Source organism: Microbacterium meiriae, assembly GCF_025143875.1.
GTDB classification, from domain to species: Bacteria; Actinomycetota; Actinomycetes; order Actinomycetales; family Microbacteriaceae; genus Microbacterium; species Microbacterium meiriae.
In genome coordinates, this window is sequence record NZ_JAMBDU010000031.1 from 1 (window position 1) to 42,729 (window position 42,729).

Here is a 42,729-nt window from a genome sequence, read left to right on the forward strand (position 1 = left end):
AGATGTGTTTAAGAGACTGCCGGGAGAGGTCCGCGACGCCCGGGGGGAGCCCACTGCTCGGCGCAGCAGGTCCGCGAGTGCCTTCAGGATGCCGTTGCTGGTCGTGCCCACACGGTCACCCTAACCGTCGTCACGCGTTCGCGAGAGCGTAGCCCTCCTCGCCGTGCACGACCTGGTCGACACCGGCGATCTCGTCCTCGTTCGTGATGCGGAACCCGATCGTCTTCTGGATCACGAAGCCGATGACCCACGCGACCACGAAGGAGTAGATCAGCACGCCCGCGGCGGCGATCACCTGCACGGCGAGCTGACGGGCGTCGCCACCGACGAAGAGGCCGGTGCCGGTGGCGAAGAAGCCGAGGTACACGGTGCCGATGAGGCCGCCGACGAGGTGGATGCCGACCACGTCGAGCGAGTCGTCGAAGCCGAGGCGGAACTTCAGCTCCACCGCGAGGGCGCAGACGATGCCGGCCACCGCGCCGAGCAGGAGGGACCATCCGGGGGTGAGGTTGGCGCATGCCGGGGTGATCGCCACGAGACCCGCCACCGCGCCGGAGGCGGCGCCGACGGACGTGGGCTTGCCGTCCTTGATGCGCTCGATGAGGATCCAGCCGAGGATCGCGGCCGCGGTCGCACCGAGCGTGTTCAGGCCGATGAGGCCGACGCCGCCCATGTCCTCGGCGAGCCACTCCGCACCGGCGTTGAAGCCGAACCAGCCGAACCACAGCAGTGCGGCGCCGAGCAGCGTCAGCGGCACGTTGTGCGGCTTGAGGATGCCCTTCTGGAAGCCGATGCGCTTGCCGAGCACGAGGGCGAGGGCCAGCGCCGCGGCACCCGCGTTGATGTGCACCGCCGTGCCGCCCGCATAGTCGATCACGCCGATGCCGCTGTCCTCGCCGAACAGGGTCGTGCCGAGGTTCATGATCCAACCGCCGCCCCAGACCCAGGCCGCGACCGGGAAGTAGCCGACCGTGGCGAAGACGCCGGCGAAGATCAGCCAGCTGCCGAACTTCGCCCGATCGGCGATCGCCCCGGAGATCAGGGCGACGGTGATGATCGCGAAGGTGGCGCCGTACGCGACGCTGAGCAGGGCGACGTTCGAGCCCTCACCCGAGGCGAGGCTGGACAGCCCGATGTCCGCGAACGGGTTGCCCGCGAAGGCCGTGGGGCTGTCGACGGCGCTCATGGAGAAGCCGAAGAGAATCCACAGCACGGCGACGAGTCCGATCGAGCCGAAGCTCATCATCATCATGCTGACGACGCTCTTCGCCTTGACGAGACCGCCGTAGAAGAAGGCGACGCCGGGCGTCATGAGCAGCACCAGTGCCGTCGCGGTGATCGCCCACGAGATGTTGCCGGGAGCATCCATAGGAAAACCTCACATCCGAAGTAATTGAGAGCTTCAGTGTGACCATGGGCGATTTCGCCCATGCGTGAGGTTTGTTTCTCCGCTGTTACAGCACGGCTCCGGGTGTGAACATCGCGTTACGCAGGCCTGCAGGCTTACGCAGAATGCGTGAGCGCGTTCAGCCGGGAGATGGCGCGCAGGTACTTCTTGCGGTAGCCACCGGCGAGCATCTCGTCGGAGAACACGGCGTCGAGCCCGACACCCGTCGCGAGGATCGGGATCTGCGCGTCGTAGACCCGGTCGACGAAGGCCACGAACCGCAACGCCTCCGACTGGTCGGTGAGCTGACGCACGCCGCGCAGCCCCACGCGGTGCAGCCCGTCGATGAGCCTGATGTAGCGCGAGGGGTGCACCTGGGCGAGATGCCGGATGAGGTCGTCGAACGCATCGTCCGACACAGCGCCGTCCGCCGCGGCCGCCTCGACCGCGGCCTCGTACGCCGCGTCCTCCAGCGCCACGGCGTGACCGTCGATCGCCCGCTGCCGGAAGTCGACGCCGTCGATGCGCAGCGTCTGGAAGCTGTCCGACATCGCGTGGATCTCGCGGAGGAAGTCCTGCGCGGCGAAGCGCCCCTCGCCGAGCGCGTTCGGCGGCGTGTTCGAGGTGGCCGCGAGCCGGGTGCCGGTGGGCACGAGTTCACCCAGAAGGCGCGTCATGACCATCGTGTCGCCCGGATCGTCGAGCTCGAACTCGTCGATGCAGAGCAGATCGGCGCCCTTGAGGAGGTCCACGGTGTTCTTGTAGCCGAGTGCCCCCACCAGAGCGGTGTACTCGATGAACGAGCCGAAGTACTTCCGCCGGGCGGGCATCGCGTGGTAGATCGACGCGAGCAGGTGCGTCTTGCCCACGCCGAAGCCGCCGTCGAGGTAGACCCCGGGCTTCAGTTCCGGCTCCTTCTTCGCCCGACTGAACAGACCGCCCCGCTTGACGGGAGCACCACGTCCGGCGAAACGCAGCAGCGTCTGCTTCGCCTCCTCCTGCGACGGGTAGGCGGGATCCGCCCGGTAGCTGTCGAACGTGGCGTCGTCGAACTGCGGCGGCGGCACCAGGCTCGCGAGCATCTCGGGTCCGCTGACCGTCGGCGTGCGCTCGGTGAGGTGGACGGTTCCGGTGCGGGTGGTCGGGTCGGTCATCACGGTCCTGAATCAGGCAAGGGCCTGTGTCGAAGTCTTACGGATCGGGTCCCGGGGGCGCGCGGAGGATCTATCGTCGAAGGGACGGATCCACACTACGCCGTCCGCACCGCCCGCTCGCCCGCTCACCGCTACGGAGACCCCATGGCCATCGAGTTCGACTCCTCCTCCCCCAAGTTCGCCGAGTACGCCGAGCCCGGCCGCCTGGTGACGACCGAGTGGCTCGCCGCCCACCTGGGAGAGCCCGGCCTCGTGGTCGTCGAGTCGGACGAGGACGTGCTCCTCTACGAGACGGGCCACATTCCCGGAGCGGTGAAGGTGGACTGGCACACGGAGCTCAACGACCCGGTCGTGCGGGACTACGTCGACGGCGAGGGCTTCGCCGAGCTGCTGAGCCGCAAGGGCATCGCCCGCGACGACACGGTCGTGATCTACGGCGACAAGAACAACTGGTGGGCGGCGTACGCGCTGTGGGTCTTCTCCCTCTTCGGTCACGAGGACGTCCGTCTCCTCGACGGCGGCCGTGATCGCTGGATCGCGGAGGGCCGCGAGCTGACCCGCGAGGCGACGAACCGTCCCGCCACGGAGTACCCGGTGGTGGAGCGGGACGACACGGCCATCCGCGCGTACAAGGAAGACGTGCTCGCGCACCTCGGCAACCCGCTCATCGACGTCCGTTCCCCGGAGGAGTACAGCGGCGAGCGGACCACCGCTCCCGCCTACCCGGAGGAGGGGACTCTGCGAGCCGGCCACATCCCCACCGCGCAGAGCGTGCCGTGGGCGAAGGCGGTTGCCGAGGACGGCGGCTTCAAGAGCCGCGCCGAGCTCGACGCCATCTACCGGGACGGCGCCGGGCTGCAGGACGGTGACGACGTCGTGGCCTACTGCCGCATCGGGGAGCGCTCGAGCCACACGTGGTTCGTGCTGAAGCACCTCCTCGGCTTCGAGAACGTCCGCAACTACGACGGCTCGTGGACGGAGTGGGGCAGCGCGGTGCGCGTCCCGATCGTCACGGGCACGGCGCCCGGCACCGTCTGAGGTGGGAGAATGGCGGGGATGAACGCCTCCGCCCTGCCCGAGACCCTCGCCGAGATCCGCGACGGATTCCTGGAAACCCCGGAATCGGATCGCCTGCTGCTGCTCCTGGAGTACGCCGACGAGCTTCCCGCCGTTTCCGATGAGGTCGCGGCGCATCCGGAGATGGGCGAGCGCGTCGCGGAATGCCAGTCGCCGGTCTACATCTACGTCGAGGTCCACGACGACGTCGTGACCATGCACGCCACGGCCCCTGAGGAGGCACCGACGACCCGGGGCTTCGCGAGCATCCTCGTCCAGGGCCTCACCGGGCTGACGGCGGACGAGGTGCTGGCGATCCCCGAGGACTACCCGCAGTCGATCGGGCTCACCAAGGCCGTGTCACCGCTGCGGATCGGCGGCATGACCGGCATGCTGATGCGGGCCAAGAACCAGGTCAGGCAGAAGCGCTGAGCCCCTGTGCCGCGAGCCATTCCGAGATGGCCGTGGTCCAGCCCTTCTCGTCGTAGTTCCAGAGCTTGGTGTGCCGGGCGACGGTGAAGCGCGGCATGGTGACCAGGTCCGGCCGCGCCTCCTGCAGTGCGTGCGAGGCGTCCGCCGGGACGAAGCCGTCGTCGTCGCTGTGCAGGATGAGAATCGGCGCCCGTAGCTCATCAGCCCGAGCGACCATGTCCAGACGGTCGAACAGGATGGGCTCGTCCGCACCGCTGAGCTTCGCCGTGAGCGGCAACTGCAGCGCTCCCATCGCCAGCGCGGGCAGCGGTGCGCGCACCCGGGCGACCTGAGCCTGGAAACGGAGGACCGTGCGCCAGTCGACGACCGGCGACTCCAGGATGATGCCAGCGATGCGATCCCGATGGCCGGAGTTGACCGCAGCCTGCAAGGATACCGCCCCGCCCATGGACCAGCCCATCAGCACGATCCGCTCGGCGCCGTGACGCAGCGCATAGGCGATCCCGGCGTCGACATCGCGCCACTCGGATGCGCCGAGCGCATAGGCGCCCGCCTTGGTCCGCGGCGCCTCGCCGTCGTTGCGGTACGACACGACGAGCGTGGGCAGCCCCGCCGCGTGCATCACCGGCACGGCACGGAGGCACTCGGCGCGGGTCGTGCCGCGACCGTGCACCTGGATGACCCAGGTCGAGGAGTCCCCCGGGAAGAACCACGCGGGGCACGGCCCGGCCGGCGAGCCGATGAGCACGTTCTCCCATCGCAGGTGCAGCTCACTCGGCGACATGTAGTAGCTGCCGCTGAAGGACGCGCCGCGGTCCACCCTGGCACCGGGTTCGATCTTCGTGAGGAGCTTGCGCCGCACCGTCGTGCTGTCCGCGCTGAGAACCGCCCCGAGTTTGACGTAGCCGTACGTGCCCGTGGTGAAGAGGCCGTATCGCCCCGGCAGCTCGGTGTCGAGGGTGCGGCGGAGTTCGATGGTCTGCGCCCCGGTGTCGATCGCGAGGATCTCCGTGTCCTGGACGCGGCTTCGCAACGGGGTCACGACCCGGCGTGCCACCGCGATCACGAGGATCCCGACGGTGGCGCCCAGGGCGAGGAGCGCGGGGACAACGATCGCAACGGCGTGCCTGAGACTCTTCATCGCCTTCCGACTCTAGCCTGTTGCCGTGACCGCACACCCCGAGGCCGGGACGCCCTTCGACGCCGCCGTCGCCGAACTGCGCGCGACCGCGTTCCGCGACGACATCGCGGTCCGCGAGATCCCCACGCCGCAGAACCTCGCGCCCTTCGCGATCGCGCTCTCCGCCGACGTCCGCCCGGGCGAGGACGGCGACTCGATATACGGGACCGGACGGTTCATTCTGCTGCACGATCCGGACGAGCCGGACGCCTGGGGAGGCGCCTGGCGCATCGTGATCTTCGCCCAGGCTCCGCTCGAGACCGAGATCGGCACGGATCCGCTGCTCGCCGACGTCACGTGGTCGTGGCTCGTGGACGCCCTGGACTCCCGGGAGGCGATCTACCACTCGCCGTCCGGCACGTCGACGAAGACGCTGTCGAAGGGATTCGGCGGCCTCGCCGACGAGGGAGACGGCGCACAGATAGAATTGCGGGCGTCCTGGACTCCGGAGGGCCCGTTCCGACCGCACGTCGAAGCATGGGCCGAGCTGGTCGGAATGCTGGCGGGGCTTCCGCCGGGTTCCGAGGGCATCGCCGTGATCGGCGCGCGAAAGGCTGTACGTGACTGAATACTCCGTGATCTCCGAAACCGAGGAGTTCCGTGCAGCCTGTGCTGCGCTCGCCGCCGGCACCGGCCCGGTCGCCGTCGATGTCGAGCGGGCGTCCGGCTTCCGCTACTCGCAGCGGGCCTATCTGGTGCAGGTCTTCCGGCGCGAGGCCGGGGTGTTCCTGTTCGACCCGCCCGCGATCGGCGACTTCGCCCCGCTGCAGGAGGCAATCGGCGACGTCGAGTGGGTGCTCCATGCCGCCAGCCAGGATCTGCCCTCTCTGCGCGAGCTGCACCTGGAGCCGAAGGAGATCTTCGACACCGAGCTCGCCTCCCGCCTGCTCGGTCATGACCGGGTGGGTCTGGCCGCCGTCGTCGAGGACACGCTCGGCATCACCCTGAAGAAGGAGCACTCGGCCGCCGACTGGTCGACCCGTCCGCTGCCCGACTCCTGGCTGGACTATGCCGCGCTCGACGTGCTGCATCTCGTCGACGTCCGCGACGCTCTCGTCGCCGAGCTCGAGGAACAGGGCAAGACCGCCTTCGCCGCTCAGGAGTTCGCCGCCACCCTGGCGCGCGCCCCGAAGGCCCCGCGCGAAGACCCCTGGCGGCGACTGAGCGGACTCCACCAGGTCCGTGGTGCCCGCAACCTCGCCGTCGCCCGCGCCCTGTGGGAGGCCCGCGAGATGTATGCGCAGCAGCAGGACATCTCCCCCGGGCGCCTCGTGCCCGACCGTTCCCTCGTCGCCGCGGTCCTCGCCAACCCCGCCTCCAAGCAGGCCCTCGCGGGAGTCAAGGAATTCCAGGGCCGCGCGAGCCGCACCCAGCTCGACCGCTGGTGGCAGGCGATCGTCGACGGCCGTGCCGCGGAGACGCTGCCGCGCGAACGCGTGCCGAGCGACGCGCTCCCCCCGCCCCGCGCCTGGGGCGACCGCAACCCGGAGGCCGACGCCCGGCTGAAGGCCGCCCGTCCCGCCGTCGAGGCGGTCGCGGAGGAGCTGGGCATGCCCACCGAGAACCTCCTCACGCCCGAGTACCTGCGCCGGGTCGCGTGGGACGGCCCGGGCGCCACCGCGGAAGAGATCGGCGCCGCCCTCTCCGCACTCGGGGCACGCCCCTGGCAGATTGAACAGACTGCACAGAAGATCGCCGACGCCTTTGTAGAGGCGACGCAATCGCCCGACACCACGCCCGCGACCGCTTCGTAGGTTCGATCCAACCGATTCCTCCCGGTTTCCGGCCGTTCATAGACTGAGGCCACCGCACTAACTTGGAGGCAGAGTGGCCGAGATCTCGGACGTCTTCTTCGTCGATGGAGTGCGCACCCCCTTCGGGCGCGCCGGCGAAAAGGGCATGTACTGGAACACCCGCGCGGATGACCTCGCCGTCAAGGCGACCATCGGCCTGATGGAGCGCAACGCGGCCGTGCCGGCGGACCGCATCGACGATGTCGCGATCGCCGCGACGAGCCAGACCGGCGACCAGGGGCTCACCCTCGGACGGTCGGTGGCGATCCTCGCCGGACTGCCCCAGACCGTCCCCGGACTCGCGGTCGAGCGCATGTGCGCCGGCGCGATGACGAGCGTGACCACCATGGGCGCTTCGATCGGCGTGGGCATGTACGACCTCGCCCTCGCGGGCGGCGTCGAGCACATGGGCCACCACCCGATCGGCGCGAACGCCGACCCGAACCCCCGCTTCGTGGCGGAGAAGATGGTCGACCCCGGGGCGCTCAACATGGGCGTCACCGCGGAGCGCATCTTCGACCGCTTCCCGCACCTCACCAAGGAGCGCTCCGACCGCTACGGCATGCGCAGCCAGCAGAAGGTGCAGGCCGCCTACGACGCCGGCAAGATTCAGCCGGACCTCGTGTCGGTCGCGATCAAGGGCGCCGACGGCGCCTGGGGTCTGGCCACCGAGGACGAGGGCCGCCGTCCGCAGACCACGATGGAGGACCTCGCCGGCCTCAAGACGCCGTTCCGTCCGCACGGTCGCGTGACCGCAGGGACGTCCTCGCCGCTCACCGACGGCGCGACGATGTCGTTGCTCGCCGGCGGCGGCGCCGTCAAGGAGCTCGGACTCGCGCCCAAGATGCGCATGGTCTCGTTCGCCTTCGCCGGCGTGCAGCCCGAGATCATGGGCATCGGCCCGATCCCGTCGACCGAGAAGGCGCTCAAGAAGGCCGGTCTCGACATCTCCGACATCGGTCTGTTCGAGCTCAACGAGGCGTTCGCCATCCAGGTCATCTCCCTGCTCGACCACTTCGGCATCGACGACGACGACCCCCGCGTGAACCCGTGGGGCGGCGCGATCGCCGTGGGCCACCCGCTGGCCGCATCCGGCGTCCGCCTCATGATCCAGCTCGCGGCGCAGTTCGCCGAGCGCCCCGACGTGCGCTACGGCCTGACGGCGATGTGCGTCGGTCTCGGCCAGGGCGGATCGGTCATCTGGGAGAACCCGCACTACGACGGAAAGAAGAAGAAGTGAGCTACGACGACGTCGACTTCTCGCCCATCCAGGCGCTCACCGAGGGAGAGGTCATCACGCACTCCCCCGTGCGTGACATCCGCCTCGCGTCGGGCAAGGTCCTCGCCCTGATCACGCTGGACAACGGTCGGGACCACACCCGCCCGAACACCCTCGGTCCGGCCACCCTCACCGAACTCGGCGCGACACTCGACGGCCTGAAGAGCCGCGCGGCGGCCGGCGAGATCCAGGCGGTCGGCATCACCGGCAAGCAGTACATCATGGCCGCCGGTGCCGACCTCTCGGACATCAGCAAGGTCGGCTCCCGGGACAACGCGCGTCTGATCGCCCAGCTCGGCCACAAGGTGCTCGGGAAGCTGAGCGAGCTCGGCGTGCCGTCGTTCGCGTTCGTGAACGGACTCGCACTGGGCGGTGGCCTGGAGATCGCGCTGAACTCCACGTACCGCACGGTCGACGCATCGGCGGCGGCCGTGGCGCTCCCCGAGGTCTTCCTCGGCATCATCCCCGGCTGGGGCGGGGCGTACCTGCTGCCGAACCTTATCGGCATCGAGAACGCCCTCGAGGTGGTCATCTCCAACCCGCTCAAGCAGAACCGCATGCTGAAGCCGCAGCAGGCCTTCGACCTCGGCATCTTCGACGCCATCTTCCCCGCCGCGAACTACCTCGAGAACTCGCTCGCCTGGGCGGACGCGGTCCTCGGCGGCAAGAAGGTCGTGCGCAAGAACGAGCCTGGCAAGATCGAGCGGCTCACCAAGTGGCCGATCGCCATCAAGATGGCGCGCGGCATGCTGGAGTCCAAGATCGGCACCGTGCCGAAGTCGCCCTACGCGGCTCTCGAGCTGCTCGACAAGGCGAAGAGCGGCACCAAGGCGGAGGGTTTCGCCCGCGAGGACGAGGCGCTGGCGGAACTCGTGACCGGGGACCAGTTCGCCGCGTCGATGTACGCCTTCGACCTCGTGCAGAAGCGTGCGAAGCGTCCGGTCGGCGCACCGGACAAGCAGCTCGCGAAGAAGGTCACCAAGGTCGGCATCATCGGCGCGGGTCTCATGGCCAGCCAGTTCGCGCTGCTGTTCGTGCGCAAGCTCCAGGTGCCGGTGCTGATCACCGACCTGGACCAGGCACGCGTGGACAAGGGCGTCGCCTACATCCACGAGGAGATCGGCAAGCTGGAGGCCAAGGGCCGCGTGGACGCGGACACCGCGAACAAGCTGCGCGGGCTCGTCACGGGCACCACCGACAAGGCTCTCTACGCGGACTGCGACTTCGTGATCGAGGCGGTCTTCGAGGAGGTCGGCGTCAAGCAGCAGGTCTTCGGTGAGATCGAGAAGATCATCGCGGAGGACGCGGTGCTCGCCACGAACACCTCGTCGCTGTCGGTCGAGGAGATCGGCGCGAAGCTCGCCCACCCCGAACGGCTCGTCGGCTTCCACTTCTTCAACCCGGTCGCGGTCATGCCGCTGATCGAGATCGTGAAGACGCCGACGACCGCGGACACCGCACTGTCCACCGCATTCGTCGTCGCCAAGAACCTGGGCAAGAACGCGGTGCTCACCGCCGACGCCCCGGGCTTCGTGGTGAACCGCCTGCTCGCGAAGGTCATGGGCGAGGCGGCGCGCGCCGTCTACGAGGGCACTCCGATCGCCGACGTCGAGAAGGCGTTCGCGCCGCTCGGCCTGCCGATGGGGCCCTTCCAGCTCATCGACCTCGTCGGCTGGAAGGTGGCCGCGCACGTGCAGGACACGATGGTGCGCGCATTCCCCGACCGGTTCTACGCCAACGAGAACTTCCACGCCCTCGCCGAGCTCGACCAGGTCGTCGAGAAGGACAAGGGCGGCCGTGTGGTCGGCTGGACGAAGCAGGCCGAGAAGGTCCTGGCGCCCGCCGTCGGCAAGAGCCCGGCATCGGCGGCCACGATCCTGCAGCGCGTGCAGGACGGGCTCGCGACCGAGATCAAGCTGATGCTCGACGAGGGCGTGGTCCCGGAGGTCGAGGACATCGACCTGTGCCTCATCCTCGGGGCAGGCTGGCCGTTCATCGACGGTGGGGCCTCGCCGTATCTCGATCGCGAGGGGGCGTCCGAGCGCGCGTTCGGCGGTTCCTTCCACACCCCGCAGATCCGCGGCATCGAAAGCCGCTGATCACGTCTCCGCAGGGGGTCGCGCCGTAGGCGTGGCCCCCTGTGTCGTCCCCGGTGCCGGACGGGCATCCGGCTCGCCGCGGCGCGGCCAGTGCGACAGGGCATGCTCCGCGAGCGCGGTGATGGTCAGGGACGGGTTCACCCCCGGATTGGCGGGCACAGCGGCCCCGTCGACGACGTGCAACCCCGGGTGTCCCCAGACGCGCTGGTACTCGTCTACGACACCCTCCTCCGGTGACCCGGAGATCACGGCTCCGCCGAGGAAGTGTGCCGTGAGCGGGATCCCGAAGACCTCCGGCCACGAACCGCGCGCCTCGGCGGGAACCCCACCCTCGCGCTCCAGACGCGCGGCGATGGCACGGGCCGCGCGATGCGCCTCGGGGAGGTGGCTGGGGTTCGGCGCGCCGTGACCCTGCGCGCTCGTCAGTCTCGTCCGTCCGAAGCGGCGCCGCAGCGACAGCGTGAGCGAGTTGTCGGCGGTCTGCATGACGAGTGCGATGATCCCGCGCTCGCTCCACCGCCGGAGGGACGCGAGGCGCAGGGCCCGGGCGGGGCGGCGCAGCACCTGGCCCACGAGCGCGACCAGGCGGCCCGGAAGCGCGCGGTCGCCCGGGACCAGCACGGTGGCGAGTGCTCCCATGAGGTTCGACCCCGGACCGTAGCGGACGTTCTCGACATGGGTGCGGTCATCCACGTGGAACGAGGTGGTGATCGCCACGCCCCGCGCGAGCTCCACCCGCTCGGGCACCCGGACGGCGACGGCGCCGTCCAGGGCCTCTGAGTTGGTGCGGGTGAGCCGGCCCACGGCGTCGGAAACGTGCGGCAGCGCGCCGGCGGCCTTCATCCGATGGAGGAGCTGCTGGGTGCCCCAGGTGCCCGCCGCCAGGACGACCTCCCGTGCCGTGACGGTCTGAGGACGCCGTCGGAGCCAGGAGCCGCTGCGGCGCGTCGTGACGGAGAATCCGCCGTTCGGGAGCTCCCGCACCTCGGTCACGGTACGCAGCGGCTCGATGACCGCTCCGCGGCGCTCGGCGAGGGCGAGGTAGTTCTTCATCAGGGTGTTCTTGGCACCGACGCGGCAGCCGACCATGCAGTTGCCGCAGAGCGTACAGCCCGTGCGCTCGGGGCCCTCACCGCCGAAGAACGGGTCAGCGACTCGCTCACCGGGTACGCCGAACCACACGCCGACGGGTGCCCGGCGGAAGGTGGCGCCCACCCCGAGGTCCTCGGCGGCACCGGCCATGATCCGCTCGACGGGTCCGTCGTGAGGATAGTGCTCCACCACGCCGAGCATGCGCTTGGCCGTGGCGTAGTGCGGGGCCAGAGCCGCGCTCCAGTCCCGGATCGACGACCACTGCGGGTCGGCGAAGAACGCCGCGCCCGGCTCGTACAGCGTGTTCGCGTAGTTGAGCGACCCGCCGCCGACGCCGGCGCCGGCGAGGATCATCACGTGCGGAAGCCGATGGATGCGCTGCACTCCGAAGCACCGGAGCGCCGGGGCCCAGAGATAGCGACGCACGTCCCAGCTCGTCTTCGCGAAGTCCTCGTCGGCGAATCGTCGCCCGGCCTCGAACACGCGGACGCGGTAGCCCTTCTCGGTGAGCCGGAGTGCGGCGACGGAGCCGCCGAACCCCGACCCGACGATCACGACGTCCTCATCGAACATGTGCGTCCCTCCTCTCCGCGTCGGTCATGACGGTCAGCGCCGCCGCGCGGACCGAGATCGTGCAGGTCTCCTCCCCCACGCGCTCGCCGTCCGCGTAGGCCACGAGACCGGGCGCGGCGACGGTGACCGTGCGCGCCCGGAGGTGATGCACCTCCGGGCACGCGAGATGCCTCCCGCGTAAGAGCACGGGGAACAGGCGCACCAGGCGGACGCGGCCCAGGGGCCCCACGGCGACGACGTCGAGGGTGCCGTCATCCGGAACGGCGCCCACGCAGACCGGCATCCCTCCGCCGTAGCTGGCCGTGTTCCCGACCGCCACCAGAGTGCCGCGGGCGGGGATCGCCGGGCCGTCATCGGCGCAGATCGTGAAGTCGAGCGGACGCAGCCGGACGAGCTCGATGAGCAGCGCGAGGTAGTACCGCAGTGCGCCGGACGGCCAGCGGAGGCGATTGGTGCGATCGCTCACGCGGGCGTCGAACCCCAGCGCCGCCACGGTGAGGAACAGCGACGTGCCCGTCGATGTCCGCACCTCGCCGATGTCGATGGGCCGGGGCAGGCCGGTCAGGGCGAGCTCGACAGCCGCCGCCACGTCCGTGCGCGGCAGCCCGAGCGCTCGCGCCAGGTCGTTCCCGGTGCCGGCGGGGACCACCGTGACCGGGACGCCTGCGGCGCACACCACGTCGAGGATGCCCGAGAGGGTGCCGTCGCCGCCCACCAGGACGAGCCCGTCCGGTGCCGCGTCCAGCGCGAGCATCGCGAGCCGCCTCGTCTCCGCGGGCGACCCTCCGGCGTAGACGCGGACATCCGCGCCCCGCTGTCGCAGGTGATCGAGCGCCTCCTCGGTGGCCCGCTGCCCGCGGCCCTTGCCGGAGAGCGGATTCGACAGCACCGCGATGTGCCCCATCTCAGACGGTCGCCCTCGTCGGGACATCGACGAGCACGGCACCTGGATTCATGATGCCGCGAGGGTCCAGCTCCCGCTTGACGGCGGTGAGGATCCGCACGCCGGTCTCACCGATCTCCTGCGCGAGCCAGGGGGCGTGATCGCGACCCACGGCGTGATGATGGCTGATCGTCCCGCCGTTCGCGAGGATCGCGTCGTTCACCTTGCCCTTCACCTCGGCCCACGCGCCCAACGGTTCGCGTCGCAGTCCGGCGAGCACCGTGAAGTAGAGGGAGGCGCCCGTCGGATACACGTGCGAGACGTGGCACATGACGTACGAACGCGCGTCGACCGCGTCGAAACCGTCCCGCAGCGCCGCCTCGACGGCCTCCTTCAGAGTGCGCAGGTTCGACCAGGTGGTCGCCGTCTCCAGCGTCTCGCAGAACACCCCGGCGTCGAGCAGCGCATCGCGCAGGTAGGGTCCGTCGAATCGTCCCGCCGCCCACTCCTCCGCATCGCCGGTGCCCGCAGAGCGACCGCCCGCCGCGGCGAGGATCGCCGCGGTCCGGTCCCGGCGCGCCGCGGCCTCGTCGCCCTCGAACACCGTCACGACGCTCGCCCCCTTCGCGAGGGCCTTCCCGATCCGGCCGACCTGGGCGAGGCTCACGGCGGTCTCGGCCTCGTCGGAGAGACGGATGACCGTGGGACCTGCCCCCTGCTGCACGACGCGGCGGAGCGCATCGGCACCGCCGGCGAAGTCGGGGAAGGTCCACGACTCGAAGATCCGCACCGTCGGCACCGGGTGCACGCGGACCCGGACCTCGGTGATGACGCCGAAGATCCCCTCGGAGCCGAGGAAGAGGCGGAGAAGATCGGGGCCGGCCGCCGACCCCGGCGCGCGTCCGAGGTCGAGGTCTCCCGTCGGTGTCGCGACCCGGATCCCCGTCACCATCGCCTCGAACCGCCCGTTGCCCGCGGAGTTCTGTCCGGACGACCGTGCAGCCGCGAACCCTCCGATCGTGGCGTAACGGAAGCTCTGCGGGAAGTGGCCCAACTCCAAGCCGTGTGCGGAGAGCTGCGCTTCGGCATCGGGTCCGGTCGTCCCCGCCGCAAGGGTCGCCTCGCCGCTGAGCGTGTCGAGGTGGAGCAGGCCGGAGAGCCGGCGCAGATCCAGGCTGAGCACGGCGCGATGCGGGCCGGGCTCCGGGTCCAGCGCCCCCACGACGCTCGTTCCCCCGCCGAAGGGGATCACGGCGAGCCCCCGCTCCCCCGCCAGAGCGAGACACGCACGGACGGCGTCATGGTCCGCAGGAGACACGACGGCATCGGGCGCATCCTGCTCGAGAGCCCGTCGACGCAGGAGATCGGGCGTGGAACGTCCTCCCGCATGCCGGAGCCGTCCCGCGGTCGAGACGTCGACCGCATCGGCGCCCACGGAATCTTCGAGTGCAGCGACATCGTCCGCCGTCAGCCGGGAGGGCCGGATGCGCACGTCCTCCAGCGCGGGCGGCTGCGGAGGGCGCCGCACGCGGCCCAGCAGCAACGGCAGCAGCCCGCGGACGGCGAGCGGGAGATCCTTCGCCCGACTCGGGTCGCCCCACCCGTTCCAGCGCATCTCGGGTCTGTCGGCTCCGCTGCCGTTCCGCTGCTCCATGCGTTACAGTGTGACACATCATGGAAGAACGTCAATTTCCCACTCTTCCCTCCGACTCCCTCGCCCCGGCGTGGGACGCCACGCAGCGGCGCGTGCTCGACGCGGCCGATGACCTGCTCGTCCGCGGCGGCGTGCACGGGGTGACGATCGCCGCCCTCGCACGGCGTTCCGGCCTCAGCCGGCCCACCATCTACCGGACGTGGCGGGATGCCGACGACGTCGTCCGTTCCGCGCTCCTGCGGCGGGTCGCCGACCTCCTCGACGGGTTCCCCGAGCGAGCCAACTCGCGAGACGCTCTCGTCGAGGACGTGCTGCGGTTCACCTCGCTGTTCCGCGGCGACCCGGTGTACGCCCATCTCCTCGACGAGGAGCCCGAAGCGTTCACCCGCTACACCCTGCACCGCGTGGGCTCCAGCCAGCGGCTCATCCTGCGGTGGCTGTCCGACGCTATCGCAGCCGGCCAGGCCGACGGATCGGTGCGCGGGGGCGCCCCGGGCGAGATCGCCGTCATGCTGCTCCTGATCGCCCAGTCCGCTGTGCTGTCGCACGCGACGGTGGCCGACCTCATCGACGAGCGGGCCTGGGAGCGCGAGCTCCGCGCCGCGCTGGACGGCCACCTGCGGCCATGACCCCTGCCTCGACCGCCCTCCACGCGGGCCGCCGTCGACGCGAACTCGACGCCGCGGCCGATGACATCTGCGACCTCCTCGTCGTCGGCGGAGGGATCACCGGAACGGGCGTGGCCCTGGACGCCGCATCGCGCGGGCTCCGCGTGACCCTGATCGAGGCGGAGGACCTCGCGTTCGGGACGAGCCGGTTCAGCTCGAAACTCGTCCACGGCGGGCTGCGGTATCTCGCGACGGGGGACGTGGCGACGGCACGCGAGAGCGCGCGCGAACGGCATCTGCTGATGACGGTGATCGCGCCCCATCTGATCCGTCCGCTCGGACAGCTGCTCCCGTTCGCCCCCGGCGTCAGCGGCCGCCAGCGCGGGGCCGGAGCGGCGGGGATGGCCATGGGTGACCTCCTCCGCCTGCAAGCGCGCACGAGCGGGAAGGTGCTGCCGGGACCGCACCCCGTCGGGACGGCGAGGGCGCTGCGCCTGTTCCCCGCGCTCAACCCCTGGGGACTCCGCGGCGGCATGGTCACGTATGACGGCCAGCTGTCCGATGACGCCGCCCTCGTCGTGGCCGTCGCCCGGACGGCGGCCGGTCTCGGGGCGCGGATCCTGACCAGAGTCCGCGCCGAGCGGCTGCATGCCGACGGGGCCACGACGACGGACATGCTCACCGGGGAACGCATCGAGATCCGTGCACGGGCGGTCGTCAACGCCACCGGAGTCTGGGCGGCGACTCTGGACGACGGCCTCACGCTGCGCCCGAGCCGCGGCACCCACATCGTCCTCGACGCCGCCGACCTCGGGCATCCGACCGCTGCGCTCACCATCCCGCTCGAAGGCTCCATTAGCCGCTACGTGTTCGCCCTGCCCCAGCGCGGTGGGCGTGTCATCGTCGGACTCACCGACGTGGACGCGCCCGGACCCATCCCCTCCGTCGCCGAGCCCACCGACACCGAGATCGACTTCCTCCTGGAGACACTGAACCGCCTGCTCGCGGTGCCGCTGGCGCGGGACCGCGTCCGCGGCGCGTTCGCGGGGCTGCGTCCACTGGTCGACACCGGAGCGGCCGAGACGGCGGACGTCTCCCGCCGGCATCTCGTCCGCACCTCCGAGTCCGGGGTCGTCTCCGTGCTCGGCGGCAAGCTCACGACCTACCGACGCATGGCGGAGGACGCGGTGGATCTGGCGGTGCGACAGCGCGGCCTCCGGGTCGGACCCAGCGGCACCGCGACCCTGCGACTGATCGACGATCCCGCCCCGGACAACGGCTCGCAGGACGCCGTTGCGGACGGCATCGCCCTCTCCCGACCGGTCGTCGAGCACGCTGTCCGGTCGCAGGGCGCTCTCACCGCGGCCGATGTCCTCGACCGGCGTACGCGGATCGGGCTGGTCCCCGACGAACGGGCCAGAGCCCTCCCAGCGGTGGAAAGGATCGTCGCCGAGACCCTCGTCGACATCCCCTGACCGACGGAAGCCCGCTCCAGGGAATGTCCGTCAGTGGCGCTCGTGGAGTGGGAGCTCGATCGCTCCGGTCTCCCCGGCGTGGCGGGCCTTCGGGATGCGCGTACCGAGCACCTGCGCCACGACGTCCTGAGCGATCTTCGAGGCCGTGAGACCGGCATCGGCGAGGATCTGGTCGCGCGACGCGTGGTCGATGAACTCGTCGGGAAGACCCAGCTCGTCGACGGCCGTGTCGATGCCCGCCTCGCGGAGCACCTGCCGCACGCGCGTGCCGATGCCGCCCACGCGGATGCCGTCCTCCAGCGTGATCACCAGTCGATGCTGCGCCGCGAGCTCGACGACCGACGGTTGCACGGGGATCGCCCAGCGCGGGTCGATCACGGTGGCGCCGATGCCCTGGGCGCGCAGCCGCTCAGCCACGTCGACGGCAAGGGCGGCGAAGGGACCGATCGCGACGATGAGGACGTCCTCGCCCTCGCCCCGTGCGAGCACGTCCACGCCGTCCTCGAGGCGCTCGAGCGCCGGGAGGTCGGCGGAGACATCGCCCTTCGGGAAGCGGATGACGGTCGGGGCGTCCTCCACGGCGACCGCTTCGTCCAGTGCCTCGGTCAGCCGCGCGCCGTCGCGGGGGGCGGCGATGCGGATGTGCGGGACGATCTGCAGCATCGCCAGATCCCACATGCCGTGGTGACTCGGTCCGTCCGGGCCGGTGACGCCGGCGCGATCGAGCACGAACGTGACGCCCGCCCGGTGCAACGCGACGTCCATGAGCACCTGATCGAACGCGCGTCCCATGAACGTGGCGTAGACGGCGACGACCGGGTGCAGCCCGCCGTACGCGAGTCCGGCAGCCGAGGCCACCGCGTGCTGCTCAGCGATGCCGACGTCGTAGACCCGGTCGGGGAAGCGCTCCGCGAAGGGGGCGAGGCCGGTGGGCCGGAGCATGGCGGCGGTGATGGCGATCACGTCCGAGCGTCGCTCCCCGACCTTCACGAGAGCGTCGGAGAAGACATCGGTCCACCCTCGGCCGCCTGAGGACAGGGTCTCCCCCGTCGTCGGGTCGATCTTGCCGACCGCGTGGAACTGGTCGGCCTCGTCGTCGCGGGCCGGCTGGTAGCCGCGACCCTTCTCGGTGATCGCGTGCACGATGACCGGCGCACCGTAGGACTTCGCGAGCTCCAGCGTCTCCAGCAGCGCCGGCAGATCGTGACCGTCGACCGGGCCGAGGTACTTGATGTCGAGGTTGGAGTACAGCGCCTCGTTGTTCGTGAACCGCGAGAGGAAGCCGTGCGTGCCGCCGCGCACACCGCGGAACACTGCGCGTCCCACCGGCCCGAACGCACGGAAGAGGCGATCGGACTTGTGGTGGAGGTCCTTGTAGGCCGCGGCGGTGCGGACCCGGTTGAGGAAGCGCGACATGCCGCCGATGGTCGGCGCGTACGAGCGGCCGTTGTCGTTCACGACGATGACGAGGTTGCGGTCGTTGTCGTCGGAGATGTTGTTCAGCGCCTCCCATGTCATCCCGCCGGTCAGCGCGCCGTCGCCGACGACCGCGACGACGTGTCGGTCCGCGCGGCCGGTGGCGGTGAGTGCCCGCGACACGCCGTCGGCCCAGCTCAGGGAGCTGGAGGCGTGAGACGACTCGACGACGTCGTGCGGGCTCTCCGCGCGCTGCGGGTAGCCGGCAAGCCCCTCCCGGACGCGCAGCTTCGAGAAGTCCTGGCGACCGGTGAGGATCTTGTGGACGTACGACTGGTGGCCGGTGTCGAAGATGAAGGGGTCGTCCGGAGAGGAGAACACGCGGTGCAGGGCGATCGTCAGCTCCACCACGCCGAGGTTCGGCCCGAGGTGACCGCCCGTCTGCGAGACGTTCTCGACGAGGAACGCGCGGATCTCCGAGGCGAGTTCTTCCAGTTGCTCCGGAGAGAGCCGATCAAGATCGCGCGGTCCAGAGATGCTCGGAAGAATGGGCATCTGCGCCTCCTCACAGGCCTCGACGGACGTCCGAACGGGTGCGGACGTCTTCCCGATCCTACCGCTCGGAGCCGGGAATCCCCCGAGGGCGGGGGACCCTTGACACGCCGAAGGGGCCCGTGTCGGTGGACACGGGCCCCTTCATCGATGTGCCTCAGACGAGCGAGCGCAGCACGTACTGCAGGATGCCGCCGTTGCGGTAGTAGTCCGCCTCACCGGGGGTGTCGATGCGGACGACCGCGTCGAACTCGACCGGCTGCTTGCCCTCGGGCGAGTGCTCGCTCGGGGTGGCGGTGACCTTGACCGTCTTCGGGGTGACGCCGTTGTTGAGCTCCTCGAGCCCCGTGATCGAGACGATCTCGGTGCCGTCGAGGCCCAGCGACTCCCAGCTCTCCCCGGCGGGGAACTGCAGCGGGACGACGCCCATGCCGATGAGGTTGGAGCGGTGGATGCGCTCGAAGCTCTCCGTGATCACGGCCTTGACGCCCAGGAGGCTCGTGCCCTTGGCCGCCCAGTCACGCGACGAGCCGGAGCCGTACTCCTTGCCGCCGAACACGACGAGCGGGGTGCCCTGCTCGGCGTAGTTCATGCACGCGTCGTAGATGTACGACTGCGGGCCGTCGGGCTGGGTGAAGTCGCGGGTGTAACCGCCCTCGACGACCTGTCCGTCGTTCACGGCCGAGACCATGAGGTTCTTCAGGCGGATGTTCGCGAAGGTCCCACGGATCATGACCTCGTGGTTGCCGCGACGCGAGCCGAAGGAGTTGAAGTCCTTGCGGTCGACGCCGTGCTCCGTGAGGTACTGGGCCGCGGGGGTGCCCGGCTTGATGTTTCCGGCGGGCGAGATGTGGTCGGTGGTGACCGAGTCGCCGAGCGTCGCCATGACGCGCGCACCCTCGATGTCCTTCACCGGGGTGAGCTCCATCGTCATGCCGTCGAAGTACGGGGCCTTGCGCACGTAGGTCGAGTCCTCGTCCCACTGGAACGTGTCGTCGTCCGGCGTGGGCAGGTTGCGCCAGCGCTCGTCACCGTCGAACACGGTGGCGTACTGCTTGATGAACTGGTCGCGCGAGATCGACGAGTCGACGATCTCCTGCACCTCGTCCGGCGAGGGCCAGATGTCCTTGAGGAACACGTCGTTGCCGTCCGCGTCCGTGCCGAGCGCGTCGGTCTCGAAGTCGAAGTGCATCGAGCCGGCGAGGGCGTACGCGATGACCAGCGGCGGGCTCGCCAGGTAGTTCATCTTCACGTCCGGGCTGATGCGGCCCTCGAAGTTGCGGTTGCCCGAGAGGACGGCCGTCACGGCGAGGTCGTGCGAGTTGATCGCCTCGGAGACCTCTTCGATCAGCGGACCGGAGTTTCCGATGCAGATGGTGCAGCCGTAGCCGACCGTGTAGAAGCCGAGGCCCTCGAGGTCCTTGTCCAGGCCGGACTTCTCGTAGTAGTCCGTGACGACCTTCGACCCCGGGCCGAGCGTGGTCTTCACCCACGGCTTCTGCTTGAGGCCCTTCTCCCGCGCCTTGCGGGCGAGGAGACCGGCGGCGATCATGACCGACGGGTTGGACGTGTTGGTGCACGACGTGATGGCGGCCAGCGTGACGGCGCCGTTGTCGAGGGTGTACTGCTCGCCCTCGGGAGTCGTGACCGGCACGGGGTTCGACACGTTGGCCGGCGCACCGCTGCTGATGTGCACCGGACGCGTGGTCGGCTCCTCCTCCCCCGGGACCTGTCCGGGGTCGGACGCCGGGAAGGAGTGCTTGGACTCGAGGTCGACGATGTCGTCGCTGGTCGAGGCCGTGGCGTAGTTCAGGATGTCCTGCTCGAACTGCGTCTTCGCCTCGGAGAGGAGGATGCGGTCCTGCGGGCGCTTCGGACCGGCGATGGACGGGACGACCGTGCTGAGGTCGAGCTCCATGTACTCGCTGAAGACGGGCTCGTGAGAGGCGTCGTGCCAGAGCTTCTGCTCCTTGGCGTAGGCCTCGACGAGCGCGACGGCCTCGTCGCTGCGGCCGGTGAGACGCAGGTAGTCGAGGGTGACGTCGTCGATCGGGAAGATCGCGGCGGTCGAGCCGAATTCGGGCGACATGTTGCCGATCGTCGCGCGGTTCGCGAGCGGCACGGAGGCGACGCCCTCGCCGTAGAACTCGACGAACTTGCCGACGACGCCGTGCTTGCGCAGCATGTCGGTGATGGTGAGCACGACGTCGGTCGCCGTCACACCGGCGGGGATCTCACCGGAGAGCTTGAAGCCGACGACGCGCGGGATGAGCATCGACACGGGCTGGCCGAGCATCGCGGCCTCGGCCTCGATGCCGCCGACGCCCCAGCCGAGCACGCCCAGGCCGTTGACCATCGTGGTGTGCGAGTCGGTGCCGACACAGGTGTCGGGGTAGGCCTGGAGGACGCCGCCGTTGGTGCGGTCGTAGATGACCTTCGCGAGGTGCTCGATGTTCACCTGGTGGACGATGCCGGTGCCGGGGGGTACGACCTTGAAGTCCTGGAACGCGGTCTGGCCCCAGCGGAGGAACTGGTACCGCTCGCCGTTGCGCTCGTACTCGATCTCGACGTTGCGCTCGAGCGCGTTCTCGGTGCCGAACAGGTCGGCGATGACGGAGTGGTCGATGACCATCTCGGCCGGCGAGAGCGGGTTGATCTTGTTCGGGTCTCCCCCGAGCGCCGTCACGGCCTCGCGCATGGTGGCGAGGTCGACGATGCAGGGCACACCGGTGAAGTCCTGCATGACCACGCGCGCCGGCGTGAACTGGATCTCGGTGTTGGGCTCCGCGTTGGCGTCCCACGACCCGAGCGCCTCGATCTGCGCCTTCGTGACGTTCGCGCCGTCCTCGGTGCGAAGCAGGTTCTCCAGGAGGACCTTGAGGCTGAAGGGGAGCTTGTCGAAACCGGGCACCGTGTCGATGCGGAAGATCTCGTAGTCGGTGCTGCCGACCGTCAGGGTGCTCTTGGCACCGAAGCTGTTCACCGTGGACACGAATCCGTCTCCTTCTATTCGGATGGGAGCGACAGGCGCCTCCATCTTGCTCGCCGGTGCGGCCGCGCGGCTAGCAAGGGGGACCTAACCAGTCTGCTCCGCGCAGGTCACCGGCGAAAGCCCGTGATTTATCTTGATGTCGAGATAAATCTATCACGCCGCCGCGGAGTCGTCGTGCGACGACTCGCGGGGATAGAGCGCACGGACGACCAGCCAGGTCACGGCGATCAGCGGCGCGAACAACGGCAGCCCCATAACGAGCTTGAGGGTTCCGAGCGCCGTCGTCTGCTCGGCCAGGTACAACGGAAGCTGCACCGCAAGACGGGCGAAGAACAAGGCGGCCCAAGCAATTGCGAGCCAGAAGAACGCGCGGCGCTTCCGCCTGTCTGCGCGCCATGCCGTCCCCTCCCCCATGAGGAATCCGACGGCAAGACCGATCAAAGACCAGCCGATGAGCGCAGACACGAGGATCGCAGTGCCGTAGGCAGCGTTCGTTATCAAGCCGGGCACGAAGTTGTCCTGTGCGCGCCCGGTCCAAAGCGCGAGCCCGGCGGCGGCCACGGCGGCGATCAGTCCGCCGAGGGCGGCCGACGGCGGCGACTTCTGCACCAGCCGGACGAGGGTGAACACGGCGGCCAGACCGACCGACACTCCGAGGGGCAGCAGCAGGGGTTCCGGCCGGAGGGTGAACAGGATCACGAACGCGAGGCTCGGCAGCACCGACTCCAGGATCCCGCGCCAGCCGCCCATGGCCGACCAGACGACCTTGTGCGTCTGCGCGTTCTCGGACGGATCGAGCCCAGCCTTGCGCGCCGCACCGCCGAGGGCTGCTCCGAGGATCTCCGACGCGCTCTGCGTGCGCGGCTCCTCGGGGTCCGGCGTGGTCACGCGGAGCCCGGCGTCGCCGGCATCTTCAGCGGGATGAGGTCGCGCGGCGGCATGGGCGCTCCCCCGCGCACGACGACGATCGAGCGGAACAGGTCCTCGACCTTCGCCGCGGCCTCGGGGTCGGACGCCGCCGCGCCGCCGATCACGCCGCGCAGGAACCAACGGGGACCGTCGATGCCGATGAAGCGCGCGAGACGCAGGCCGGAGCCCTCGCTGGCCGTCGCGGGGACCTCGGCGAGGAGCTCCTTGCCGAGCGGTCCTTCCCGCTCCTCGACGCGGCCGCCCTGCGCCTTGACCTGGTCGCGCAGCTGGACCCGCGTCTCATCCCAGAGACCGCCGCTGCGCGGAGCCGCGAACGGCTGCACCTGGAGAGAGGACTCGGCGTAGTCGAGCCCGACCGCCACGATGCGCTTGCTCTGCTCCTCCACCTCGAGCCGCAGGTTCAGGCCCTCGCGCGGCAGGATCTTGATCCCGCCGAGGTCGATGTAGGGGCGGACGGGGTTCGCCTCGGAGTCGTCGAACGGGCCCTCGGTGGCGCGGTTCTCCGGCGCCGACTTGGAGGGGGTGTCGTTGCTGTCGGTCATTTCGCCTGTCCTGCTTCGTTCTCGGGGGTCTGTGCCTGATAGCCGGTCGATCCGAACCCGCCGGCGCCGCGAACGCTGTCCGGCAGCTCGTCCACCGGAAGGAACCGGGCCCGAGTGACGGGCATCACGATGAGCTGCGCGATGCGATCGCCGACGGCGACATCGTACGCGCTGTGGATGTCCGTGTTGATCAGGCTCACCTTGATCTCTCCCCGGTAGCCGGCGTCGACGGTGCCGGGCGAGTTCACGATCGAGATGCCGTGCTTCGCCGCGAGACCGCTGCGGGGCACCACGAAGGCCGCATAGCCGTCGGGCAGCGCGATGCGCACGCCCGTGGGTACGAGAGCCCGATCCCCCGGCTCCAACCGCACGGCCTCGGCGGCGACGAGATCGGCTCCGGCGTCGCCCGGATGCGCATAGCCGGGGACCACTGCGGCGATAATGGGGACATCAACGGAATCGGTCACCCCATGAGGCTAATGCAGAACCCCGCAACGGACGCACGTCCCCGCTACCACGAACGACTGGCCCCCAGCCTGTGGCTGCTGGTCACGATCGCCCTGGCGGGACCGATGGTGTCCCTGATCTTCGTGCCGGTCGGCTCGACCTTCGCGCTGCTCCTCGGAGCGGCGGTCTCGGCGCTCCTCGTGGTGGCGGCCCTCGCCCTCGCTCCGGTGGTGTCGGTGCAGGACGGCGTCCTCCGAGCCGGACGCGCCCACATCGACGTGCGCTATCTCGGCGAGCCGACGGCACTGACCGGCGAGGAGGCGCGCAGCGCCAGAGGACCCGAGCTCCCGGCTCGCGGGTGGCACCTCATCCGCGGCGGCATCGACGGAGTCGTCGTGGTGCCGAACACCGATGAGGCCGACCCCGTCGTGGCCTGGACGATCTCGACCCGCACCCCCGACCGCCTCGCCGCGGCCATCCGCGCCGCACGGGACTGACCGCCCCGCAGACGACAGCGCGCCCCTGACCGGGATGGTCGGGGGCGCGTGGGGCGTCGCTCGGAGGGCTGCTCAGGCAGCGCACTCCTTGCAGATGGGGCCGTCGGGTCCCTCGTGGTCGAGCTGCGAGCGGTGCTTCACGAGGAAGCAGCTCATGCAGGTGAACTCGTCCTGCTGCGCGGGCAGCACGACGACATCCAGCTCGAGGTCGGAGAGGTCCGCGCCAGGGAGGTCGAAGCTCGACGGGTTGTCGGAGTCCTCGTCTCCGGTCGTGCCGGACAGCTTGTCCGGCACACGCTCCTTGAGGGCTTCGATCGACTCGGAGTCGTCTTCACTCTTTCGGGGAGCGTCGTAATCGGTTGCCATGCGGTGAATCTCCACTTTCATGGTGCGAGTGGGCGGGTGCGCCGTCGGGTAATCGGCGGCCATAGTTTGCATGACCGGCGGGCGTTTCGCAAATGCCCTCCCATGCGACAGGGCAAACTCACGGCACGCCCGCCGTATTCCCTGTCCCGGCCCGTCCGGCGTGACACCATGAACGCACACCCATCAGAGGGGCATTCGCATGGAAAACGTCACCATCGTCGGCACAGAAGCAGGAGTGCTCGTCCTCGCGACCGAGGCGGGCGAGCGGTTCGCGCTGCCCATCGACGCGGTGCTGCAGCGGGAGATCCGCCGCGCGACCCGCCAGGCCGAGCCGGCCGCACAGAAACTCGCCGCGAGCCCGCGGGATATCCAGGCGCAGATCCGCGCCGGTCTCACCGCCGCGGAGGTCGCCGAGCTCCTCGGGATCAGCGTCGACGACGTCGCCCGGTTCGAGGGCCCCGTCCTCGCCGAGCGCGAGCACATCATCGGCCAGGCCCTCGCCGTGCCCGTCCTCATCGGCAGCGAGGTCGAGCCGGACGCGCAGCCCACCTTCGGAGCTGCGGTCCGCGCCAAGCTCGCCGAGGTGTCCGCATCGTCCGAGCGCTGGGCCAGCTGGAAGGAGGAGTCCGGCTGGATCATCAAGCTCGAGTTCTCCGCCAACGACGTCGAGCACGACGCGCGCTGGAGCTTCGACCCGCGACGCAGCGCCCTCTCGCCCCTGAACGCCGATGCCACGCAGCTCTCCCGCCAGGGTTCACTCCCGGAGGGACTCATCCCCCGCCTGCGCGCGGTGGAGGCCGACCGTGCCGCCTCGCCCTATAAGGACGACAGCCGTTTCGATTCGGGTGCCTTCGGTCCCCGCCTCGTGCCGACGCCCGCCGCGGAGGCGGAGGAGCCGGCGCAGCCCGAGCGTTCGGCACCGGCGGTCCAGGACGCGGCGATCAACCGCGCTCCCGACTCCGCCTCGACGAGCCCGGAGACCGCGGACCTCCTCGAGGCCCTGCGTCGTCGCCGCGGACAGCGGGAGCCGTCGCCGATCGAGCACGAGGTCGAGGAGATCCAGGAGGATTCCGACCCGATCGCCCTGTTCGCCGCGCTCGAGGAGCCGGACGACGAGCCCGAGGCTCCGGAACCCGCACCGCGTCAGCCCGGGTCGGGCGACAGCGAGGGCAGCGGACGCCGACGGCGCCGCAACGCGATGCCGTCGTGGGACGAGATCGTCTTCGGAGCGCGCACCGACGAGTGATCGTTCCGGGGCCCCGTCAGGAGGCGAAGGCCCCGAACCGCAGGAACGGTACCCGGGTCTCGTCAGGCGTGAGCGCTCCGTGCTGTCCCACCATCCCTCGGTTGCGCTGGTCCTCGGCGGTGCCGTCGTAGAGCGCGCGCACTCCGGTGGCGATGACCAACACGTCGCCGATGCGATCGAGGACCTCATCGCGCACGACCGGACCGAAGAGGCCCGCCCGGACCGCCTCCTCTCGGGTGACGACATCGGCCGCGCCCTCGAGATCGCTGCGCAGACGCGTCGTCACCAGCGCCGCATCGGCGTCCGGCTCGCGGTAGAGGTGCAGCATTCGGGGTTCCCCACCGACATGACGGATGCCCCCGAGATGCTGCTCCTCGAGCACCACCTGCCGGTGGAACGGGACGTCGACCATGCCGTGGTCAGAGGCCACGACCACGCCGACCCGCGGGGGGACGCGAAGCGACAGCGCTCCGTCGATCCGCTCCAGCGCCGCCACCCACTCGGCAGAGGCGACACCGTGCTTGTGCCCCGCCTTGTCGACCTCGGGGAGGTAGCAGTAGACGAGCGACCCCGGATGCTCCTCGGCCAGCGTGTACGCGACCTCGACGCGTTCCTCCGGCGTCGCAGCGGGCACGAACGTCGCCCCCCTCAGCGTGGCGCGGGTGAAGCCGCTGTGCGCGTAGGTCGCGAGTCCGACCGCGAAGGTCTCCCGCCCGGCGACTGCCGCGCGCTCGAAGACGGTGGGCGCCGCCTGCCAGGTGAGCGGGTCGAGGCCGTCCGTCTCCCACCCGCTGAGCTGGTTCACGAGGACATCCCGTTTCGGGTCCCTGACCCGGTACCCGACGAGGCCGTGTTCTCCCGGCCACACGCCGGTGGTGAGGCTCGTCAGCGCGGCGGCCGTCGTCGTCGGGAAGACCGTCTGCGCGATGTCCTTCTTCGTCATCGACGCGGTCAGCGACCGCGCGTGACCGGCATGCCCGCGGAGGCTAATCGCACCGAGGCCGTCGATCACGACCAGCACCACCGCGTCGGCGCGGGGCAGCGTGGCGGATTCGCCGCGGAGAGCGGCGCACAGGTCGTCCGCCACCCCGACGACGCTCCGGGCGCCCGGCGGCGCGGACGGTAGCATGAAGGACATCCGAGCCAGTCTGACACAGGCTCCCGTACGCCCTCAGGAAGTCCATGCCGAAAACCCCGCCGCCCGAGCCTGTCGAGGAACGCATCCAGGACATCGATCTCTCCCACGAGATGCAGGGCTCCTTCCTCGAGTACGCGTATTCCGTCATCTACTCGCGTGCGCTCCCCGATGCCAGGGACGGCCTGAAGCCGGTGCAGCGCCGCATCCTCTTCCAGATGGCGGAGATGGGATTGCGGCCGGACCGCGGCCACGTCAAGAGCGCCCGCGTCGTGGGCGAGGTCATGGGGAAGCTGCATCCGCACGGCGACTCCGCGATCTACGATGCCCTCGTCCGCCTCGCCCAGGAGTGGGCGCTGCGGGTGCCGCTCGTCGACGGTCACGGCAACTTCGGATCCCTGGACGACGGCCCGGCTGCCGCGCGATACACGGAGGCGCGCCTCGCCGCCCCCGCGCTGTCGCTCACCGAGAACCTCGACGAGGACGTCGTCGACTTCATCCCGAACTACGACGGCCAGTTCCAGCAGCCCGCCGTCCTGCCTGCGGCCTTCCCGAACCTGCTCGTCAACGGCGCCAGCGGTATCGCCGTGGGCATGGCGACCAACATGGCGCCGCACAACCTCATCGAGGTCGTCGCCGCGGCGACCCACCTCCTCGAGCACCCGGACGCCACCACCGAGGACCTCATGGAGTACGTCCCCGGGCCGGACTTCCCATCGGGCGGGATCCTCATGGGGCTCGACGGCGTGAAGGACGCCTACGCGACCGGTCGCGGCGCCCTCAAGGTCCGTGGACGCACGTCGATCGAGCCGCTGGGTCCCCGACGTACGGGCATCATCGTCTCCGAGCTCCCATACATGGTCGGCCCGGAGCGTCTGATCGAGAAGATCCGCGACGCGGTGCAGGCGAAGAAGCTCCAGGGCATCAGCGACGTCACCGACCTCACCGATCGCAACCATGGCCTCCGCGTCGCCATCGGCATCAAGACCGGATTCGACCCCAACGCCGTCCTGGAGCAGCTCTACCGGCTCACGCCGCTGGAGGATTCCTTCAGCATCAACAACGTCGCGCTCGTCGACGGCCAGCCCCGAACGCTCGGCCTCAAGGAGATGCTCAGCGTCTACGTCGGCCACCGCATCGAGGTCATCACGCGCCGCAGCCGGTACCGTCTCGCCCGTCGGGAGGAGCGCCTGCACCTGGTGGAGGGGCTTCTCATCGCGATCCTCGACATCGACGAGGTCATCCAGGTCATCCGGTCGTCCGACGACACCGAGCAGGCACGCACCCGGCTCCGGTCCGTGTTCGACCTCAGCGAGCCGCAGGCCGAGTACATCCTCGAGCTGCGGCTGCGCCGCCTGACGAAGTTCTCGCGCATCGAGCTCGAGGCGGAGCGGGACGCCCTCCTCGCGGAGATCGCGTCGCTACGGGAGCTGCTCGCCAGCCCGGCGCTGCTGCGTGCCGCCGTCGCCCAGGAGCTGGACGCCGTGGCCGAGGCCTACGGGACGCCGCGTCGCACCCTGCTGATGAACGCGGCCCCGCCGAAGCCCCGCGCGACGAAGGGCGCGGTGGATCTGCAGATCGCCGACGCTCCGACCACCGTGGTCCTCTCGACGACGGGGCGCGCCGTGCGCGTGGACCTCGGCGAAGGACAGGAGCTCACCGCCCCTGCCCGGCGGAGCAAGCACGACGCCATCCTCGCGACCGTCGAGACGACGGTCCGCGGTGAGGTCGGTGCGCTCACGAGCACGGGACGCGTCGTCCGCTTCTCCCCCGTCGATCTGCCCTCGGTGCCCGGCACCTCCGTACAGCTCGCCGCGGGGACTCCGCTGCGCGACTACCTGGGGGTCACGACCAAGGGCGAGCGCATCGTCGGGTTCATCCGATTCGACAGCGACACCCCGGTCGCCCTCGGCACCGCGCAGGGCATCGTCAAGCGGATCGTGCCGTCGACCCTGCCGGTGCGTCCGGACCTGGAGGTCATCGGCCTCAAGAGCGGAGACTCGGTCGTCGGTGCGGCCGACGCGGCGGACGACGCCGACCTCGTGTTCCTGACGACCGACGCCCAGCTTCTGCGGTTCGCGGCCTCGGCGGTCCGCCCGCAAGGAGCACCCGCCGGCGGGATGGCGGGCATCAAGCTCGGCTCCGGCGCCGCGGTCCTCTTCTTCGGTGCCGTCAGCCCGGACACCGACGCCGTCGTCGCCACGGTCTCCGGCGCGGAGAGCATCCTGCCCGGCACCGATCCGGGCCGCGCGAAGGTCTCGGCGTTCACCGAGTACCCGTCCAAGGGCCGCGCGACCGGTGGCGTCCGCGCCCACGCCTTCCTGAAGGGCGAGGACCGCCTCACGGTCGCCTGGGTCGGCCCCCGCCCGGCTCTGGCCGTAGACCCCACCGGCGCGGTGCGCAAGCTCCCCGAGCCCGGAGCGCGCCGCGATGCCTCCGGCCAGCCGATCGACGGCGTCATCGGCAGCATCGGCCGGACCCTCGTCTGACCCGTCCGCCAAGAAAGGGGACCCGGCCTCGCCGGGTCCCCTTCTTCGTCCCCGCCGCCCTCAGGCGTCGATGGCTTCGCGCGAGAGCTGGTCCGCGGAGTCGATGATGAACTCCCGCCGCGGGGCGACCTCGTTGCCCATGAGCAGCTCGAAGACGCGGCCCGCGGCCTCGGCATCCTCCATCCGTACCCGGCGGAGCAGGCGACCGGAACGGTCCATCGTCGTGTTCGCGAGCTGCTCCGCGTCCATCTCCCCGAGACCCTTGTACCGCTGGATCGGCTCGTGCCAGCGCTTGCCGGCCTTGCGGAGCTTGGCGAGCAGGGCGTGCAGCTCCTGCTCGCTGTAGGTGTAGATGGTCTCGTTCGGCTTCGAGCCAGGGTTGATGACGATGATCCGGTGCAGTGGCGGCACGGCGGCGAACACGCGTCCATGCTCGATGAGCGGCCGCATGTAGCGGAAGAACAGCGTGAGCAGGAGCGTGCGGATGTGCGCTCCGTCGACATCGGCGTCGCTCATGAGGATGATCTTCCCGTAGCGCGCCGCGTCGATGTCGAAGGTCCGCCCGGAGCCCGCGCCGATCACCTGGATGATGGACGCACACTCGGCGTTGGACAGCATGTCGCCGACCGACGCCTTCTGCACGTTGAGGATCTTCCCGCGGATGGGCAGCAGCGCCTGGAACTCGCTGTTGCGGGCGTTCTTGGCCGTGCCCAGCGCCGAGTCGCCCTCGACGATGAAGAGCTCGCTGCGCTCCACGTCGTTCGTCCGGCAGTCGACGAGCTTGGTCGGCAGGGTGGACGATTCGAGCGCGTTCTTGCGGCGCTGCGTCTCCTTGTGGGCGCGTGCGGACACACGCGCCTTCATCTCGGAGACGATCTTGTCGAGCAGCTGCGTGGCCTGGCTCTTGTCGTCGCGCTTGGTGGAGGTGAAACGCTGCTGGAGGTCCTTGCGCATCACCTGCGCGACGATCTGGCGGACCGCGGGCGTGCCGAGCACCTCCTTCGTCTGACCCTCGAATTGCGGCTCCGGCACGTTGACCGTGAGGACGGCGGTGAGGCCGGCGAGGACGTCGTCCTTCTCGAGCTTGTCGTTGCCGACCTTGAGCCGACGCGCGTTCTGCTCGACCTGGCTGCGGAGCACCTTCAGCAGCTCCTGCTCGAAGCCCTGCTGATGCGTGCCGCCCTTCGGCGTGGAGATGATGTTCACGAAGGAGCGGATGCGGGTGTCATAGCCGGTGCCCCAGCGCAGGGCGATGTCGACGGCGCAGACGCGCTCGACCTCGGTCGCCACCATGTGGCCGTCGGGCTGCAGGACCGGGACGGTCTCGGTGAACGTGCCCTCTCCCTGGATGCGCCAGGTGTCGGTCACCGGCGGGTCGACCGCCAGGTACTCCACGAACTCGGAGATGCCGCCCTCGTAGAGGTACGAGGTCTCCACGGGGCCGGTCGGAGTGCCGTCCTCCCCCACCATTGCGCTCGCGGCGCGCTCGTCGCGGACCACGATCTCGAGGCCGGGGACCAGGAAGGCGGTCTGCCGCGCGCGGGTCTCGAGCTCGGCGAGCTGGAAGGCGGCGTCCTTGGTGAAGATCTGACGGTCGGCCCAGTAGCGCACACGCGTACCGGTGACCCCGCGCGGCGCCTTGCCGACGACGCGCAGCTCACTGTTCTCCTCGAACGGGGTGAAGGGCGCATCGGGCCGCTTCTCCCCCGAGTCCTGGAAGATGCCGGGCTCGCCGCGGTGGAAGGACATCGCGTAGGTCTTGCCGCCGCGGTCGACCTCGACGTCGAGGCGCTCGGAGAGCGCGTTCACCACCGAGGCGCCGACGCCGTGGAGACCGCCCGACGCCGCGTAGGAGCTGCCGCCGAACTTCCCTCCGGCGTGCAGCTTGGTGTAGACGACCTCGACGCCGGTCAGACCGGTCCGGGGCTCCACGTCGACGGGGATGCCGCGACCGCGGTCGTGCACCTCGACGCTGCCGTCATCGTGGAGGATGACGTCGATGCGGGAGCCGTTGCCGGCGACCGCCTCGTCGACGGAGTTGTCGATGATCTCCCAGAGGCAGTGCATGAGCCCGGGCGAACCGTTCGAGCCGATGTACATGCCGGGGCGCTTGCGGACCGCTTCGAGTCCTTCGAGCACCTGGAGATGATGGGCGGAGTACTCGGCATTCACAATCTCCGAGTCTATTCGCGGGACGGTCCCGCCCCTCGCAGACACTCCCCGCGGCACCGCCTTCGCGCGTGTGCGCGTACGCGCTGAGCGAAACACGCCGTCGACCGGGCATGCCCCCAGGTGCAGCGTGGTTGTATTGAGCACGACCAACAAGGACGCCGACACCCGAGGAGGCCCCGAGATGAATGCAACGACCGAACGTGAGACCTCCGCTGTCGAGTACCGCCTGACTGCGATGGACCGCTGTGACTCGTGTGGAGCACAGGCCTACATCGCCGCCGAGGTCAACGGCTCCGAGCTGCTCTTCTGCGCCCACCACGGCCGCAAGTACGAAGAGAAGCTGCGCAGCGTGGCCACGAGCTGGCACGACGAGACCGCTCGTCTCATCGAGACGGTCTGATCAGCGCCTGAACCGGCCGAGCCGGTTCACTCCACGACCCTCCGCCGAATCCGCGGACCGAGGCGGGTGAGGATCTCCTCGCCCACCGTCTCGATCCGCTCGGCGAGGGTCGTCGCTGTCTCCTCCCCCTGCGTGCCCGGCCCGAAGATCGTCACCTCGTCGCCGACAGCCATCCCCGGCCAGCCCTCGACGGTCGTCGTCGCCAGGTCGACCTCGGGCGCCACGCGGGGGCCGGCCGGGGTACCGACCGTCATGCCGGCCAGCGTCGAGGGCAGGCCGTCGAGACTGCCGACGGCCACGACCGCGGCGTCGCCGTCGACCCGGATTACCGGGGCGACGAGACGTGCCGCCGGGTGCACACCGTCGAGATCCGGGCCGCCCGCCGAACGGATGCCGTAGCAGAACGCCCCGATCCGTGACACCGTGCCGCGCAGTTCCGGACGCCACCAGGATGCCGCCGACGCTGTGAGGTGCAGGGCCGCCGGCACAGCTCCGGACAGCCCGGTGTGCTGCACGGCATCGAGGAACACGGACTGGGCCTCGTCGTCCTCGGCGTCGCTCGCTTCCGCGATGTGACTCCACACGCCCACGAGCGCGAGGGTGCCCGCGCTCTCGGCCGCCCTCGCCTCGGCAACGGCCGCCGCCCAGTCCTCCGGACGCACGCCATTGCGATGGAGGCCGGTGTCGATCTTGAGATGCACCCGGGCACGCACACCGAGCACGTCGGCCCGCGTGACGATGCGGCGCAGGTACTCGATCGTGCCGACGCCGAGCTCGATGTCCTGCAGGAGCGCCTCGTCGATCTCCTCGTCGGTCGAGGTCGCCCAGGCGAACACGGACGCGGTCCCGCCTGCGAGGCGCCGGACGTCGAGGCCCCCGCGCACGTCGTAGCTGCCGAACGTCGTCACCCCCGCCTCGAGCGCGGTCTCCACCGCCCAGCGGAGTCCGTGGCCGTACGCGTCGTCCTTGAGCACCAGCATCAACGTGGAGTCGCCCAGTCGGTCGCGCACGGCCGCGATGTTCGCGCGGAAGACGGCGCTGTCCAGGCGAAGTTCGGGTCGCATCGGCCCACCCATCATGCCTCCCATCCGCGCACGGCGTGAGCACCGGGGACGGCCACGAGCTCCGCGGGCGTCATCCCGGTGACCTCGGCCCAGCGGGCGATCGCGTCGGATGCGGGGCCGGTCCCGCCGAAGAACGTCACCGTGTCTCCCACCTCGGCCGCGGCGCCCTGGAGGTCGATCACACAGACGTCCATGGCGACTCGTCCGACGATGGGACGCAGCGCGCCGGCGATCTCCACGTCGGCATGATTGCCGAGAGAGCGGACGACACCCTGCGCGTAGCCGCCCGTCACGAGCGCGACCTCCGTGTCCGCTGCGGCCCGGAAGGTGTAGCCGTAGGAGACAGCCTCCCCCGCGCGCAGGCGCTTGGTGGACATGACCCGGCCGACCAGGCGCATGACCGGAGGTGTCGCCGGGATTCCCTCCGCGGACGGCAGCCCGTAGAGGAGGACGGGGTCGACGTCGGGCGTACCGACGGTCGTGGCGCTGATGCCTTCGAGGCGCAGGGCCTCGACTTCGCCTGGCGAGTCCACGAGGACCTCCTCGACGCCCGCGGCTGTCACCGCGTGGGCCACGGCGAGCAGTCCATGCCCCCATGCGTCGCGGCGGAGATCGGCACGGCGGCCCCCGGCCCGGATCGCCGCGGACGCGCCGGCAGCAAGGGCCGAACGCGAGATCATCGCCTGCGGAAGCGCACTCGAACTCGTGTCACACACGTCCTCCAGCCTAGCTTCCGCGCTCTCAGGAGCCTGGGGGCTCCCCGCGTAGACTGGGACGTCGATCCCTAGACCCGGAGCTCCATGTCTCGTCTTTCTCTCGCGCCCCGCATCCGCTATCTCCTCGGCCGTGCCCGCCGCATCGACGTCGGTTCGGTGTTCGAACGGGCGAAGGAGGCCTCGGCACAGCACCACCGTCCCGTTCCCACGATCGTCGCCGACATGCTCTGGTCGGCGGCCCGCCACAACGTGGGCTTCCAGGACTACATCGACTACGACTTCGCGATGCTCAACCGTGCCGAGCGCGAGACGTACATGACGCATCCGGTGTCCAACCAGCTCTCGCAGAAGTACGACCACCCCGACTTCCGCTGGATCTTCCAGGACAAGATCGAGTTCAACCGGAAGTTCTCCGCACATCTGCATCGCGAGTGGATGGTGGTCGAGGAGGGCAACGCCGACGAGGTCCGTGCCCTCACGGAGCGCCTCGGAACGATCGTCACGAAAGAGCCGGTCGGCCAGGCCGGTACCGGTGTGCACCGATATCACGCCGCCGACATCACGGACTGGACCGAGTTCCACCGCGGTCTCCTCGACCGCGGCGAGCTGCTGATCGAAGAGGTCATCCGCCAGCATGACGACCTGGCGGCCGTGTGCCCCGGGACCGTGAACACCACCCGCATCACCGCCTTCTTCGACGGGGAGAAGGCGCACATCCTCGCAATGGCGCAGAAGTTCGGCCGCGGCGCGGTGAGCGATCAGATGACCTTCGGCGGCTTCTACACGATGCTCGACGAGAACGGGCACGCCGTGGGGGCCGGCTATGACTCGCACGGGCACGTGCACGAGACCCACCCGGACTCGGGCTTCCGCATCGCCGACTTCCAGCTGCCCTACATGGACGAGGTGCGCGCCTTCATCGATCAGGTCGCCCGGGTCGTGCCGCAGGTGCAGTACGTCGGATGGGACGTCGTCGTGACCCCGGACGGCCCCGTGCTCGTCGAGGGGAACTGGGGCGCGGGCGTCTACGAAAACAAGCCCAGCGTCACCGGCATCCGTACCGGGCACAAGCCGCGCTACCGCGAGGTCATCGGCTTCTGACCTTTCGACAGCTCACCCTTCGACAGGCTCAGGGACCCCGCATGGGTCGCTGAGCGCGTCGAAGCGCCGGGCCACCCCTTTACATGCGAACCGGCCCCTTGCGTTCACACGCAAGGGGCCGGTTCGGTCGTGAAGGGGTGGGTCGAGCTGTTCAGACCGCGCGGACGATGCCGAGCGGCGTGGACTCGAGGCCCTGACCCAGCGGGTTGTCACCGAGGATCTTCACCAGCCGCAGCTCCCCCGCCTTGTCAAGCGTGGAGCCGAGGATGTTGCCGCCGAGATCGTTGATGTCGACCACCGCCACCTCGGCCTGGCCTCCGATCAGCGTCTTCAGGTGCGCCGCGACGCGGTCCGGGTCCTTCGGGCCGAGCACCACAGCCTCGTTGTACGGCGGGATGGTGTGCTTCGTCGGTCCGTCGATCGCGCGGGCCTTGTCCCCCGCGATGCGGTAGAAGTCGCCCTTGCGCCCGAAGGCCTTGGTGACCGCCGAGACGGCGGCAGCGAAGAGGATGCGCGGCGTACCGCACTCCCGCAACGCCATCTCCATCGTCTCGGGCATGCCGAGACCGATGCCGTACGGCGTGCGGGTGACGTACTTCGACAGGAACAGCGCGAGCTTCCGCGGCTGGATCTCGTCCAAGCGGTACGACCGGCCCTGGGTGATCGCGACGATCTTCTCGGTCACGAAGAGCAGGTCGCCCGGCTGGACGGCATCCTTCGCGTACTCCGTGATGATGGCGTCGAGGTCGTCATCCGGCATCACGACGCGGGTGCGCAGCGGGATTCGCGCGTAGCTCTTTCCGTCGACGCTCGTCTCGAGCGCCTTGCCCTCGTTCGCCTGCATCACTCGAGGTAGTCCCGCAGCGACTGCGAGCGGCTCGGGTGGCGCAGCTTGGCCATCGTCTTGGACTCGATCTGACGGATGCGCTCACGCGTCACGCCGAACGTGTCACCGATCTGGTCGAGCGTCTTCGGCTGACCGTCGCCCAGACCGAAGCGCATCCGGATCACGCCGGCTTCGCGCTCGGAGAGGGAGTCGAGGAGCTGCTCGAGCTGACGCTGCAGCATCGTGAAGCCCACGGCGTCGGCGGGGACCACGGCCTCGGTGTCCTCGATGAGGTCACCGAACTCGCTGTCTCCGTCTTCGCCGAGCGGGGTGTGCAGGGAGATCGGCTCGCGACCGTACTTCTGCACCTCGACGACCTTCTCCGGAGTCATGTCGAGCTCGCGGCTCAGCTCTTCCGGGGTGGGTTCGCGACCGAGGTCCTGCAGCATCTGCCGCTGCACGCGGGCGAGCTTGTTGATGACCTCGACCATGTGCACCGGGATGCGGATGGTGCGGGCCTGGTCGGCCATGGCGCGGGTGATGGCCTGACGGATCCACCAGGTCGCGTAGGTCGAGAACTTGAAGCCCTTGGTGTAGTCGAACTTCTCCACCGCGCGGATGAGACCGAGGTTGCCCTCCTGGATCAGGTCCAGGAACTGCATGCCGCGACCGGTGTAGCGCTTGGCGAGGGAGACGACGAGACGGAGGTTCGCGCCGAGGAGGTGGCTCTTCGCGCGCTGGCCGTCACGGGCGACCCACTGCAGGTCGAGTCCGAGCTGGCTCGTCTTCTCGGCGGGGGACATCGCGGAGAGCTTCTCCTCCGCGAACAGACCCGCCTCGATGCGCATCGCGAGCTCGACCTCTTCGGCCGCGTTCAGCAGCGCGACCTTTCCGATCTGCTTCAGGTAGTCCTTGACCGGGTCGGCCGTGGCACCGGTGATCTGGGTCGAGTAGACCGGGACCTCTTCGTCGTCCTTGGAGGAGATGACGATCGCGCCGGTCGGCAGCGGCTCGGTGAAGGCCGGCTTCGCGTCGTCCTCCTCCTCGTCGCCCGCGGCGTCCTCGGAGCCCTCGGCTGCGGCGGCGTCGTCTTCCTCGACGACGTCGTCCGACTTCTTCTTCTTCGCGGGGGCGCGCTTGGCCGCGGCGCGCTTGGGCGCAGGAGCCGCTTCGGTCGTTTCGACGTCCTCGACCTCGGGATCCGCGGTGATCTGATCGGCCTTCTTCGTCCGCGTGTTCTTCGTCGTGGCAGGAGTCACGTTTCGCCTTTCACGGGGCCGCTGGGAGACCCCGGGACATTTCGGACACTAGTAAGACCCTTGTCAAGTCCAGTGCTCGAAAACACTGATTGACAACGGGTCGGACTCCTAGTATCGCACACGTATGGCGATGAGGACGCATTCCCGCCCGATCCGCTGCGAGAGATTCAGCCGCGTCCCGGCTTGTCCTCGTCACCCGACGGCCGAGATGCGAGGTAGCGCTCGAGCTCGGCCGCGAGTTCGTCGGCGCTGGGCAGGTCGCGTTCGCTGAATCCGCCCTCGTCGTACGAGTCGTCCTCGGGGTCACGACCGGCCATGTAGGCGTCGTACCGGCGCTCGAGGTTGTGCACCATCTGCTGCAGTTCGTCGTTCGCTGCGACCTGCTCGTCGACTCGGGCGAGGTAGTCCTCACGGCGCTCCTGCACTGCGTCGAGCATGAGCACGAGGCCGGTCGAGGCCATGAGCTTCTCCGCCGCTGCACTGACCGCCTCCGGATTCTCCGTCTCCGCGAGGTAGTGCGGCACGAGGAGCACGAAGCCGACGACGCGCTCCCCGCGCTCCGCGAACCGGTACTCGAGCAGGTGACCCGCGGTCGCCGGGACCTGCGTGCGCGGACGCCACACGGAGTGCGACACGACGAGGTCGCGCCGGTTCCCGCTCACCGTCGTCCCGATGGGGCGCGTGTGCGGCACGGGCATCGCGATCGAGTGGACCCAGTGCAGTCCCGAGGCCTCGAACTCCGCAGCGAGATCCAGGACGGTCTCCGCGAAGGCGTTCCACGCGAAGTCGGGCTCGTAGCCCGTGAGCAGCAGGAACGGGCGTCCCAGCGCGTCCGTGGCGAGGGAGAGCTCCAGACGGGGCGGGCGGAACTCGGCAAGGTGGTCCTGGTCGAAGGAGATGACCGGGCGGCGTGCGCGGTAATCCAGGAGCACATCGTTGTCGAAGACCGCGAGCGGCTGCGGCGACGTCGTCTCCCGCAGATGATCGATGAGCCCCGACACCGCACTGCCCGCGTCGGTGAAACCGGTGAGCAGCATCACGAGAGGCAGGCCGTGGGGCACCGTGGGGGCGTTCGCGACGCGTTCGTGGATCTCTCCGGAGAAGGGCATGTCTCCATGCTACGAGCCGCACCCGGAGCCGGGCTCTGACGTGTCTCGCTGAGAGCGAACACACCCCGGCCGGCGGACCGACGACCCCGGGGCGGAGATCCTAGGATGGAGAGCATGACGCTTCCCGTGCTCTCGCACACCACCGATCAGTTCCCCGGAAGCGCTGCCGATGCCGCAGTGCTCGTCGTCCCCGATCTCTCCGAGTCGGCCGAGTCGCTGGCGGCTCACCCCGGTCTCGCCGACGCTCTGGCGGGCATCGGCTTCACCGGCGCCGCCGGTGCGTTCGCTCGGGTCTACGCCCCCGAGGTGACGCCCCTCCCGTTCGCCGTCGTCGGCGTCGGCGTCGGCTCCACCGTCGACGACGCCTCCGTACGGAGCGCAGCCGGCGCGGCTCTCCGCTCCCTGACCGGCTTCGACACCGTCGCGCTCGGCCTCGCCGCCGGTCTCGAGGAGCACGCCGCCGCGGCCGCAGAGGGTGCCGTCCTCGGCGGCTACCGCTTCGACGACTACCGCGCCGAGAACGGCAGGAAGAAGCGGGCGACGGCGGTCGTCGTCCACGCCCCGCTCGACGACGAGACGATCGCCCGCGCTCACGCCACGGGCGAGGCCGTCGCTCTCATCAAGGACCTCGTGAACGTGCCCGCCGAGTGGCAGAGCCCCGCGCAGCTGGCGCAGAGCGCCGCCGACAGCGTCGCGGACCTCGACGTCACCGTGGAGATCCTCGACGAGGGTGCTCTCGCGGAACAGGGTTTCGGTGGCATCCTCGGCGTCGGCCAGGGATCCGACCGGCCGCCGCGCCTCGTCCGCCTCGACTACGCGCCGGCGGACGCGCAGCGGCACATCGCCCTCGTCGGCAAGGGCATCACCTTCGACACCGGCGGACTCTCCCTGAAGCCGGCGGCTTCGATGGTCGGCATGAAGTTCGACATGGCCGGTGCCGCGACCTCCCTCGCCGCCCTCCGCGCCATCGCGGCCCTCCGCCTCCCCGTGCGCGTGACCGCCTGGCTCTGCATCACCGACAACATGCCGTCCGGTCGTGCTCTCCGCCCCGGGGACGTCATCCGCATCCTCGACGGCACCACCGTCGAGGTGCTGAACACCGACGCGGAGGGGCGCCTCGTCCTCGCCGACGGTCTGGTCGCCGCGAGCCGGGAGAACCCCGACGTCATCATCGACGTCGCGACTCTGACCGGCGCGATCGTCGCAGCCCTCGGCCACCGTCACACCGGCGTCTTCGGCGACGACGAGACGGTCGCGGAGTTCCTCGCCGCGGCCGCCCGCACGGGAGAGCCCGCGTGGCACATGCCGCTGCCCGCCTACATGGAGGAGACGCTCGACTCCCCCATCGCCGACATGATCAACGCCAACATGGGAGATCGGATGGGCGGCGCGTCCTTCGCCGGTCTCTTCCTCCGGCGCTTCGTCGGCCGCACCTCGGACGCGGACGACGCGCCGCGCATCCCCTGGGTGCACCTCGACATCGCGGGATCCGGTGAACACGCCGGCGCCCCCTACGGCTTCACAGAGAAGGGCCCCACGGGGGCGATGGTCCGATCGATCATCGCCTTCGCCGAAGCAGCATCCCACCCGGAGGCATGACACCCATGACAACCCACACCTTCGACATCGTCGTCCTGGGCGGCGGCAGCGGCGGGTACGCCGCGGCACTGCGAGCCAGCGAGCTCGGCAAGTCCGTCGCACTGATCGAGAAGGACAAGGTGGGAGGCACGTGCCTCCACCGCGGGTGCATCCCGACGAAGGCGCTGCTGCACGCCGCCGAGGTGGCGGACCACGTGCGTGACGCCGCCTCGGTCGGCGTCACGGCTTCGTTCGGCGGGATCGACCCGGCGGGCGTGCGCACGTATCGCGAGGGCATCGTCGCGAAGAAGTACAAGGGCCTCGAGGGGCTCGTCAAGGCGCGCGGGATCACGACGGTCGCCGGGCTCGGCCGCCTGAACGCGGACCGGAGCGTCACGGTCGGCGACGATGTCTATGTCGGCGCCGACGTCATCCTCGCCACCGGCTCGTACAGCCGCTCCCTGCCTGGTCTGGAGATCGGCGGACGGATCCTGACCAGCGAGCAGGCGCTCGCCCTGGACGTGATCCCGGAGCGGGTGCTCGTCCTGGGCGGCGGCGTGATCGGCGTCGAGTTCGCGAGCGTGTGGCGCTCCTTCGGAGCCGAGGTGACGATCGTGGAGGCGCTGCCCCACCTCGTCCCGAACGAGGACATCGCGATGAGCAAGGGCCTCGAGCGTGCGTTCCGCCGCCGCGGCATCCAGTACTCCCTGGGCGTGCGCTTCCAGACCGCCACCCAGGACGACTCGTCCGTCACGGTCACGCTGGAGGACGGCAAGGAGTTCACCGCCGACTACCTCCTCGTCGCCGTCGGCCGCGGCCCCGCCACCGCCGACCTGGGATTCGAGGAAGCCGGCGTGCGCCTGGACCGCGGGTTCGTGACGGTGGACGGCGACCTCCGCACCGGCGTCCCCGGCGTGTGGGCGGTCGGCGACATCGTCCCCGGCCTCCAGCTCGCCCACCGCGGGTTCCAGCAGGGCATCGCGGTCGCCGAGCGCATCGCGGGCCTCTCCCCCGTGAACGTCCCTGACGTGCAGATCCCGAAGGTCACCTACTCGAGCCCGGAGGTCGCCTCGGTCGGTCTCACGGAGGAGGCGGCGGTCACCGCGCACGGTGCCGACGCCGTCCACTCCTACGAGTACAACCTCGCGGGGAACGGGAAGAGCGAGATCATCGGCACGGGCGGCCTCGTCAAGGTCGTCCGCCTCAAGGACGGTCCCGTCCTCGGTGTGCATCTCCTCGGCGATCGCGTCGGCGAGCTCATCACCGAGGGCCAGCTCGCGGTCGCGTGGGAGGCCCATCCCGAGGACATCGCGCCGCTCATCCATGCCCACCCGACCCAGAGCGAGGCCCTCGGCGAAGCCTTCCTCGCGCTGGCCGGAAAGCCCCTGCACGCCCTCTGAGCACCAACCGGTGCCCGAGTCACTAAGCTAGACAAGCGTCATACAACTTCTGAAGGAGACTCAGTCATGAGCACATCCGTGGTCCTCCCCGCTCTCGGTGAGAGCGTCACAGAGGGTACGGTCACCCGCTGGCTCAAGCAGGTGGGAGACACCGTCCAGGCGGACGAGGGCCTGCTCGAGATCTCGACCGACAAGGTCGACACCGAGATCCCCTCCCCCGTCACCGGCGTGATCGAGGAGATCCTCGTGGCCGAGGACGAGACCGTCGAGGTCGGTGCTCTGCTGGCCCGCATCGGCGACGGCAGCGGTGCGGCACCGGCCGACGATGCCCCTGCTGCGGCTGAAGCCGCCCCGGCTGAGGCCGCCGCCCCCGCCGCTCCGGAGCCCGCCACGGCTCCCGCGGCCGAGCAGCCGGCACCAGCCGACTCCGCTCCCGCCGAGTCCGCGCCTGCGGCTCCCTCCGGCGACGCCACCGACATCGTGCTCCCCGAGCTCGGTGAGAGCGTCACCGAAGGCACGGTCACCCGCTGGCTCAAGCAGGTCGGCGACTCGGTCGAGGTCGACGAGGCGCTCCTCGAGATCTCCACCGACAAGGTCGACACCGAGATCCCGTCGCCGGTCGCCGGGGTGCTGCAGGAGATCGTCGCCGGCGAGGACGAGACCGTCGAGGTCGGCGCCGTGCTGGCACGCGTCGGATCCGGTGCTGCTCCCGCAGCCCAGCCCGAGGCTCCCGCTGCTCCGCAGGCCGAAGCTCCTGCCGCTCCGCAGGCCGAGGCGCCCGCCGCTCCGGCTCCGCAGGCCGAGGCTCCGGCTGCACAGCCCGAGGCGCCCGCTGCTCCCGCTCCGCAGGCAGAGGCCCCCGCAGCGCCCGCACAGGCCGCTGCTCCGGCACAGCCCGCGCAGGCGGAGGCCCCCAAGCTGTCGCTGCCGACCGAGAGCGACAACCTCTACGTGACCCCGCTCGTGCGCCGTCTGGCTGCGCAGCAGGGTGTGGACCTGGCCACGGTCAAGGGCACCGGCGTCGGAGGCCGAATCCGCAAGGAGGACGTCCTCAAGGCCGCAGAGACCGCCACCGCCGCACCGGCAGCCGCTGCAACGCCGGCTCCGGCCCCCCTGGAGGTGTCGCCGCTGCGCGGGACCACCCAGCCGATGTCGCGCCTGCGCAAGGTCCTCGCCAAGCGTGCGGTCGAGTCGATGCAGCAGACGGCCCAGCTCACCACGGTGGTCGAGGTGGACGTCACCGCTCTCGCCGAGTACCGCGACAGCGTCAAGGCGTCGTTCCTCGAGAAGACCGGCGACAAGCTGTCCTTCCTGCCGTTCTTCGCCCTCGCCGCGGCGGAGGCCCTGCAGGCCTTCCCGATCATCAACGCGACGGTCGACGGCGAGCAGATCGTCTACCCGGCGTCCGAGAACGTCTCGATCGCGGTCGACACCGAGCGCGGTCTGCTCACGCCGGTGCTCCGCGACGCTGCGTCGAAGAACATCGCCGAGATCGCCCACGAGATCGCCGATCTCGCGGCACGCACCCGCGACAACAAGCTGAAGCCCGACGAGCTCGCCGGCGGCACGTTCACGCTGACCAACACCGGTTCGCGCGGCGCGCTGTTCGACACGCCCGTGGTGTTCCTGCCGCAGTCGGCGATCCTCGGCACGGGCACGGTCGTCAAGCGCCCGGGTCTGGTCAAGGTCGGCGGCACGGACGCGATCGCGGTCCGCTCCTACGTGTACCTGGCTCTGTCGTACGACCACCGCATCATCGACGGTGCCGACGCGGCACGCTTCCTCGGTGCGGTGAAGGCTCGCCTCGAGGCTGCGCAGTTCAGCGGC

At 70.0% G+C, this 42,729-nt stretch carries 35 protein-coding genes; 16 read left to right on the forward strand and 19 right to left on the reverse strand.

The genetic code is table 11. The features are described from left to right. Positions 1-130: 130 nt before the first annotated feature. Positions 131-1,369, reverse strand: a complete 1,239-nt coding sequence (locus tag M4D53_RS15405; RefSeq protein WP_025103552.1) for an ammonium transporter — start codon at positions 1,367-1,369, stop codon at positions 131-133. 134 nt (positions 1,370-1,503) lie between these two features. Continuing rightward, on the reverse strand, positions 1,504-2,541 hold the full coding sequence (gene zapE / locus M4D53_RS15410; RefSeq protein WP_259954890.1) for a cell division protein ZapE: 1,038 nt from the start codon (positions 2,539-2,541) through the stop codon (positions 1,504-1,506). Between the two features lie 144 nt (positions 2,542-2,685). Here zapE and M4D53_RS15415 point away from each other — a divergent pair, with 144 nt between their 5' ends. Then, positions 2,686-3,579 carry a sulfurtransferase gene (locus M4D53_RS15415; RefSeq protein WP_259954892.1) on the forward strand — a complete coding sequence of 298 codons (894 nt, stop codon included), beginning with the start codon at positions 2,686-2,688 and terminating at the stop codon, positions 3,577-3,579. A gap of 18 nt (positions 3,580-3,597) precedes the next feature. Further along, a complete protein-coding gene (locus tag M4D53_RS15420; protein ID WP_187661550.1) occupies positions 3,598-4,029 on the forward strand; it encodes a SufE family protein in 432 nt (143 codons plus the stop codon). Here the strand turns inward: M4D53_RS15420 and M4D53_RS15425 are convergent. Then, positions 4,013-5,170 (reverse strand): alpha/beta hydrolase family protein, encoded by a 1,158-nt coding sequence (locus tag M4D53_RS15425; protein WP_187661551.1) that lies wholly within the window; start codon positions 5,168-5,170, stop codon positions 4,013-4,015. The genes M4D53_RS15420 and M4D53_RS15425 overlap by 17 nt on opposite strands. Before the next feature lie 25 nt (positions 5,171-5,195). Here M4D53_RS15425 and M4D53_RS15430 point away from each other — a divergent pair, with 25 nt between their 5' ends. The 4 genes from M4D53_RS15430 to M4D53_RS15445 all read left to right on the forward strand — a co-directional run bounded on the left by M4D53_RS15430 (position 5,196) and on the right by M4D53_RS15445 (position 10,380). Continuing rightward, a complete protein-coding gene (locus M4D53_RS15430; protein ID WP_187661552.1) occupies positions 5,196-5,777 on the forward strand; it encodes a DUF3000 domain-containing protein in 582 nt (193 codons plus the stop codon). Then, positions 5,770-6,963 carry a ribonuclease D gene (locus M4D53_RS15435; protein WP_187661553.1) on the forward strand — a complete coding sequence of 398 codons (1,194 nt, stop codon included), beginning with the start codon at positions 5,770-5,772 and terminating at the stop codon, positions 6,961-6,963. The genes M4D53_RS15430 and M4D53_RS15435 overlap by 8 nt, the downstream gene beginning before the upstream one ends. A 73-nt stretch (positions 6,964-7,036) precedes the next feature. Further along, positions 7,037-8,242: a thiolase family protein gene (locus tag M4D53_RS15440; RefSeq protein WP_187661554.1), complete on the forward strand. Its 1,206-nt coding sequence runs from the start codon at positions 7,037-7,039 to the stop codon at positions 8,240-8,242. Further along, positions 8,239-10,380, forward strand: a complete 2,142-nt coding sequence (locus M4D53_RS15445) for a 3-hydroxyacyl-CoA dehydrogenase NAD-binding domain-containing protein (protein WP_259954894.1) — start codon at positions 8,239-8,241, stop codon at positions 10,378-10,380. Before M4D53_RS15440 ends, M4D53_RS15445 begins: the two co-directional genes overlap by 4 nt. Here M4D53_RS15445 and M4D53_RS15450 read toward each other — a convergent pair whose 3' ends face one another. Genes M4D53_RS15450 through M4D53_RS15460 form a run of 3 tightly spaced genes read right to left on the reverse strand, consistent with a single transcriptional unit; the run spans position 10,381 to position 14,582 of the window. Beyond that, positions 10,381-12,045, reverse strand: a complete 1,665-nt coding sequence (locus M4D53_RS15450) for a GMC oxidoreductase (RefSeq protein WP_259954895.1) — start codon at positions 12,043-12,045, stop codon at positions 10,381-10,383. Then, positions 12,035-12,949, reverse strand: a complete 915-nt coding sequence (locus M4D53_RS15455) for a YegS/Rv2252/BmrU family lipid kinase (protein ID WP_259954897.1) — start codon at positions 12,947-12,949, stop codon at positions 12,035-12,037. The genes M4D53_RS15450 and M4D53_RS15455 overlap by 11 nt, the downstream gene beginning before the upstream one ends. A 1-nt stretch (position 12,950) precedes the next feature. Beyond that, positions 12,951-14,582, reverse strand: a complete 1,632-nt coding sequence (locus M4D53_RS15460) for an FAD-binding oxidoreductase (protein WP_259954899.1) — start codon at positions 14,580-14,582, stop codon at positions 12,951-12,953. Between the two features lie 20 nt (positions 14,583-14,602). Between M4D53_RS15460 and M4D53_RS15465 the strand changes: the two genes are divergently transcribed. Beyond that, positions 14,603-15,211 (forward strand): TetR/AcrR family transcriptional regulator, encoded by a 609-nt coding sequence (locus tag M4D53_RS15465; protein ID WP_259954901.1) that lies wholly within the window; start codon positions 14,603-14,605, stop codon positions 15,209-15,211. Continuing rightward, positions 15,208-16,665 carry a glycerol-3-phosphate dehydrogenase/oxidase gene (locus M4D53_RS15470; protein ID WP_259954903.1) on the forward strand — a complete coding sequence of 486 codons (1,458 nt, stop codon included), beginning with the start codon at positions 15,208-15,210 and terminating at the stop codon, positions 16,663-16,665. Before M4D53_RS15465 ends, M4D53_RS15470 begins: the two co-directional genes overlap by 4 nt. Before the next feature lie 30 nt (positions 16,666-16,695). On the opposite strand, the gene dxs is transcribed toward M4D53_RS15470, so the two are convergent. From dxs to dut, 5 genes are all read right to left on the reverse strand, one after another. Next, complete coding sequence (gene dxs, locus M4D53_RS15475; RefSeq protein WP_187661560.1) at positions 16,696-18,636, reverse strand: 1-deoxy-D-xylulose-5-phosphate synthase; 1,941 nt, start codon at positions 18,634-18,636, stop codon at positions 16,696-16,698. 154 nt (positions 18,637-18,790) lie between these two features. After that, complete coding sequence (locus M4D53_RS15480; RefSeq protein WP_187661561.1) at positions 18,791-21,670, reverse strand: aconitate hydratase; 2,880 nt, start codon at positions 21,668-21,670, stop codon at positions 18,791-18,793. A 108-nt stretch (positions 21,671-21,778) separates the two neighbouring features. Next, positions 21,779-22,513, reverse strand: coding sequence for a DUF3159 domain-containing protein (locus M4D53_RS15485; protein ID WP_259954905.1), 735 nt, complete (start codon positions 22,511-22,513; stop codon positions 21,779-21,781). Further along, the gene (locus tag M4D53_RS15490; protein ID WP_060921813.1) at positions 22,510-23,097 is read right to left on the reverse strand and encodes a DUF3710 domain-containing protein; all 588 of its coding nucleotides are present in this window, start codon (positions 23,095-23,097) and stop codon (positions 22,510-22,512) included. The genes M4D53_RS15485 and M4D53_RS15490 overlap by 4 nt, the downstream gene beginning before the upstream one ends. Then, on the reverse strand, positions 23,094-23,564 hold the full coding sequence (dut, locus tag M4D53_RS15495) for a dUTP diphosphatase (protein WP_187661564.1): 471 nt from the start codon (positions 23,562-23,564) through the stop codon (positions 23,094-23,096). The genes M4D53_RS15490 and dut overlap by 4 nt, the downstream gene beginning before the upstream one ends. Positions 23,565-23,576: 12 nt before the next feature. Between dut and M4D53_RS15500 the strand changes: the two genes are divergently transcribed. Continuing rightward, the gene (locus M4D53_RS15500) at positions 23,577-24,041 is read left to right on the forward strand and encodes a DUF3093 family protein (RefSeq protein WP_187661565.1); all 465 of its coding nucleotides are present in this window, start codon (positions 23,577-23,579) and stop codon (positions 24,039-24,041) included. Positions 24,042-24,113: 72 nt separating this feature from the next. Here the strand turns inward: M4D53_RS15500 and M4D53_RS15505 are convergent, their stop codons facing one another. Then, positions 24,114-24,407, reverse strand: a complete 294-nt coding sequence (locus tag M4D53_RS15505; protein ID WP_060921810.1) for a DUF4193 domain-containing protein — start codon at positions 24,405-24,407, stop codon at positions 24,114-24,116. 199 nt (positions 24,408-24,606) lie between these two features. Between M4D53_RS15505 and sepH the strand changes: the two genes are divergently transcribed. Further along, positions 24,607-25,653 (forward strand): septation protein SepH, encoded by a 1,047-nt coding sequence (sepH, locus tag M4D53_RS15510; RefSeq protein WP_187661566.1) that lies wholly within the window; start codon positions 24,607-24,609, stop codon positions 25,651-25,653. Positions 25,654-25,669: 16 nt separating this feature from the next. Here the strand turns inward: sepH and M4D53_RS15515 are convergent, their stop codons facing one another. Continuing rightward, positions 25,670-26,791, reverse strand: a complete 1,122-nt coding sequence (locus tag M4D53_RS15515) for an alkaline phosphatase family protein (protein WP_259954906.1) — start codon at positions 26,789-26,791, stop codon at positions 25,670-25,672. Between the two features lie 44 nt (positions 26,792-26,835). Here M4D53_RS15515 and M4D53_RS15520 point away from each other — a divergent pair, with 44 nt between their 5' ends. Beyond that, on the forward strand, positions 26,836-29,277 hold the full coding sequence (locus M4D53_RS15520) for a DNA gyrase/topoisomerase IV subunit A (RefSeq protein WP_259954907.1): 2,442 nt from the start codon (positions 26,836-26,838) through the stop codon (positions 29,275-29,277). A gap of 60 nt (positions 29,278-29,337) precedes the next feature. Here M4D53_RS15520 and M4D53_RS15525 read toward each other — a convergent pair whose 3' ends face one another. Then, the gene (locus M4D53_RS15525) at positions 29,338-31,449 is read right to left on the reverse strand and encodes a DNA gyrase/topoisomerase IV subunit B (RefSeq protein ID WP_396817878.1); all 2,112 of its coding nucleotides are present in this window, start codon (positions 31,447-31,449) and stop codon (positions 29,338-29,340) included. A 181-nt stretch (positions 31,450-31,630) separates the two neighbouring features. On the opposite strand from M4D53_RS15525, the gene M4D53_RS15530 reads away from it, so the two are divergent. After that, positions 31,631-31,849, forward strand: a complete 219-nt coding sequence (locus M4D53_RS15530; RefSeq protein WP_025103577.1) for a DUF7455 domain-containing protein — start codon at positions 31,631-31,633, stop codon at positions 31,847-31,849. A 26-nt stretch (positions 31,850-31,875) separates the two neighbouring features. Here the strand turns inward: M4D53_RS15530 and M4D53_RS15535 are convergent, their stop codons facing one another. Together M4D53_RS15535 and M4D53_RS15540 are read right to left on the reverse strand one after the other, a co-directional pair. Beyond that, on the reverse strand, positions 31,876-32,913 hold the full coding sequence (locus tag M4D53_RS15535) for an alanine racemase (protein ID WP_259954908.1): 1,038 nt from the start codon (positions 32,911-32,913) through the stop codon (positions 31,876-31,878). Positions 32,914-32,924: 11 nt separating this feature from the next. After that, positions 32,925-33,629, reverse strand: a complete 705-nt coding sequence (locus tag M4D53_RS15540) for an alanine racemase (RefSeq protein WP_232089028.1) — start codon at positions 33,627-33,629, stop codon at positions 32,925-32,927. 84 nt (positions 33,630-33,713) lie between these two features. On the opposite strand from M4D53_RS15540, the gene M4D53_RS15545 reads away from it, so the two are divergent. Continuing rightward, positions 33,714-34,730: a sugar-transfer associated ATP-grasp domain-containing protein gene (locus M4D53_RS15545; protein ID WP_025103580.1), complete on the forward strand. Its 1,017-nt coding sequence runs from the start codon at positions 33,714-33,716 to the stop codon at positions 34,728-34,730. 151 nt (positions 34,731-34,881) lie between these two features. Here the strand turns inward: M4D53_RS15545 and M4D53_RS15550 are convergent, their stop codons facing one another. The 3 genes from M4D53_RS15550 to M4D53_RS15560 all read right to left on the reverse strand — a co-directional run bounded on the left by M4D53_RS15550 (position 34,882) and on the right by M4D53_RS15560 (position 37,924). Next, positions 34,882-35,574, reverse strand: a complete 693-nt coding sequence (locus M4D53_RS15550) for a coenzyme F420-0:L-glutamate ligase (RefSeq protein ID WP_187661571.1) — start codon at positions 35,572-35,574, stop codon at positions 34,882-34,884. Beyond that, positions 35,574-36,815, reverse strand: a complete 1,242-nt coding sequence (locus tag M4D53_RS15555; protein ID WP_187661572.1) for an RNA polymerase sigma factor — start codon at positions 36,813-36,815, stop codon at positions 35,574-35,576. The genes M4D53_RS15550 and M4D53_RS15555 overlap by 1 nt, the downstream gene beginning before the upstream one ends. Positions 36,816-36,982: 167 nt before the next feature. Then, positions 36,983-37,924 (reverse strand): proteasome assembly chaperone family protein, encoded by a 942-nt coding sequence (locus M4D53_RS15560; RefSeq protein ID WP_187661573.1) that lies wholly within the window; start codon positions 37,922-37,924, stop codon positions 36,983-36,985. 114 nt (positions 37,925-38,038) lie between these two features. Here M4D53_RS15560 and M4D53_RS15565 point away from each other — a divergent pair, with 114 nt between their 5' ends. The 3 genes from M4D53_RS15565 to sucB form a co-directional block, all read left to right on the forward strand. Further along, entirely contained in the window at positions 38,039-39,523 is a 1,485-nt protein-coding gene (locus M4D53_RS15565; protein WP_259954910.1) for a leucyl aminopeptidase, read from the forward strand. 5 nt (positions 39,524-39,528) lie between these two features. Beyond that, entirely contained in the window at positions 39,529-40,902 is a 1,374-nt protein-coding gene (gene lpdA, locus M4D53_RS15570; protein ID WP_259954912.1) for a dihydrolipoyl dehydrogenase, read from the forward strand. Between the two features lie 66 nt (positions 40,903-40,968). Then, on the forward strand, positions 40,969-42,729 hold a 1,761-nt coding region (gene sucB, locus M4D53_RS15575), incomplete at its 3' end, for a 2-oxoglutarate dehydrogenase, E2 component, dihydrolipoamide succinyltransferase (protein ID WP_259954914.1).

Bases quoted from the DNA above. Each gene is read 5' to 3' on its own strand.
- M4D53_RS15560 (WP_187661573.1), bottom strand. From the start codon at position 37,924: ATGCCCTTCTCCGGAGAGATCCACGAACGCGTCGCGAACGCCCCCACG.
- M4D53_RS15550 (WP_187661571.1), bottom strand. From the start codon at position 35,574: ATGCAGGCGAACGAGGGCAAGGCGCTCGAGACGAGCGTCGACGGAAAG.
- M4D53_RS15455 (WP_259954897.1), bottom strand. From the start codon at position 12,949: ATGGGGCACATCGCGGTGCTGTCGAATCCGCTCTCCGGCAAGGGCCGC.
- M4D53_RS15480 (WP_187661561.1), bottom strand. From the start codon at position 21,670: ATGGAGGCGCCTGTCGCTCCCATCCGAATAGAAGGAGACGGATTCGTG.
- M4D53_RS15505 (WP_060921810.1), bottom strand. From the start codon at position 24,407: ATGGCAACCGATTACGACGCTCCCCGAAAGAGTGAAGACGACTCCGAG.
- lpdA (WP_259954912.1), top strand. From the start codon at position 39,529: ATGACAACCCACACCTTCGACATCGTCGTCCTGGGCGGCGGCAGCGGC.
- zapE (WP_259954890.1), bottom strand. From the start codon at position 2,541: ATGACCGACCCGACCACCCGCACCGGAACCGTCCACCTCACCGAGCGC.
- M4D53_RS15470 (WP_259954903.1), top strand. From the start codon at position 15,208: ATGACCCCTGCCTCGACCGCCCTCCACGCGGGCCGCCGTCGACGCGAA.
- M4D53_RS15565 (WP_259954910.1), top strand. From the start codon at position 38,039: ATGACGCTTCCCGTGCTCTCGCACACCACCGATCAGTTCCCCGGAAGC.
- sepH (WP_187661566.1), top strand. From the start codon at position 24,607: ATGGAAAACGTCACCATCGTCGGCACAGAAGCAGGAGTGCTCGTCCTC.
- dxs (WP_187661560.1), bottom strand. From the start codon at position 18,636: ATGCCCATTCTTCCGAGCATCTCTGGACCGCGCGATCTTGATCGGCTC.
- M4D53_RS15415 (WP_259954892.1), top strand. From the start codon at position 2,686: ATGGCCATCGAGTTCGACTCCTCCTCCCCCAAGTTCGCCGAGTACGCC.
- M4D53_RS15425 (WP_187661551.1), bottom strand. From the start codon at position 5,170: ATGAAGAGTCTCAGGCACGCCGTTGCGATCGTTGTCCCCGCGCTCCTC.
- M4D53_RS15535 (WP_259954908.1), bottom strand. From the start codon at position 32,913: ATGCGACCCGAACTTCGCCTGGACAGCGCCGTCTTCCGCGCGAACATC.
- M4D53_RS15465 (WP_259954901.1), top strand. From the start codon at position 14,603: ATGGAAGAACGTCAATTTCCCACTCTTCCCTCCGACTCCCTCGCCCCG.
- M4D53_RS15545 (WP_025103580.1), top strand. From the start codon at position 33,714: ATGTCTCGTCTTTCTCTCGCGCCCCGCATCCGCTATCTCCTCGGCCGT.
- M4D53_RS15450 (WP_259954895.1), bottom strand. From the start codon at position 12,045: ATGTTCGATGAGGACGTCGTGATCGTCGGGTCGGGGTTCGGCGGCTCC.
- M4D53_RS15420 (WP_187661550.1), top strand. From the start codon at position 3,598: ATGAACGCCTCCGCCCTGCCCGAGACCCTCGCCGAGATCCGCGACGGA.
- M4D53_RS15405 (WP_025103552.1), bottom strand. From the start codon at position 1,369: ATGGATGCTCCCGGCAACATCTCGTGGGCGATCACCGCGACGGCACTG.
- M4D53_RS15500 (WP_187661565.1), top strand. From the start codon at position 23,577: ATGCAGAACCCCGCAACGGACGCACGTCCCCGCTACCACGAACGACTG.
- M4D53_RS15460 (WP_259954899.1), bottom strand. From the start codon at position 14,582: ATGGAGCAGCGGAACGGCAGCGGAGCCGACAGACCCGAGATGCGCTGG.
- M4D53_RS15490 (WP_060921813.1), bottom strand. From the start codon at position 23,097: ATGACCGACAGCAACGACACCCCCTCCAAGTCGGCGCCGGAGAACCGC.
- M4D53_RS15520 (WP_259954907.1), top strand. From the start codon at position 26,836: ATGCCGAAAACCCCGCCGCCCGAGCCTGTCGAGGAACGCATCCAGGAC.
- M4D53_RS15530 (WP_025103577.1), top strand. From the start codon at position 31,631: ATGAATGCAACGACCGAACGTGAGACCTCCGCTGTCGAGTACCGCCTG.
- M4D53_RS15515 (WP_259954906.1), bottom strand. From the start codon at position 26,791: ATGTCCTTCATGCTACCGTCCGCGCCGCCGGGCGCCCGGAGCGTCGTC.